This is a genomic window from Streptomyces sp. NPDC001634 (genome assembly GCF_040298185.1).
Classification (GTDB): Bacteria; Actinomycetota; Actinomycetes; order Streptomycetales; family Streptomycetaceae; genus Streptomyces.
This window is the reverse complement of sequence record NZ_JBEOZU010000014.1, coordinates 18358-75229: the sequence shown is the minus strand read 5'-3', so window position 1 is coordinate 75229 and position 56872 is coordinate 18358. Positions and strand designations below refer to the sequence as shown.

Below are 56872 nucleotides of genomic sequence, written 5' to 3'. Positions count from 1 at the left end.
AGTCGGAGAAGTCCGGGTACGTCAGCAGGATCCCGGACCCCGAGGACCGCCGTGCCCGGCAACGGGTCCGAAGTGAAGGGAGGTTCCCCAGGACCGGCCGCCGTCCCTACGAAGGCCGGGGCGCGGAGCCTCCGGGGCGTCAGCATCGCCGCGCGGCGATGCTGACCGTGTTGGCGGCGACGACGGCCCCGATGCCCGCCCACTCCGGCCCGCCCAGCTGCTGGCCGAGGACGATCCATCCGACCACCGCTGCCAGTACGGGGTTGACGCTCATGAAGAGCCCGAAGGCCGGGGCCGACACATGGCGCAGCGTGAACAGGTCCGCGAGATACGGCACCGCGGACGAGAGCACACCGGCCGCGACGGCGCAGCCCGCGGCCCCCACGGTCGGCGGGTGCCGAAGGGCGACGACGAGCCCGACCGGCAGGAACAACAGGGCGGACAGCCCCGCCGCGGCAGCCGAGCCCTGCGCTCCGGGTACACGCCGGCCGACGGTCCGGTTGAGCAGGATGTACGACGCCCAGCAACCCGCGGCCAGCAGACCGAGGCCCATCCCGGCGTAATCGGTGGACGGCTGAGGCCGCATCAGGATGACGACACCCGCCGCGGCGATCAGCCCGCAGCACGCGTCGACGCGCCGGCGCGACGCCGCCAGGGCGATGCCGAGCGGGCCCAGGAACTCCAGCGTCACTGCGAGCCCGAGGCCGATGCGGTCCGCGGCGCTGTAGAGGGACAGGTTCATCGTCCCGAACACCAGGCCCAGCAGCAGTACGGGCCACCACTGCCGCCAGGTGAACGTCCGCAGTCGGGGCCGGGCGACGGCCAGCAGGACAGGTGCGGCGACGTACTGGCGCACCGCGACGACGCCGGCCGGCCCGAGGACGGGAAAGGCCAGCGATCCGATCGCGGCACCGAACTGGTTGGACAGGCTCCCGCCCGCCGGGATGAGGTGACGGCACCCTATCCGTGGTGCTGCTCGTGCTTTCCGTGCCCGTGGTGGTCGCAGCAGAGGTCGGGCCAGCTCGGGGGATGGTCCGCCGACGCTGCGCCCAGGGGCATGGGCTGCGCCGCGCCCACGGACTTGGCCTGCGCCGCGCACTGCGCCCGCTGTGCGCTCTCGACCATCTTCTCGCTGTCCGAAGCCGCGTTGGCCAGGCTCGCGCAGCACACGGTCAGCAGCAGGGCGCCCGCGGCGAACGGCAGGGTCCGGTGCGGGGGAGGCGGGGCGAGCAGGGCCCGTACGCGCTGTGGCACCGCCCCGCCCGTGGCGGCCAGCGCGGTGGGACGGGAGGAGTCGGCGGCGGACGCGAGGGCGGCCCGCCCGACGGCGTGGGCGACGACCTTACGGCTGCCGACCCGGGCCGCCGCCTCCTCGTCGGCCCAGCGCTCCAGCACGAAGCCGCCCGCATCGGCCAGCGGCCGCAGCAGCGGATTCACGGCCGCCGTGAGCCGCCAGACGGTCTGGAAGAGATGGTGCCTGCACCGCAGATGGGCCCGTTCGTGCGCCAGCAGGGCCTCACGCTCGCCGTCGCCCAGGCAGCGCAGCATGCCCCGGGACACCACGATCCGGCCGGGGGCGCCGGGCAGCGCGAAGGCCCGCGGCGCGTCGTCGTCGAGCACGGCCAGTTCCGTGTCGCCGGGCAGCCGTGCGCACTCCCGCCGGGCCCAGAGGACGTGACGGGCCTGCCGTACAGCGGCGACCGCCAGCGAGACGACTCCCGCGACCAGGGCGAGGGCGCCGGCCACCGCGACGACCAGGTACACCGGGTCCTCGGCCTGCAATGCGGCCACCGACCAGCGGCCCTCCTCGGCGACCTCGGGAATCTGGGCGAAGCCGGTGAACGCCAGCAGGGCCAGCGACCCCATCCAGCCGGCCGCGGTCACCACCGCGGCGCATGCCAGCGCCCACGCGGCCGGGCGCGGGGCCAGCCGACGGACCGGCCGGGGTGCGAGCATCGTCAGCGCGGCAGTGACCAGGAACGGAACGTAGACGCTGATCAGCACCGGTTCAGGGCCTCTCGTCGAAGCGCTCGTCACCATCGCGCGGTTCGTGTCCCGACAGCAGCCGCTGCAGCAACTGCTCGTCCTGTTCGGACAGTTCGGAGACGAACCGGGTCAGCACCGCCTCGCGGTCGGAGCCGCGCTCCAGCAGTGTGTGCATCCGCTCGGCGGTGTGGGACGCCTCGTCCCGGGCCGGTTCGTACGCGTATCCGCGGCCCTTGCGGTGCCGGACGAGCATGCCCTTGTCGTACAGCCTCGACAGGATCGTCAGGACGGTTGTGTACGCCAGGTCGCCGGGCAGCCGCTCCCGGACCTGTCGCGCCGTCATCGGCCCGTCGGCCGCCCAGAGCGCGGCCAGTACGCCGCTCTCCAGTTCGCCGCGTGCCCGCCTTCCGGATGCCCCGCCGGACCCGTCGTCATTCCCGTCGTGCACCGTTCACCTCCCCTTTGCCGCTCGGCTCCACAGACTACCCGGCGAGCTACTACTGGTTGTAGGAAGTATGCTCCGGGCTTTGAGACGTGAACTACTACATGTTGTAGAGTTCCGCCGCTCCCTGATGTGCGGAGGAAAAGAGCCCATGTCCCACCTCGGAAGTACGGTCCCCCGGCCCGCGCTCGCCGGCGCCGTCCCGCGCCCCCGACCAGCGACGATGCCCTCGGGCCGGGTCACGATCGTCTCCGCGAGTGTCGGAGCCGGCCACGACGGCGCCGCCACCGAGCTCGCCCGCCGTCTTGCGGCGGACGGACTCGTCGTCGACCGGTACGACCTGCTGGACCTGCTGCCCGCCGGGCTCGGCCGGGCCGTCAAGGGCAGCTATCACCGGTTGCTCGTCCGGGCGCCGTGGGCCTACCAGCGGATCTACTCCAGCACCGAACGAGCCGGGGGCGGCGGGCCTGCCGCGCGGGCGCTGCTGAGAGCCGCCGAGGACCGGGTGCTGCGCGCCCTGCCCCCGGGCACCGGCGCGGTCGTCTCCACCTACCCGGGGGCCAGCCGGGTGCTCGGCAACCTGCGTCTCGACGGCCGGCTGACCGTGCCCGTCCTCACCTATCTGACCGACTTCTCGGTGCATCCGCTGTGGGTGGCGGCGGGCGTGGACGTCCACCTCGCGGCCCACGCCGTGCCCGCCGCGCAGGCCCGGGCCGTCGGGGCGAAGGACGTCCGGGTGTGCGGACCGGTGGCCGACCCACGGTTCCGCCCCTGCGACGCACAGGAGCGAAGCCGGGCCCGCGCCCGGTTCGGGCTGCCGGAACACGCCCCGCTCGCCCTGCTGGTCGCCGGTTCCTGGGGCGTCGGCCCGGTCCGTCAGGTGGCCCTGGAACTACGCGACTGCGGCGCCGCCGTCCCGGTCGTCGTCTGCGGCCGCAACGAGGCCCTGGCGGAGCAGCTGCGCGCCGACGGTATCGAGCACGCCTACGGCTGGGTCGAGGACATGCCCGGCCTGATGCACGCCGCCGACGTCCTGGTCCAGAACGCCGGCGGGCTCACCTCGCTGGAGGCGTTCGCCGCGGGCCTGCCGGTCGCGAGCTACCGCTGCATACCGGGCCACGGACTGACCAACGCCGCCGCCCTCGACGAGGCCGGCGTCGCCGTCTGGATCCGTGAGCCGGCCGGCCTCAAGGCCGTGCTCTGCGACCTGATCGACGGCCCGCTCGGACTGCGGCAGCGCGAGGCGGGACTCGCCCTGTTCGCCGCCGACCGGGACGCCGGCCCCGCCGCGGAGATCGCGCGCGTCCACCGCTCGGGGCCCCCGGACTCCCCTCCGCGTCCCCCCGCGCGGCGGGTGCGCCGCGCCCCTCGCCGGCTCGGCGCCACCACCGCGGCGGCGTGTGCCGTCTGGGCCTGCGCGGTCGGTACGGGGATCGCGACGGCGTACGACGGCCCCAGCCTGATGCACACCATCGGCCACGGCCTGGACCTCGACGACCCCGCGCCCGGCCACGGCCCCCGACCGGAGGGCCACCACTCGTGACCACCGCACAACTGATCCGTACGGCCGCCCGCGCCGCCCTGCCCGCCCTGGCCGCCGCCCACGCCGCGCCCGTCATCTCCACCTTCGGACCGCTGCGCAACCGCGTCATGCCCCGTCTGTCCGGCCGGGGCCGGGCCGACCATGTCGCCCTCACCTTCGACGACGGACCCGACCCCCTGTCCACCCCGCTCTTCCTGCGGCTGCTCGCCGACCGCCGGGTGCACGCCACCTTCTTCCTGTTGGGCAGCGAGGCGCGGCGTTCACCCGGCCTGGTGCGTGAAATCGCCGCAGCGGGCCACGAGATCGGCATCCACGGCTGGCTGCACCGCCCGCTGCTGCTCCGCGGCCCGCGCGCCACGTACGACGACTTCGCCCGCGCCCGCGATCTCGTCGGCGACCTCACCGGACGCCGACCCCTGCTCTTCCGGCCCCCGTACGGCGTCATGTCGACCGCTGCCCACCTGGCCGCCCGTCGTCTGGACCTCACCCCGGTGCTGTGGACGTGCTGGGGCGAGGACTGGACCGCCCGTGCCACCCCGGAGTCGGTCCACCGCACGGTTACGGCAGACCTGGACGGCGGCGGTACGATCCTGCTCCACGACTCCGACTGCACCTCGGCACCGGGCGCCTGGCGCTCGGCTCTCGGTGCCCTACCCCGCATCCTCGACACGTGCGAGCAACGGGGCTATGCCGTCGGTCCGTTGCGTGACCACGGGCTTTCCCGCCCGGCCGCGGAGCGCCATCGCCGTGGGGCGACACAGGAAGTTACTTGAGTCACGCAACCATATGGTAAACTGGCGAGTATGCCCACTCCACAGCTGCCCTCAGCTCCCGCCTCGCCGGAAGTGATCGAGATCGAGCGAGCGCTCAACCGCATCACCTATCTGAGCACGCGCGCCCGGCAGCACGACCGTCTGATGGCCCTGGCCGGTGTGCCACTGGACCGTGCCGCCGTGGCGCTGCTGCGGCAGATCGCCGACTCCGAGCCGCTGCGCCCGGGGGAGCTGGCCAACCGGCTCGGAGTCGAGGCCTCCCATGTCACCCGGCAGGTGCAGCAACTGGAGAGGGCCGGCTATGTCTCCCGCGTGCCCGACCCCGACGACCGCCGCGCCCAGCGCATCGAACTCACCCCCCAGGGCCAGGAGGCCATCAACCGCATCCGCGAGGCCGGAGTCCGTGGCATGCAGGCGGCCCTGAACACATGGTCGCCCGAGGATCTCCAGCAGTTGGCCACCCTGTTCCACCGCATGGTCGACGACTTCCTCGCCTACGCGGCCGACGACGAGGCCGTCCAGGAGGTCCTCGCGGCCGCACGCCCCGAAACCTGACGCGGTCCTGGCGTCAGTCGGCCGTGGCGAGGAACTGGGTCGCGGCGAGTTCGGCGTAGAGCGGGTCCGCGGCGACCAGTTCGCGATGCGTGCCGACCGCGCGGACGCGGCCCGCGTCCATGACGACGATCCGGTCGGCCATCGTCACCGTGGACAGCCGGTGCGCGACCACCAGCACTGTCGTCGACCGCGCGACGTCCGCGACCGTGTCCCGCAGCGCCGCCTCGTTGACCGCGTCGAGCTGCGAGGTCGCCTCGTCGAGGAGCAGTAGACGCGGACGGCGCAGCAGCGCGCGGGCGATCGCGACACGCTGGCGTTCGCCGCCGGAGAGCTTGGTCCCCCGATGCCCGACCAGAGTGTCGAGACCTCGGGGGAGCCGCTCCACCAGACCGTCCAGGCGCGTCGTCTTGACCACGCGCTCCACATCGGCGTCGTCGGCCTCCGGATTGCCGAGGAGCAGGTTGTCGCGCAGGGATCCGGACAGGACCGGCGCGTCCTGCTCCACATAACCGATGGCCGACCGGAGCTGGGGCAGCTCCCACTCGGTCACGTCACGGCCGTCGAACGTGATGGTGCCCGCCTCGGGGTCGTAGAACCGCTCGATCAGCGAGAACACCGTCGTCTTGCCCGCTCCGGACGGGCCGACGAACGCGGTCATGCCCTGGGCCGGAACCGTGAAGGTCACGCCGTGATGCACGTACGGGAGGTCGTCCGCGTACCGGAAACGCACGTCCTCGAAGGTGAGGGCGGCCGGCTGCGCACCGGGCGCGGGCAACGGCGCGGGCCGCGCGGGCGGTTCGGCGGGCAGCCGCAGCGCCTCCTGGATACGGGCGAGTGCCGCGGCGCCCGTCTGGTACTGGGTGATCGCGCCGACCACCTGCTGGATCGGCGACATCAGATAGAAGACGTAGAGCAGGAACGCAACCAGCGTGCCCACGTTGATGGCGCCGGTCGCGACCCGGGCGCCGCCGACGGCCAGCACGGTGATGAAGGCGATCTGCATCGCGAGGCCCGCCGTGTTGCCGGCGGCCGCCGTCCATTTGGCGGCACGCACGCTCTGCCGCCACGACTCCTCGGCCGCCGCGTGCACGGCCGCCTCCTCGCGGTGCTCGGCGCCCGACGCCTTGACCGTGCGCAGCGCGCCGAGGATCCGCTCCAGGGACGCGCCCATCGCGCCCACCGCGTCCTGCGCCTGCCGGCTGGCCCGGTTGATGCGCGGCACGATTACCCCGAGCACCATGCCCGCCACCAGGATCACGCCGAGCGTGACACCCAGCAGCACCGCGTCGACCAGGCCCATCATCACCACCGTCGCGACCAGGGTCAGGCCGCCGGTGCCGAGGCCGACCAGCGAGTCGGTGGTGACCTCCCGCAGCAGCGTGGTGTCGGAGGTGATACGGGCCATCAGATCGCCCGGCTCGGTGCGGTCCACCGCGGATATCCGCAGGCGCAGCAGATACGACGACAGGGCGCGCCGCGCACCGAGCACGACCGACTCGGCGGTGCGCCGCAGTACGTACGAACCCAGCGCGCCCACCGCCGCGTTGGCGAGCACCAGCCCCGACATGGCCAGCAGGGCCCAGGTGATGGGCCGGTCGTGGGCCAGGTCGTCGATCAGACCGCGGGCCACCAGCGGCAGCAGAAGTCCGCTGGCGCCCGTGGCCAGCGCCAGCAGCGCGCCCGCGCACAGCGCCCACCGATGCGGTCGTACGTATCCGAGGAGCAGCCGCCACGAGGGTGGCGCGGACTCCGGCTCTGCTTCCGTCTCTGCGATGCTCACGGCTTTCCTTGCGGAGTAGGGGCGTTCAGCCTACGTCCGCCGTGTCATGGGGGTGTCACCCGCGTGCGGTGGGCGCGGACTCGTACGCCAGGCCGACGGCACTTCCGTTGCGCGGAATACGTGCGCAAGACGTGCCCTCCGCGCAAGGATCATGTATGAGGGCCGTCAAGGCCCGCCCCGGGCGCGCAGGGCGCCCGCACCACCGACGGAAGGCAGCAAGACCATGGCGCAGGAAGTACGCGGCGTGATCGCCCCTGGCAAGGACGAGCCGGTTCGGGTCGAGACGATCGTCGTACCGGATCCGGGGCCCGGTGAGGCCGTGGTCACGGTCCAGGCCTGCGGGGTGTGCCACACCGACCTGCACTACAAGCAGGGCGGCATCAGCGACGAGTTCCCCTTCCTGCTCGGCCACGAGGCGGCGGGGGTGGTGGAGTCGGTGGGCGAGGGCGTCACGGACGTGGCGCCCGGCGACTTCGTGGTCCTGAACTGGCGTGCGGTGTGTGGTCAGTGTCGCGCCTGTCTGCGCGGCCGCCCCTGGTACTGCTTCAACACGCACAACGCGAAGCAGAAGATGACCCTCGCCTCCACCGGCCAGGAGCTCTCCCCGGCCCTGGGCATCGGCGCCTTCGCGGAGAAGACGCTGGTGGCGGCCGGCCAGTGCACCAAGGTCGACCCGTCCGTCTCCCCGGCCGTGGCGGGCCTGCTCGGCTGCGGCATGATGGCGGGCATCGGCGCCGCCATCAACACCGGGAACGTCGGCCGGGGCGACTCGGTCGCGGTCATCGGCTGCGGCGGCGTCGGCGACGCGGCGATCGCCGGATCGAATCTGGCGGGCGCGGCGAAGATCATCGCGGTGGACATCGACGACCGCAAGCTCGCCACCGCAAAGGAACTGGGCGCCACCCACGCCGTCAACTCCAAGGAGACCGACCCCGTCGAGGCTATCCGCGAGCTGACCGGCGGATTCGGGGCCGACGTCGTCATCGAGGCGGTCGGCCGCCCGGAGACGTACAAGCAGGCCTTCTACGCCCGTGACCTCGCGGGCACCGTCGTCCTCGTCGGCGTCCCGACCCCCGAGATGAAGCTGGAACTGCCGCTCCTCGATGTCTTCGGGCGCGGTGGGGCCCTCAAGTCGTCCTGGTACGGGGACTGCCTCCCGTCCCGGGACTTCCCGATGCTGATCGACCTGCACCTGCAGGGCCGTCTGCCCCTGGAGAAGTTCGTGACCGAGACCATCGCCCTCGACGAGGTCGAGAAGGCCTTCGAGCGGATGCACCACGGCGACGTGCTGCGCTCGGTGGTGATGCTGTGATGACCGCCCGCATCGACCACCTGATCACCTCCGGCACCTTCTCCCTCGACGGCGGCACCTGGGAGGTCGACAACAACGTGTGGATCGTGGGCGACGACCACGAGGCCGTCGTCATCGACGCCGCCCACGACGCCGAGGCGATCGCCGAGGCCGTCGGCAACCGCACACTGCGCGGCATCGTGTGCACGCACGCCCACAATGACCACATCGACGCCGCCCCCGCCCTCGCCGAGCTGACCGGCGCCGGGATCTGGCTCCACCCCGACGACATGCCGCTATGGAAGCTGACCCACCCCGACCGCGTCCCCGACCACTGGCTCGCCGACGGCCAGGTCATCGAGGCCGCCGGCACCGACCTGACGGTCCTGCACACCCCGGGCCACGCACCCGGTGCGGTCTGCCTCTACGACCCGGGCCTCGGCACGGTCTTCACGGGCGACACCCTCTTCCGGGGCGGCCCGGGGGCCACCGGACGCTCGTACTCCCACTTCCCGACGATCATCGAGTCGATCCGTGACCGGCTGCTGGCCCTCCCGTCCGAGACGGTGGTCCGCACGGGACACGGCGAGACGACGACCATCGGCGCCGAGGCACCCCACCTCGACGAGTGGATCGCCCGCGGCCACTGATCCGACGACGCGCCGGACCACCGACGCGAAAAGGCGACAGAAGATGTCCGGCTTCCGCGACAAGCTCGACGCACACGGTTCCACGAGCGCGGAGGTCGGACATGTCGAGGCCACTCGAAGGCAAGGTCGCACTGGTCGCGGGGGCTACGCGCGGCGCGGGGCGGGGAATCGCGGTGGAACTCGGCGCGGCCGGGGCCACCGTCTACACCACCGGCCGCAGCACGCGTGCACGTCGCTCCGAGTACGACCGGCCCGAGACCATCGAGGACACCGCCGAGCTGGTGACCGCGGCGGGCGGGCAGGGCATAGCCGTACCCACCGACCATCTGGCCGCCGCCGAGGTGCGCTCCCTCGTGGACCGCATCGAGGACGAGCAGGGGCGCCTCGACATCCTCGTGAACGACATCTGGGGTGGCGAGAAGCTGTTCGAATGGGACCGCCCGGTGTGGGAGCACGACCTCGACAAGGGGCTGCACCTGCTGCGGCTCGCCGTCGACACGCATGCGATCACCAGCCACGACGCACTGCCCCTGCTGCTGCGTCACCCCGGCGGCCTGGTCGTCGAGATGACGGACGGCACGGCCGAGTACAACCGTGACACCTACCGGGTCTCGTTCTTCTACGATCTCGCCAAGGCGTCCGTACTGCGCATGGCATTCGCCCTCGGCCACGAGCTGGGGCCGCGCGGCGCCACCGCCCTGGCCCTCACCCCCGGCTGGCTGCGCTCGGAGCTGATGCTCGACCTGTTCGGGGTGACGGAGGAGAACTGGCGCGACGCCCTGGAACGCGTACCGCACTTCTGTATCTCCGAGAGCCCGTACTACGTGGGCCGCGCCGTCGCCGCGCTGGCCGCCGACCCCGAGGTCTCCCGGTGGAACGGCGCGTCCCTCTCCAGCGGGCAACTCGCCCGGGTCTACGGCTTCACGGACCGCGACGGCAGCCGCCCCGATGCCTGGCGCTATCTCGTCGAGGTCCAGGACACCGGCAAGCCGGCCGACGCGACGGGGTACCGCTGACCGGATGCCCGCGAGAGGCCCACGTCAGGGCTCCGCGGCACTTAGGGTGGAAAGGATCACGTCGTCGGGGGCGACGTCGCCGTCACCTGGACCGCGAGCGGTCCTCACCGGGCGGTCCAGGCGGCCGGCCCCGCCCCGAGTGAAGGCAGGAGTCGCATGGAGTACGTGAAGCTCGGTTCGACGGGCTTGGACGTGTCCCGGATCTGCTTGGGCTGTATGAGCTTCGGCAGCCCCGACCGCGGCACGCACACCTGGACCCTCGACGAGGAGGCGTCCCGTCCCCTGATCAGCCGGGCGCTCGACGCCGGCATCAATTTCTTCGACACCGCGAACGTCTACTCGGACGGCACGAGCGAGGAGATCGTCGGCCGGGCGCTGACCGAATACGCCCGCCGCGACGAGATCGTGCTGGCGACGAAGGTGCACGGCCGGATGCGCTCCGGACCCAACGGCGGCGGGCTGTCCCGCAAGGCGATCATGACCGAGATCGACCACAGCCTGCGGCGTCTCGGCACGGACTACGTCGACCTCTACCAGATCCACCGCTGGGACCCCGTCACCCCGATCGAGGAGACGATGGAGGCCCTGCACGACGTGGTCAAGGCGGGCAAGGCCCGCTACATCGGCGCGAGTTCGATGTACGCCTGGCAGTTCTCCAAGGCCCAGTACACGGCCCGGCTGAACGGCTGGACGCGGTTCGTCTCCATGCAGAACCACTACAACCTCCTCTACCGCGAGGAGGAACGCGAGATGCTGCCGCTGTGCGGGGACCAGGGCGTCGGTGCTCTGCCCTGGAGCCCGTTGGCCCGCGGGCGGCTCACCCGGGAGTGGGACGACACCAGCGAGCGCAGCCGTACCGACGAGTTCGGCAAGCGGCTGTACCAGGAGGGCGACCGGGCGATCGTCGAGGCGGTGGCCGCGGTCGCCGCCGAACGGGGCGTCCCGCGCGCCCGCGTCGCCCTCGCCTGGCTCCTGCACCGCAGCACCGTGGCCGCGCCCATCGTCGGCGTCACCAAGCCCCACCACATCGACGACGCGGTCGCCGCGGTCGGCATCGAACTCACCGACAAGGAGATCCAGACACTGGAGGAGCCGTACACGCCGCACGCCATCAGCGGCCACTGACGCTTCGCCAGGACACCGCACGGGCCATGACCGGGGCGGTACGGAGTGCCCGTACCGCCCCTCGTGGATGGTTCCCGGCGCCCCTACTGGGAGCCGGCCAGCCAGGGCCTGACCTGTTTGCGTGCCTCGTGCAGACGGGACTTCAACGTGCCCAGCGGGACGCCGACGCGTTCGGCGACCTCCGCGTACTCCAGCTGGCAGATGTCCCGGTAGACCAGCGGCGCGACCAGGTGCGGGTGTTCACGCTCCAGCCGCTCCAGAGCCTCCAGCAGGTCGATGCGGGACCCGGCGATCACGCTCGTCGTCCGCGGGTCCACGTACTGGCCCGCGTCGATGGTCGCGGGCTGTTCGGCGGCCCGCCGCTTCAGCTCCCGGTACTTCTGCCGGGCGCAGTTGGCGACCACCGTGTACAGCCAGGTGCCGAAGCGGCTGCGGCCCTGGAACGTCGTGATCTTCACCGCCACCTGCAGCAGCACGTCCTGCGCCGCCTCCTCGGCGTCCTCCCGGCACGGCAGGAACCGTCCGCAGCGCCGTACGACCTCCGGCTGGATGTGCTGAAGCAGCGCGTTCAGAGCCGCCTCGTCACCCGCCGCCGCGCGCCGAGCGAGCTCCTCGGAGTCCGCGGCATCCCCCACTGGGAGCTCCCCTCGATATCGATACCGGACCAGGCATGATAGTCGCATGCAGTCCCTGGAGCGGATCGACCGCTACCGCCTCGAACGCCGCCTGGGCGGCGGCGCCTTCGGTGTTGTCTGGCTCGCCCACGACGACGTCCTCGACGCGCCCGTCGCGGTGAAGGTGCTCGCCGAGAACTGGGCCGACCGGCTGGACATCCGGGAGCGGTTCCTGTCCGAGGCACGCCTGCTGCGCCGGGCCGGCTCGGGCCGGGTCGTCCAGGTCTACGACATCGGTGAACTCCCCGACGGCAGGCCCTACTTCGTGATGGAGTACGCCGACGGCGGCACCCTCGCCGACCGGCTCACCGACGGTCCGCTCCCCGTCCCCGAGGCCCTGCGGCTGACCGCTCTCGCCGCCCATGCCGCGGCCGCCCTGCACGACGCCGGGATCGTGCACCGGGACATCAAGCCCTCCAACGTGCTGCTGCGGACCGCGCATGACGGCTCCACCCGGCTGCTGCTCGCGGACCTCGGCCTGGCCAAGAGCCTGGCGCAGGCGTCCTTCCTGACCATGGCCGCGGGCTCGGCCGGCTACGCGCCGCCCGAGCAGACCGAACCCGGTACGGGCATCGACGAGCGTGCGGATGTCTACAGCCTCGGCGCTCTTGGATACCAGCTCGTCACCGGCGCCGTCCCCGCCCCGCCGGGCAAGGTCGTTCCCCCCGACCGGCTGCGCCCCGATCTGCCGCCCGAGGTCCAGCGGGCACTGCTGCAGGCGATGGAACCCGACCGTGAGCGGCGCTGGCCGACCGCGGACGCCTTCGCCGGTGAACTCGAGCGGCTCGCCTCTGCCGAGGGTGCGCCTCGGCCGGCCTCCGGGACCGGCGCGGGACGGGCCTCCGTGCCGGCCGCCGTGAAACCCCCGCGCCGCCGGGGGACCCTTGTCCTCGTCCTGGCCGCCGTGGCCGTCGCCGGTTCCGCAGCGGTCATCACCACGCTCCTGCTCCGGCAGTCCACCGCAGCGGACGTGACGGTCCAGGACTCCACCGGCCGTGTCGAGGCCACGGTGCCCGCGGCCTGGGGCCGTCAGCTGCGCGACTCCGGCTGGGACCCCAAGTCGGTGGGACTGCCGACGGCACACGCCCCGGCCCTCGCCGTGGCCGACGACCTCTCGCGCTTCGATGACCTCGGCAGCGGCGTGAACGGCGTGTTCATCGGTCTGAGCGAGCGCGGCGACCTCACCGCCGAGGTGGGCGCGCTCGGCCACACGGGCTGCCACTACCAGGGCAGTCGCGACTACCGGGGCACGGTCTGGCACGGGCAAATACGCACCTGGAACGGCTGCTCGGGGGGCAAGGGCTCCGTCACGGAGGCCGCCCTCAGCCTCGACGACGGCGCCGACCAGCCGCAGGTGTACGTGCAGATACGCCAGGAAGGCGGCAGCGACGCGACCGACAGCATCCTGGATTCGGTGCGGGTCACCGGCTGACGAACTTTTCCGCCTGTACGTGCATCGGACCGGGATGACGGGGCACTCGGTTCCGTTCGCACGCGCCCGGGCCGGGCAGTGAGTTTCAAGGAGTAATGGACATGATGACCTTTCGGCGCTGCACAGCGGGCCCGGACCACGACGGCGCGGCCCCCTTCCTGACGGTGCGCCGCGTGGGGTCGGCGCTCGGCGCGGTCGCCGCCCTGAGCCTGCTCACCGCGTGCGGCAGCGGCCACGGCACGGCGGGCGCACCGGAGAAGCTGCCCGGAACGGCCCAGCCTGCCTCCGGCGACCGGTCGACGGACGCCGGTACGGCCACGGCCACCCGCGGCACCTCGGCCGCCCCCGCCGCATCGGGCGGCGCCGACTCCACGTCCGCCGCCGCCTCCAACGGGAGCGGCACCACGAGCACCCGCTGCCACACCTCCGCCCTGAGCGCCTCCGTCGGTGCCGACAACCCGGGGGCCGGACAGGAGAACTTTCCCCTCGTCCTGACCAACCGCTCCGGGCGCACCTGCACGATCGACGGCTACCCGGGCGCCGCGTTCGTGGACGCCTCCGGCAAACAGCTGGGACCGGACCCCAGGCGCAGCTCGGGCAGCCTGAAGAAGATCGTGCTGGCGCCCGGCAGCAGCGCCTGGGCCGGTCTGACCTTCTCCAACCCCGAGGTCAGCGGCGCCAGAACGGCAACGCCCACGGCGATCCTCATCACGCCGCCCGACGAGAAGGTCTCCCTGAAGGTGGCCTGGTCGGCCGGCGCGGTCCCCGTGTCGGGCAACGCCTCCTCCGTGTTCCTGACTGCCTTCCAGGCGGGCACCGGCGCCTGACTCCGCCGCACCGCCCCAGCCGGGGACCCCGCTGTCCGCCTGCCGACAGCGGGGTTTGTCATGGAACCGCTGCTGATGTCACAGGACGGCAACACGTCCCGGGCGCCCCGATCTTTCTGCCGCCCCCGCTCATCGAACACGTCGAGCCACACCGCAGGAGGCTCCGCCCGGAGCCGCTCGACCAGGAAATCGGGGACGAACATGAATGGCATCTCACGCAGGCGTCTGCTGACCGCGGGGGCGACGGCGGGCACCCTGGGCGCGCTGTCCGCATGCTCGGGCGGCAGCCTGGGCCTGGGCGGCACAAGCCACTCGGACGGCAGGGCCACGTCCCAGGCCCGGCCCGTGAAGCTCATCGGCGACGGGTCCACCGCCGACACCGGCGCCCAGCCGAAGCAGCCCAAGGCCGAGCGGCTGAAGCCCGGTCAGCGGCCGCCGCAGTTCGTGGTCTTCTCCTGGGACGGTGCGGGCGAACTCAGCAACCAGCTGTTCTCCCGCTTCCGCAAGATCGCGGCCGACCACGGCGCCTCGATGACCTTCTTCCTCAGCGGCATCTACGCCCTGCCCGAGTCCAAGAAGCACCTGTACCGTCCGCCGCAGCACCCGGTCGGCGCCTCCGCGATCGGCTACCTCGCAGACCGCCACATCCACGCCACTCTCCAGCAGGTACGCGCCGCCTGGCTGGAGGGCCACGAGATAGGCACCCACTTCAACGGCCACTTCTGTGGCGCCGACGGGGTGCGCAACTGGTCGTCCGCCGAATGGAAGAGCGAGATCGACCAGGCCGTCCGCTTCGTCACCGAGTGGAAGACCAACACCGGCTTCTCCGACCTGGACCCGCTGCCCTTCGACTACCGCAAGGAACTGATCGGCGGCCGCACCCCCTGCCTGGAGGGCCAGTCCAATCTGCTGCCCACCGCGGCCGCCCTCGGCTGGAAGTACGACGCCAGCTCGTCCGGCGGCCTGCAGATATGGCCCGGCAAGGTGCAGGGCGGCCGGATCTGGGACTTCCCGCTGCAGTCCATCCCGTTCTCCGGCCACTCCTTCCAAGTCCTGTCGATGGACTACAACATGATGTTCAACCAGTCCGGCGGCAACCCCCTGGGCGACCGCTCCCAGTACGACGCCTGGCGCGCGCAGGCCCGTGACACCTACCTGGCGGGCTTCCGGCGCGCGTACGAGACCAACCGCGCCCCCTTCTTCATCGGCAACCACTTCGAGCGCTGGAACGGGGGCATCTACATGGACGCCGTGGAGGAGGCGATCAAGCAGATCGCGACGCATGACGAGGTCCGCATGGTGTCCTTCCGTCAGCTGGTGGAGTGGCTGGAGGCCCAGGACCCGGCGGTCCTCAGGAAGCTGCGCACGCTGTCCCCGGGCCAGTCGCCGATCGGCGGCTGGGAGGAGTTCCTCGGCGCGCCCGCGTCACCGACGACGTCGGCGAGCTGACCGGCGCCCCCGGCCGCCGGCGCAGCAGGCGCCGGCGGCATGGATGGCATGAGGCGTTTCGAGAGGTACGGGGTCTTCGGCTCGCTGGACGTGAACGGCATCCAGGATTCGCTACGAGCCGGATCCCGCTCCGCACCGGTAGAGCGACGGCAGTTCGGCGCTGGAGCCGCCGTATTCCGTCGGCGGCACGGCCGTGCAGTGCGCGGTGACCCAGCGTTTGATCTCGGTGTAGGTGGGCGAGGCGCTCGTTCCGTACTGCCCGGTCGCTCCGTGCTTCCCGTGGTGCCCGGTCCTTGCGTGCCGACCGGGCTGCTTCGTTCCTCCGTACTGACCGGCCGTGCGGGAGTGCCGGAGCGCGACGTAGTGGAGTTCGCCGGAGCTGATCAGATGGCGCAGCCGGTCCAGCGTGGGGTACGGAACCTGACCGGTGAAGCCGCCCATCGGGAGCACGGACGCGTTGGCCGAGATGATGTAGGGCGCGGCATCGGACCATCCGGGCATGGCCGCAAGGTACTTCGCACCGTCCTGGTGCGCCGTGAGGTAGGCAAGGAAGCGCTCGCGTGCCGGAGTGAGCCGGGACGGCCCACCGCCGCCCGGGCGGCTGGAGGGTCCGACCCTGCCCATGCCGCCTGCCTGGTTGTAATGCGGGGAGAGCGCCGAGGCCGACCATGCGGCCGGTATCACCAGGAGCGCGGCGAGACCGACCGCCAGTCCGGCCACGAGAACCCGCGGACGGTCGGTCGTGCGCCGACGGCTGACGCCGACGAGCGCCAGGGACACGACGCAGAGCGCGACGGCGGCGGGCGCGATCCAGCCGATGAAGTGGGGGTAGTGCTGCGTCAGCGCCACACTCCAGACGACGTTCGCGGCGGTCACCGCCGGCAGCACCCAGGCGCGGCGGCCGCCGGACCGGCACGCCTGCCATGCCCGGACCAGCCCGGCTCCGCTCAGTGCCGACAGCGCCACGGCGACGACACCCATGTAGTACGTGTGACCGGTGACGCTGCCGAAGCTGAACGCGGCGAAGAAGGTGGCCAGCCACACCCCCCACAGCACGTACCCGGCGAGTGCGGGGTCGGTGCGGGCGACGCGACGGCGCCGCGCGACCACGAGACCCCACAGAAGGGCGCACGCGGCCAGCGGGTACAGCCACCCCGTCTGGGTGGCCAGCCCCGGGCTGAACATCTTGAGCACGCTGTTGCCCATGCCGGGGCCCTTGTCGCCGGCTCGGTGCGCGGAGTGGCTCGTACGGTCCGACGCCACGGTGCCGTCGCTGTCGCCCGCACGGTCCGTGCCCGTACCGGTGCCCGGCTGCATGTCCTGCCCACTGACGACGCTGCCCGTGTCGGCCGCGTCGACGCCTATGGCGTTGAACCGGGTCAGGAAGTTGTAGCCGACGACCATGGCGAAGGCCGAGTTGTTCGTGGTGCCGTCGATGTAGGGACGGGACTGTGCGGGGACGACCGTCGCCACGGCCATCCAGGACACCGACACCGCAACGGTGACCGCACCGGCCACCGCGACATGGCCGACCCGGCGCCGCAGGGTCGTGGGCGCGGCTACCAGGTAGGTGACCGCCAACGCCGGCAGGACCGCCCAGGCCTCCAGCATCTTGCACTGGAAGGCCACCCCGACCCAGACCCCGGCGAGCAGAAGCGTGCGCAGCCGGGCCCGCTCGACGGCCCGCCCGGTCGCCTCGGCGGCCAGGAGCAGCAGCAGGACGAACGGCGCGTCCTCCACTATCGACCGGCCGAGTCCCACGGTCACCGGGGTGAGCGTCAGGAACGCCGCGGCCAGCAGTCCCGCCGCCACACCGGCCCAGCGGCGTACCAGCAGGTGGACCAGGAGTACGCAGGCCACGCCCTCGATCGCCTGGGGCAGCACCAACGCCCACGGGTGAAACCCGAAGACCATGGCCGACAGGGCCTGTGGCCACAGGTATCCGGGCAGTTTGTCCAGGGTGATGGAGTTGCCCGGGTCGAACGAGCCGAAGAAGAACGCGACCGGGTTGTCGGTCATGCTGCGCACGGCGGCGGCGTAGAACGTGTGGTAGACGCTGTGCTCGATGCCCCATGTGTAGAGGACGGCCGCGAGCGCCGTGATGGCCAGTAGCACCGGTAGCTCGTAGGGCGGCCGTGTGACCCGGGGAGGTTGTTCTCCGTCGTGGGGGTGAGCAGTGGCGGCGCTGCTCGTCACGACCGTCGGCGTGTCGCCGCCCGGCGCTGCGGTCGGTTGGGTCTGGGGGCTGAGCATGGGTGGCCTTCCGGGACTCCCGCTGTCTCTTCGGTGTCGCGTCGGTCCGCCTTCGCGGAAGGCGCGACCGGACGATCCGACTATGAAGAAGTAGGCATTTCCCGGCGGCGGTGCATGATCAATACAGGGGCTTGGTAAGAACCTGCGCTTGTTTGTTCGGTGCGTGTCATGGAGGAGACGTGCGGGTGGCCGGCCCGTTGCGGGCGGGATAACTGACGTCCGGCCCGTCTGCCACGGGCAGACGGGCCGGACGTCGCGAGCCGGGCCCTGAACCGGTCGTGCCGGGTCAGGAATCGGTGTCGTGGAGGAGAGCGAACACGGCGCGGTTCTCGCCGCCGTCCGGGGAGCGCCAGCCCGCGGTGACATGGCCGGAGGCGTCGGCCGGGGAAGTGTCGCCCGGCTGCAGGACGCGCTTCACCTGGAGGACCAGCCGGCGGGCGGGCGCCGATGCTGCGGTGTCCACGGTGAGGCGGGTGTCGTGGGGGCCGTTGGTCACGGTCGTCGAGAGGACGCCGCCGGCGACACCGGTGCCGGTGAAGTGAACGACGACCGACGGGTCGGGAGTGTCCGTCAGGCTCTGCGCCTGCGGTTCGGCGCGGTCCTGCAGGAGTTCCAGCAACTGGGCGACGAGCACCGGGTCGTGAGTGCCGTCGTAGATCCATCGCTGTCCCAGTACGCCGTGCTCGGACGTGCCGATGAGCCCCTGCTCGGCTCCTTCGAGGGGCGCGGCGCGGTAACTGAGCGGTACGTGGTACGAGACCGGCCGGTCGCCGGAGTCGTCGGTGGCCACCATGAACTCGATCCCGACCTCCCCCTCCGGATCGTCCAGCCGGAACCCTCCGCTCTTGGACAGCGCCGGTGTGCGGCCCGTGCCGAGATACCAGGGCTGGGTGGGAAGCCAGGAGGCGAGGTGCTCCAGCTTGGTGGGGGTCATGGTGGTGCGGTGGACGATCGCCATGCCCCGTGAACGTGTCATGTCGGCGCCCGAATTCCCGCCCCGCGCCGGTGAATTGGCCGGAACGCGTCCCGTGCCGGTCTCCACGGCTGCTTCGCCCGACGGGCGTCCGGCGCGGCGGACGTGTTGCTCGCCGAGGTTCGGTCGGAGCACTTCGCTGCGATCCGACCGGGGCCCGCACTCCGGTCCGGCGAACAGGTGAAGGCTTTCGTCTTCCCGGCGGTGCGGACGGTACACGAGCGGGACACAGGGAAGAGAATGCTCGACCCCTCTTCACTGGACCGTACGATGACCCACATCACCGGACAGATCACCGCCCGCGGCGCCGCGATCCTCGCCGACCCGCTGCTCAACAAGGGCACGGCCTTCACCCGCCAGGAACGCGCGGCGCTCGGCCTGGACGGGCTGCTGCCGCCCGCCGTCGAGACCCTGGACGAGCAGGTCGCCCGTGCCCACCAGGCGTTCCTCGCCTACGACAAGCCGCTCAACCGGCACATCTACCTGCGGCAACTGCAGGACACCAACGAGGTGCTCTTCTACCGCCTGGTCACCGAGCATCTGGAAGAGCTGCTCCCGATCGTCTACACACCGACCGTCGGGGAGGCGTGTCGCCGCTTCAGCGAGATCTACCGGCGGCCCCGCGGCCTGTTCCTGGCCTGGGAGGACCGCGACCGTTTCCGCGAGATCCTGCACAACCGCCCGCACAAGGGTGCCGTCGACGTCATCGTCGTCACCGACGGCCAGCGCATCCTCGGTCTCGGCGACCAGGGCGTCGGCGGCATGGGCATCCCGATCGGCAAGCTCAGCCTCTACACCGCCATCGGCGGCCTTCCCCCGGCGCGCACCCTGCCGATCCTGCTCGACGTCGGCACCGACAACGAACAGTTGCTGTCCGATCCGCGCTATCTGGGCAGACGGGAGCACCGGCTCACCGGTGCCGAGTACGACGCGATGATCGAGGCGTTCGTCTCGGCCGTCGAGGCGGAGCTGCCGGGCACACTGCTGCAGTGGGAGGACTTCGCCACCGTCCACGCCCGGCCGATCCTCACCCGCTACCGCGACCGGCTCCTCACCTTCAACGACGACATCCAGGGCACGGCGGCGGTCGTGCTCGGGGCGCTCTCCACGGCGTGTCAGGTGGCCGGCACGCCGCTGACCGAGCAGCGGCTGGTCGTGCTGGGGGCGGGTTCCGCCGCCGTGGGCGTCGCCGACATGATCCGCGCCGCACTCGTCGACGAAGGACTCTCCGAGGCCGAGGCCGCGGGGCGCTTCTGGTTCGTCGACGTCGACGGGTTGCTCGCCGCCTCGCGCACCGACCTGACCGACGAGCAGCGGGTCTACACACGCGCGGACGACGAGGTGGCCGGCTGGGAAGGCACCGGGCTCGCCGAGGTGGTGCGCCGCGTCGAGCCGACGGTGCTCATCGGTCTGTCGACGGCGCATGGCGCGTTCACCGAGGAGATCGTGCGCCAGATGGCCTCGACCTGCGAGCGCCCCGTCGTCTTCCCGCTGTCCAACCCGACCTCGCACGCCGAGGCCGAGCCGGCGGATCTTGCCCGCTGGACGGACGGGAGGGCGCTCATTGCGACCGGTTCGCCGTTTCCGCCGCTCACGGTGGACGGCCGGGAGGTTCCGGTCGCACAGGCCAACAACGTGTACATCTTCCCGGCCATCGGACTCGCGGTGGCGGCCGGCGGGGCGACCAGGGTCACCGACCGGATGCTGGTGGCCGCCGCGCGTGCCGTGGCCCGGCGGGCGACCGAGGCGGCCGCCGGTCTCCCGGGCCCGCCGCCGCTGCTGCCGCCGCTCGGCGGCATGCGGGAGGCGGCACGGGAGATCGCGGTGGCCGCGGCGTTCGCCGCCGTCGAGGACGGGGTGGCCCCGAAGGCGACCGAGGAGGCGCTGCGCGAGGCGGTCGCTCAGACCCAGTGGAGCCCGGACTATCCGGCGTACTGATGCGGGACATCCGGCCGCCCGGCGTCCGGTGTTCCCGCACCGGTGCGGCCGTATCGCCATGCCCGCGGCGTGGCCGACGCCCCGGTGGACTCGGGTTTCGTCATGGAATCGCCACGCCCGCCCCACCGCCGGTGCGGGCCCAGCCCCGGCACCTTCACGTAGCGTGGAGGGGCGGCAGGGCGCCGCCCTCGCCCGTCGCGATTTGCAGAACGCAACCCTACGAGTTGTAGGGTTGGCGGCCCAGAGCCAACCGGGGCGCACCCCTGTCCGCGGGTTGCCATCGCGGGCGCCGCAGAGCCGCAGCGGTGACGGGGCCGCCGTCCGGAGAGCCGACATCCGAGACGAGAGGTGGCCGTGTCGATCGATACCCCCGAGTCAGGTGGGGCGGAGCCGGACATCAGCGTCGTCGTCATCGTCTACAACGACGCCCGGCGCCTCCCGGCAGCCGTACGCTCCGTGCTCGACCAGACGCTGCGCAGCGTAGAGGCGATCATCGCCGACGACTGTTCGACCGACGAGTCGTACGAGGTCGCCCAGTCCCTTGCCGCCGCCCACCCCGGCCGCGTACGCGCGATCCGGCTGTCCGAGAACAGCGGCGGCTGCGGAGAGCCGCGAAACCAGGGCATGGCCGTGGCCCGCGGGCGGTACGTCATGTTCCTGGACAGCGACGACGCCCTCGAGCCCAACGCGTGCCGCAACATGCTGGAGGCGGCCGACCGCAGCGGTGCCGACCTGGTCTCGGGACTCTGCGTCCGGGTGCACACCGACAGCCGGCACGACAAGAGGATCCCCTGGTACCCCTGGCTGTACCGGTCGACTCGCACCGTCGAGTCCATCGCCGAGCTGCCGGACCTGTTCGTCTTCGACACCCTGTCGACGAACAAGTGCTACCGGCGCGACTTCCTCGTCGAGAACGGGCTCGCCTTCCCGCGTGGCATCCACTACGAGGACCTGCTGTTCTCGGCGCAGGCCTATCTGGCGGCCGGACGGATCACCCTGATCCCCAACACTGTCTACTTCTGGCACGTGGCCGAGAAGACCACGACCAAGTCGATCAGCAACCGGCGCCATGAGATCAACAACTTCACCGACCGGCTGGAGATCCACCGCCGTATCGACGCCGTACTGGACCGGCGCGGCCTCGACGAGCTCAAGCTGCACAAGGACACCAAGTTCCTCAAGCACGACCTCGTCCTCTACCTCCGCGACCTGCCCTTCCTCGACAACGACTACCGGCATCGCTTCGCGGAGCTCGCCCGCGGCTATGTCCAGGACTTCCCCGAGGCGGCGTACGGCCAACTGGACCGGGTGCACGCCATCTGCGCCTACCTGCTGATGCAGGAGGACTGGGACAACCTGATGCCGGCCGTCGACACGCTGATCAACCGGAACAAGATCTCCGCGCCGCTCGCCGAGCGCGACGGTCGCGTTTACTGGTGCGATCAACACCTGGACGATCCGAAGGCGCGCGACGTCATGGACGTCACCGGCCTTGGTTACCACGGCAGACCGCTGGAGCGGATGTTCCTGCGCAACCTGCTCACCGAGTACGCCGTCCGCGGTGACCTGGTGGTCCTCGAAGGCACAGTGGTCAACCCGCTGCACACCGTGCCGGCGGACGCACGCCTCACCGCCGAGCTGGAGTTCCGCGCCCGTCGCCGCAGCCTGCAGACCTTCCGGTTCCCGGTGCGTACGGTCCGTCACGCGGGCGACGCGATCACCTGGCAGGCCGCGGTCCCGCTGACCGGTCGCTTCCGGCCGCTGGGTGTCGTCGACGAGGTGTGGGACGTCCGGCTGCATCTGACCGCGAACGGCAAGCGGACCACGACCCGGCTCACGGCCGGACGCGTCGATCTGGAGAACGCCCCGTCCGTGCTCGTACGCCCCCGACTCAGCCGGCTCGTGGCGGACCGGCTCGAACCGCAGGTCTCCGCCAAGGGGCATCTGGCCTTCCGGCTCACCCAGCACGGCACGGCCGCCCGCCGTGGACGCGCCGTCGTGGACCGCAATCTGCACGGCTCTGCGGCCAGGACCGTCAAGGGCACCTACCGCACGCTCCGCGCCGTGAAGAGAGACCTGGCCTCGGGCCGGCGCAAGGTCCAGGCCTACCAGCGCATGCTGCGGCTGCTCCCGGTCCGCAAGGGCACCGTGGTCTTCGAGAGCCACCTCGGCAAGCAGTACAGCGACAGCCCCCGGGCCATCCACGAGGAAATGCGCCGCCGCCGGCTGCCCGTCACCGCCATCTGGGCCTACTCGGGAGACCGCCCCGAGGGTTTCCCGAAGGACGTCGAACTCGTCCGCCGGTGGTCCTGGCGCTACCTCAGGGCGCTGGCGCAGGCGGAGTTCTGGATCGACAACCAGGGCTTCCCCTTCAGACTGGCCAAACGCCCGGAGACCACCTACATCCAGACGTGGCACGGCTCGGCCCTGAAAAGGATGGGCTTCGACGAGCCCGGCTACCGGGTGATGTCCGAACAGGAACAGCTCTCCTACCAGGAGGCGCTGGACCGCTTCGACCACTTCGTGGTCCGCAGCGAACACGACGTGCGCACCCTCGCCCGCGCCTACCGCATCCCCGAGCGAAAACTGCTGCGCACCGGCTATCCGCGCAACGACGCCCTCGTGCGGGCGGCCCGGGACCCGGAGGCCTCCGATCCGGCCCTGCGCCGGCTCGCAGAACGCCTCGGCATCCGCCCGGACCGCCGCGTGGTGCTGTACGCGCCCACCTTCCGCGCCCGTCCCGACGGCGGCGTACGGGACTTCGAGTTCCCCTTCGACGTGGAACGCTTCGCCGACCGCTTCGGGGACCGGTACACGCTCCTGGTCCGCTCCCACTACCTCAACCGGGTCACCCTTCCGCCGTCGGTGGCGGGCCGAGTGATCGACGTGACGGGCGAACCGGACATCACCCCGCTCCTCCTGCTCTCCGACACCGTGATCACCGACTACTCGTCGGTGATGTTCGACTATGCGCTGCTGCGCCGGCCGCTCGTGTTCTACGCCTACGACTGGGAGGAGTACTCCCAGGACATCCGCGGCACGTACTTCGACCTCCGCGAAGAGGCGCCGGGTCCGGTCGCGGGCACCGAGGACGAACTCTTCACCGCGCTGTCCGACCTGCCTGCCGTGGGCGACCGGTACGAGGCGCGGCTCAAGGAGTTCGTGGACAAGTACGGCGAGTACGACCACGGGGACGCGGCGGCTCGCATCGTGGACCGCTTCTTCGGCCCTGGGGGAGATGCCCGATGACACAGCGTGAGATCATCTTCGTCGCCAACGAGGTCAACGAACTCGGCGGTGTGGGCCGCTGGCAGGCCCAGATGGCCCGCCTGTTCGCGGAACGCGGCCACCGGGTGAAGGTCATCGGCATCTCCCCGGCCGACGTACCGATGGACCTCGGCGGGAATCCGCCGTTCGAGATGCAGACCCTGTACGACCGGCGGCCCCCCGTCCGCCGTCGGCCGCACACCCCGTTCGGCCGCTGGGATCCGGCGCTCCGACGGCAGGAGGCGGACAGACGCGCCGCCGCGGAGCGCCTGTCCCGGGTGTTCCGTGCCGCGCGGCCCGGCGCCGTGATCATCGTGACCCAGGTGTGGGCCATGGAGTGGGTGGCGCTCGCGGACACCGCGGGACACCCGGTCATCGGGATGAGCCACGAGTCCTTCGAGGCCTCCCGCCGCTCCTCGCGCTTCGAGCGCGTGCAGAAGTACTACGGGGGCGTGGACCGGCTGCTGGTTCTCACCCAGGAGGACGCCGACCTCTGGGTCGGGGAGGGCCTCAACAACGTCGGTTTCATGCCCAACCCCCTGCCGGTGACGCCCCGATCCCCGTCGCCGCGCACGGAGAAGGTGGTGGCCAGCATCGGGCGGCTCAGCCATGCCAAGGGCGTCGACCTGCTGCTGGACGTGTGGGCCGAGTCAGCGCCCCGGCAACCCGGCTGGATCCTGCGCATCTACGGGGCCGGCGACCACGAGGACGCGCTGCGGCAGCAGTGCACGGAGCTCGGCCTGGACGACTCGGTGGAGTGGGCCGGGCAGACCGACGACGTGACCGGGGCGCTCGGGCGGTCGTCCGTTCTCGTGCAGTCCTCCCGCGGCGAGGGGTTTCCGCTCGTCCTGCTCGAAGCAATGGCCTGCGGTGTGCCATGTGCCGCGTTCGACTGTTCCCCGGGCGTGCGCGAGATCGTCAGGGACGGAGAGGACGGTCTGCTGGCCCGGCACGGCAACACCTCCGAACTCGCCCGCCATCTCGTACGGTTGATGGCCGACGAGAACCTGCGCGACACGATGGGGGAGCGGGCACGGGAGAACGTGGGGCGCTTTGCTCCAGAGGTGATCACCCGCCGGTGGGAGGAACTCTTCGACTTCCTGGAGCGCTGACGGGCGCGCGCCCCGGCGCATTCCGGGGCGCGGCCCCTGTGCACCCGGGCTGTCAGGCATACGAGACCACCGTCGACGGTGTGGTCGAGGTGCCCGAGGTGGGCGCTCCGGTGTCGTTGATGACGTGTTCGTACTGGCCGTTGCCGCCGAGCGAGACGACCAGCAGGTCGTGGAACCTGACGCCCGGCGCGTTCGGGGCGGCGAAGCCGTGGTGCTGCACAATGCCGGGATCGACGTTGTAATAGCAGTAGCTGCCGAGACCCCATGCTTCGTGCGTGGTCACGTTGTCGCCGACCTTGTAGGCGGCATAGCCCTTGACCGGGCCGTTCTGGATCGCGGCCTGGTTCGGGGCGTCGTACGCCTTCTCGTTCTGGAAGAAGATGGTGCGGCCCCGCTGTCCGTACCACTGCACGTCGTACTTGTTGAAGTGCTCGACGAACAGGCCCGTGGCGAGGACGTCGTCCCCGCCCACGACGATGCCGTAGTCGGCCCGGTTGGTGTCCCAGCCGACACCGGTGCCGTGGTCCGCCCGCCAGACCCAGGTGTGGTCGACGATGGTGTGGCGGCTGTTGATCACCATGCTGGTGGTGGCCCTGCCCGCCCCCGCCCCGCCGATACGCACGAACACGTCCTGGACCGTGGTCGGGTTGGCCGAGTGGTCCCTGGTGGAGCCCGCCGGACCGACTTCGAGCAGCGTGGCGGAGTTGACCGGTCCGGCGTCGATGAGGAATCCGGCCAGCCGTACGCCGTCGACATCGGCGACCTTCAGGGCCGTGACGCCGCCCTCCGGGACGAGGGTGGCATAACCCAGGCCCAGGACGACGGTGTTCGCGCGGTTCACCCGGATCGGCTGGTCGAGGGGGTAGATGCCCGGGGTCAGCAGCAGGTGAAGTCCTTGGGCCAGTGCCTGGTCGAGCGTGGCCGCGGTGACGCCGGGCCTGGCGACGTAGAACCGCGACAGCGGCAGTGAGGTGCCCCTCGGCGTGCCGTTGCCCCAGGTGACCCCGCGGGCGTTCGTCCGTTTCTCGGGCAGGAAGACGCGGAACTCGCCGCCACTGAAGTGAAGGAAGGGTTTCTCGCGGGAGACGGGAGTCGTGTCGAGCGTGGTGTACGGCGGATTCGGGAAGCTCTGCGCCGGTGCGCCCTCGACACCCGAGAACACCATGTTCCACACGCCGTTGAGCCAGCTGCCGATCGCGCTGTCGCGGGTGTACCACTGCTGTTGCGAGTACGGCCCGACCTGGCCGTCGATCCGGCTGTCGGCGATGTACCCGCCGCTCGCCCAGCCGTAGCCGGTGGGGGAGAGGTCGATGCCGCCGCGGACGTGCATACGGCGGAAGGGCGCCGCCTGGGCGACGGCCCACCGGTTGGTCCCGTTGGCCGGGACCAGGGCCAGATTCTCGGCCGAACGCCAGAAGTTCTGCGTGGCGTTGCCGTTGAACCAGCCCGCGTCGACCGTCACGTCCCCGTTGATGGTCGTGTCGTCGGGGGACAGGCCCAGGCCGGCGATGGAGGTGTAGAAGCCGATCTGGGCATTGAGGCCGCGATAGGTGCCGGGCTTGAACAGCAGTGCGTAGCGCCCCGTGCCGAACTGCGCCGACTCCTGCCTCCGGAAGACCTCGTCGAGCTTCTCCTGGATGCCGGGTGTGGCGGGGTCGAAGACAAGGACGTTCGGGCCGAGGTCGCCGCCGCCGGGCAGGGCGCGCGGGCTCCTGCGCGACGGGGCGGCCGCTGCCGGGGTGGGCAGGCCCGCCAGGACGGGGGCGGCCGCTGCCGCGGCGCCGAGGACGGTTCTGCGGCCGACGGAAGGGGAAACAGGGGGCATGGGCGGCTCTCCAGGTTCAGGAAGTGAACGGTGTGGGGGCGGGGAGCGCTCTCTCGCCGCTGAATGGTTCATCCCTTCAACCGGGGCGGTCAAGGGGCGGGACCGGAATCACTGAAGTGTGTTGAAACCCTTGACGCGCCTACCTGTCCCCGTTTAACTCACGTCCTAAATTAAGCCCTGATGGGATTCGGGAGTCGAACCATGCGCAGCATCCGAGCCGCGGCCACAGGCGCCGTCACCCTGTCTCTCGCCCTTGCCGCCTCGGCCTGCGGAGGCGGATCGTCGACGGGCGGCGGGTCGAACGACTCGCCGAAGACGCTCACGTACTGGGCGTCCAACCAGGGCGCGAGCATCGAGGTCGACAAGAAGGTCCTCCAGCCGGAGCTCGACAAGTTCGAGAAGCAGACCGGCATCAAGGTGAAGCTGGAGGTCGTTCCCTGGTCGGACCTGCTCAACCGCATCCTCACCGCGACCACGTCCGGTCAGGGCCCCGACGTGCTGAACATCGGCAACACCTGGAGCGCCTCCCTTCAGGCCACCGGCGCGCTGCTGCCCTGGGACGCCAAGAACCTCGGGAAGATCGGCGGCAAGGACCGCTTCGTCGACTCGGCGCTCGGCTCGACCGGCGCGCAGGGCAAGGACCCGGCGGCCGTGCCGTTGTACTCGATGGCGTACGCGCTCTACTACAACAAGCAGATCTTCGCCGACGCCGGCATCGCCAAGCCCCCGGCCACCTGGGACGAGCTGATCGCCGACGGCAGGAAGATATCCGCGAAGGGCAAGTCGGCCCTCGGCGCCGAGGGTTCGAACCTGGCGGAGAACATCCACCACGTCTTCGTCTTCGCCAAGCAGCACGGCGCCGACTTCTTCACCGCCGACGGCAAGCCCGACTTCACGGGCGACGGCGTGGTCGCGGCGGTCAAGCAGTACGTCGACCTGATGGCCAAGGACAAGGTGGTCCCGACCGGCGACGCCGAGTACGCGCAGAACCAGTCCGTCAGCGACTTCGCCAAGGGCAAGCAGGCGATGCTGCTGTGGCAGTCCGCGACCGCCAACCTCACCTCGCAGGGCATGAGCGAGGACAAGTACGGCATCGCCCCGGTGCCCGTGCAGTCCGGCACCCCCGGCACCGGCACCCAGGTCAACTCGATGGTCGCGGGCATCAACCTCGCGGTCTTCAAGAACACCCACAACCTCGACGGCGCCACGAAGTTCGTGAAGTTCATGACCGGCGACGAGGAGCAGAAGATCCTCAACAAGGAGTACAGCTCCATCCCGCCGGTCAAGTCGGCCCAGTCGGACGCCGCGTTCACCACCCCCGCGAACGCCGTCCTCAAGGACACCCTGGCCACCAGTGCCGCCGCGCTGCCCCAGGTCGCCGAGGAGTCGCAGTTCGAGACGGCGGTCGGTACGGCCGTGAAGGGCCTGTTCGCGGACGCCGCCGCCGGACGCCCGGTGACCACCGACTCGGTGAAGGCGGCGCTCCTCAAGGCCCAGCAGCAGATGCCGGCGAAGTGAGCACGATGACGACCACCGTCGAGGTGGGCGAGAGCACGGTGCGCAGGAGTTCCCCCGGTGCGGCGCGCGACCCGCGCCGCACCGGGCGGATCCGCCGCATCGGACTGCCGTATCTGCTGCTCCTGCCCGCCCTGCTGCTCGAACTCCTGGTCCACCTGGTGCCGATGGTGATCGGCATCGTGATGAGCTTCAAGGAGCTCACGCAGTTCTACATCCGCGACTGGGGCAGCGCCCCCTGGTCCGGCCTCGACAACTACAAGGTGTCGGTGGACTTCGACGCCCCCGTCGGCGAAGCACTGCTGCACTCCTTCTTCGTCACCGTCGGCTTCACCCTGCTGTCGGTCGGCCTGTGCTGGCTCATCGGCACGGCCGCCGCCATCTGCATGCAGGACACCTTCCGGGGCCGCGGCCTGCTCAGGGCGCTCTTCCTCGTCCCCTACGCACTGCCCGTCTACGCGGCCGTCATCACCTGGGTGTTCATGTTCCAGCACGACAACGGCCTGGTGAACCATGTCCTGCACGACCAGCTGCACCTCACCGGCAAGCCGTCCTTCTGGCTCATCGGCGACAACAGCTTCGTCGCCCTGCTCGTCGTATCGGTGTGGAAGGGCTGGCCGTTCGCCTTCCTCATCGTCATGGCCGGACTGCAGAACATCCCACGCGAGCTCTACGAGGCGGCCGCCCTGGACGGAGCCGGGCTGTGGCAGCAGATCCGCCGCATCACGCTCCCGTCACTGCGCCCCGTCAACCAAGTACTGGTCCTGGTCCTGTTCCTGTGGACCTTCAACGACTTCAACACGCCGTACGTCCTGTTCGGCAAGTCCGCCCCCGAAGCCGCCGACCTCATCTCGGTCCACATCTACCAGGCCTCGTTCGTCACCTGGAACTTCGGCACCGGCTCCGCGATGTCCGTCCTGCTGCTGCTCTTCCTGCTCGTCGTGACGGGCGTCTACCTCCTGCTCACCTCGCGCGGACGGAGGACCGCCGATGTATAGCCCCGGTTCCCCGATGGCCCCGCCGCGCTCCTTCCTCTGGACCCGGCGGATCTTCCTCACGCTGCTCACCGGCTTCGTCCTGGTGCCGGTGTACGTGATGATCTCCAGCTCCCTGAAGCCGCTGGCCGATGTGACGGGCAAGTTCCGCTGGCTGCCCAGCGGCCTGACGATCCGCCCGTACATCGACATCTGGTCGACGGTGCCGCTCGCGGAGTACTTCGTGAACTCGCTGATCGTGGCGGGCTCGGCGACCGTCTGCTCGGTGGTCATCGCGGTGTTCGCGGCGTACGCAGTCAGCCGCTACACCTTCCGCGGCAAGCGGGTCTTCACGGTCACCGTGCTCTCGACGCAGATGTTCCCCGGCATCCTCTTCCTTCTGCCTCTGTTCCTCCTCTACGTGAACATCGGCAACGCCACCGGCATCGCCCTGTTCGGCTCGCGCGGCGGTCTGATCCTGACCTACCTCACCTTCTCCCTCCCGTTCTCGATCTGGATGCTGATCGGGTACTTCGACTCGGTGCCGAAGGACCTGGACGAGGCGGCGCTGGTGGACGGCTGTGGACCGCTCGGCGCCCTGTTCAGAATCGTCGTGCCGGCCGCGATCCCCGGCATCGTCGCGGTCGCCGTCTACGCCTTCATGACCGCCTGGGGCGAGGTGCTCTTCGCCTCCGTGATGACCAACGACACCACCCGCACCCTCGCGGTCGGCCTTCAGGGCTACTCCACGCTCAACGACGTCTACTGGAACCAGATCATGGCCGCGTCGCTGGTGGTGAGCGTTCCCGTGGTCGCGGGCTTCCTGCTGCTCCAGCGCTATCTCGTCGCGGGACTGACGGCGGGCGCCGTCAAGTGAACCCGCCCCGTTCCGAAGGGACTTACGTGTCCGAACGCATCGACCTCGCCGCACTCCCGAACGACTTCCTGTGGGGCACGGCCACATCGGCGTACCAGATCGAAGGGGCCGTCGCCGAGGACGGCCGCTCCCCGTCGATCTGGGACACCTTCTCGCACACCCCGGGAAAGATCGACAACGACGACCACGGCGACGTCGCCTGCGACCACTATCACCGCTGGCGCGAGGACATCGGGTTGATGAAGCAACTCGGCACCAACGCCTACCGGCTGTCCATCGCCTGGCCCCGGGTGATGCCGGGCGGCGACGGCCCGGTGAACCCCAAGGGCCTCGCGTTCTACGACGAGTTGACCGACGCGCTGCTGGAGGCCGGCATCACCCCGTCCGTCACCCTCTACCACTGGGACCTGCCGCAGGTGCTCCAGGACCGGGGCGGCTGGCCCGAACGGGACACGGCCGAGCACTTCGCCGCGTACGCGGCGGCCGTCGCCGAACGGCTCGGGGACCGCGTCACACACTGGGCCACCCTCAACGAACCCCTGTGCTCGGCCTGGATCGGTCACCTCGAAGGCCGGATGGCTCCCGGCCTCACCGATCTGACCGCCGCGATCCGCGCCTCCTACCACCTGCTCCTCGGCCACGGCCTGGCCACCCGGGCGATCCGCGCGGCCGCCCCGGCTGCCGAGGTCGGCATCGTCAACAACCTCTCCACGGTGTTCGCGGCCAGCGACCGCCCGGAGGACGAGGCGGCCGCTCGCCGCCACGACGGCCACGTCAACCGCTGGTGGCTGGACCCGGTCCACGGCCGCGGCTTCCCGGCGGACATGCGTGAGGTCTACGGCGTAGAACTGCCCGAGCGCCCGGGTGACCCGGAGACGATCGCTGCGCCCCTGGACTGGCTGGGCCTGAACTACTACTTCCCGGCCACCGTCGCCGACGACCCCACAGGCCCCGCCCCCCGCGCCCGCGCGGTGCGCCGCCCCCGCGTACCGCGCACCGGCATGGACTGGGAGATCGACGCGAGCGGCATCGAGACCCTGTTGCTGCGCCTCACCCACGAATACGGCGCCCGCAAGCTGTACGTCACCGAGAACGGCTCCGCCTTCCCCGACGTCGTACACCCCGACGGCACCGTCGAGGACCCCGAGCGCCAGGACTATCTGGTGCGGCATCTTGCCGCCTGTGCCTCGGCGGCCCGCAAGGGTGCCCCGCTGGCCGGGTACTTCGCCTGGTCACTGCTGGACAATTTCGAGTGGGCGTACGGCTACGACAAGCGCTTCGGGCTGGTCCACGTCGACTACCGCAGCCAGGTCCGTACGATCAAGGGCAGCGGACACCGGTACGCGGACCTCGTCCGCGCCCACCGGGACCGGGTGCGCGCGGCCGCCTGAGGCGTGATCGGTGGTGGGCACGGGCTCCGGGCCTGGCCCCGACGGCACGCGCCGGTCCGGGCACAGCGGCCCGGACCGGCACGCGGCGATGCGATCAGATGCTGTCAGTACCCTCCGAAGCCTCCGAAGCCTCCGAAGCCTCCGAAGCCGCCCCTGAAGCCACCGAAGCCGAAGCCGTTGAAGCCGTTGAAGCCGTTGAAGCCGAAGCCGTTGAAGCCGCGGTTGAAGCCGAAGCCGTTGAAGCCGCGGTTGAAGAAGAAGCCGTTGCCGAAGCCGTGGTTGAAGCCGCCACGGAAGTTGCAGCCGCCTCGCCAGCCGCCCCAGTTGTTGCCCCAGTTGTTGCCCCAGCTGTTCCAGCCACCCCAGCCGCAGCCGTGGTTCGTCTGGATGTTGGTGTGCGCCACCGTCGGCGCCACTGTGGGCGTGCTCGCCATCGCGACACCGCTGCTCGCCGCGCCGGCCAGCAGCATCGTGCCGGCGATGAGTGCGACCCTGCGTCGGACGATCGTCATGTGTCTCTCCTTCGGCTGACGGGCACGAAGCCCAGATTCATCCCGTTGATCTCAGCCTGCGGCACGGTCGCTGAGAGGAGCCTGAGAAAGGAGGGGCATCTGGTGACCACCCGGAGGGGTGCCGTCACCGGGCGTACCCGGCGCGCGGCCGTGACCATCTCTTCGTAGGGTGGAAGAGAGGTCGGTCATGCGAGTGCTGGTGATCGAGGACGAACGGGGGCTCGCCGCGGCGATCGCCCATGGGCTCGCCGAGGAGGGTTTCGTCGCCGATGTCGTCTACGACGGCGTCGACGGGCTGTGGCGGGCCGTCCACGAGCCGCACGACGTGATCGTGCTGGATCTGATGCTGCCCGGCCTTTCGGGATACGAGGTCCTCAAGCGGCTGCGGGCTGCCAGTGTGTGGACGCCCGTGCTCATCCTCAGCGCGAAGGACGGCGAGTACGACGAGGCCGACGCCCTCGACCTCGGGGCCGACGACTACCTGAGCAAGCCGTTCTCCTATGTGGTGCTGGTTGCTCATCTGCGGGCGCTGCTGCGCCGCGGGGCGCCCGCCAGGCCCGCCGTGCTGGCGGCCGGCGACCTCGCTCTGGACCCGGCCCGACGCCGCTGCCACCGGGCGGGCCGGGAGATCACCCTGACCGCACGCGAGTTCACGCTCCTGGAATTCCTGCTCCGGCATCCCGACGAGGTGGTCAGCAAGACGGCCATCCTCGACCACGTCTGGGACGAGAGCTTCGACGGGGACACCAACATCGTCGAGGTCTACATCGGCTATCTCCGGCGCAAGATCGACGCACCGTTCGGGCGCCGGACGATCGAGACCGTCCGTGGAGCCGGCTACCGTCTGAGCGGCACCGGGAGGTGAACCGGTGGGCATCACCGTCCCCGCGTGGTGGGCCCGGCGCTCCCTGCGCCTCAGGCTGACCGCCGCGGCGGCCCTGATCATCGCCGTGGCTCTGGTCGGCGCGGCCTGCCTGCTGGTCGTCTGGCTGCGCATGAGCCTGATCACCGGGCTCGACCAGACCGCGCTCCAGCGGGCCCAGGTCATCGCCGCGAACGTCGACAACGGCAGCCTCGCCCGTACCCTTCCGGCCTCCGGCGACGGCGATACCGCGGTCCAGGTCATCGGCGCCCGGGGTGCCGTGCTGTCCAGTTCGGCGAACCTGGCGGGCAAACGGGCGCTGTTCGACTTCGCACCGACCTCCTCCGGCACACCACAGGCCCACAGCGTGCACGGCCTGCCCCTGAACGGGGACGGCACCTGGCGCGCGGTGGCCCTCGCCGCCGGAAGCAGCCGCAGCCCGGTGACCGTGTACGTCGCCGTACCCACCGCGGCCGTGAAACACAACCTGGCCCAGCTCACCGTGGGCCTGGCCATCGCCGTACCGTCGGCCGTCGCCGTGCTCACCGGCGTCGTCTGGCTGCTGACCGGCCGGGCCCTGCGGCCCGTGGAGGCCCTGCGCGCCCAGACCGCCGAGATCACCGCCTGTGACCTGGGCCGCCGTCTGGACGTACCGCCCGCCGACGACGCGCTGGGCAGGCTGGCGCGTACCCTCAACGACCTGCTCGCCCGGCTGGACGTCTCGACGCAGCGGCAGCGGCAGTTCGTCGCGGACGCCGCCCACGAGCTGCGCAGCCCGCTGAGCAGCCTGCACACCCAGTTGGAGGTGGCCGTCCGGCACCCCGGCTCGGCGGACTGGCGCGCCCGCGGGCCCGCTCTGATAGAGGAGAGCGAGCGGCTGTCCCGGCTCGTCGACAACCTCGTGGGGCTGGCCCGCCTGGATGCCCGGCCCCGGCTGCGCAAACGCCCCGTGGACCTGGAGGAGATCGTCTTCCACGAGGTCAGCCACGCCCGTCGGCGCACCGCTCTCGTCATCGACCAGCGCGCCGTCAGCGCGGCCCGTGTGAACGGTGACGGCGATGCTCTGGGCCGAGTCGTGTGCAACCTGCTGGACAACGCCATCCGGTACGCCGTCGAACGGATCGAGGTGAGCCTGTGCGTCCATGACGGCAGCGCGGGCCTCGTCGTCGCCGACGACGGCCCCGGTATCCCGGAGGCCGACCGGAGCCGCGTCTTCGACCGCTTCACCAGGCTGGACGGGGCCCGCGCCCGGGACACCGGCGGCAGCGGCCTCGGCCTGGCGATCGTCCACGACGTCGTCGCCGCCCACGGCGGCCACATCCGCATCGAGGACAACGCCCCCGGAGCCCGCATCGTGGTCAGCATCCCGGCCACTGACCTCTGACCGGATCCCGGCCGTCGGCTTCCCTCCGGTGCACCGCGCGCCGCCGAGGCGGAATGTCACCGTTTTGTCGCAGTCCGATCCGCACTACAACCGATGTGTCCCGTGGCCGGTCAATCTGGCAGGAACGCGCCATGTACGGGAGGCGCACCGCGCAGGAACCCGTGCCCACGACGAAAGGCCTGCCATGGGGGACATACGCAGACGGGGAGCCGTCGCACTTGGAGTCACCGCTCTGGTGGCTCCGCTCACGCTCGTGCTCGGTACGGCGCCCGCGGACGCCGCGAGCTGCACCACACAGACCGGCCCGTATCAGAAGCAGGTCGAGAAGTTCCTCGGCCGGCCGGTCGACGGCAGGCAGTCCGCCGCCGACTGCAAGGCGATCCAGGCGTTCCAGAACAAGCACGGCATCACTCCGGCCATCGGCTATGCGGGCTCCGTCACCTGGGGCGTGATGGACCTCATGAACAAGCAGAAGGCCGTGGGGAACAACCCCAACAGGGACGGGAGGTGCCCCGTCAACAAGGGCCGCGTCGCCTGCGTCAACCTCACGCTCCAGCTCAGCTGGATCCAGGACGGCAACCGTCTCGTCTACGGCCCCGTCCCGGTCCGCACCGGCCGCGACGGTTACGAGACCCGCACCGGACTGAAGAGGATCTACTGGCGGGACATCGACCACGTGTCCAGCGTCTACCACGTGCCCATGCCCTACAGCCAGTTCTTCGACGGCGGACAGGCCTTCCACTCCGTCGGCCTCAGCATGTGGAACCCGCCCGGCTCGCACGGCTGCGTCAACATGACCAAGACCGACGCCAAGAAGTACTGGTCGCTGCTGAAGACCGGCGACGACGTCTTCGTCTACGGCCGCAAGCCCGGCACCTGAGGTGCGCACGGTCCGGCCGTTCGCGTGAACGGCCGGACCACGCAAGGGGGTCAGGCCGGTGCGTCCCCGAAGTCCGGGATCTCCAGCCGGACTCCGCCCTTCAGCGCCGACTCGTGAGCGACGATCCCCGGCAGCGTGTAGCGGGCCGCGACCCAGGCGTTCACGGACGGCAGGGTCCGGGTGTTCACGGCCGTCACGAAGTCGTCCACCAGGAAGTGGTGGCTTCCCTCGTGCCCGTTGTGCAGGTTGTCGAACTCCCGCGGCAGCCGTGACCGGTCGTGCACCGGAGCCGAACCGGAGGTGAAGGCGGCCCGCAGGTCAGGGGCGATGTGCTGGAGCGACGGGTCGTCGGGGGACATGGTGGGCTTGGGCTCCAGCAGTTCGCTGATGTCCTTCACCCCCTTCTTGTCCTGCCACAGGGCCACCGTGGCGAGTTGCTCCATGCTCGCCTCGGTGCCGAAGAACCGGAAACGCGACTCCCGGATGTGCGAGGGGTAACCGACGCGCCGGAACTCGTTCGTACGGAACGAGCCGCCGCCCGCCACCTCGAACAGCGCGCTGGCGTTGGAGAAGTCGTTGCCGAACTGGCTGACGTCCTTGTCGAACACGCCGTCCCCGCGCTCGTCGCGCACCCCGATCGCGGACACGCTCACCGCGTGCGTCCTCCAGGCGCCGAGCACACCGCCCACCGAGTGGGTCGGGTAGAGCAGCGGGGGATAGCTGGCGGTCGCCTTCCAGTTCTCGCCGCCGCTGTACTGGTACGCCTCGTAGAACCCCAGGTCCATGTCGTGGACGTAGTCGCCCTCGGCGTAGAAGAGCCGTCCGAAGGCGCCCTCGGCGATCTGGTTGCGGGCGTGCACGGTCGCCGGGTTGTACTGGCTCGTCTCACCCATCATGTAGGTCAGCCCGGTTGCTTTGACCGTGTCGATGATGGCCGCTGTCTCCTCCGTGCTGATCGCCATCGGGACGGCGGAGTACACGTGCTTGCCGGCGTTCAGCCCCTGGACCACCAGGGGGCCGTGGGTCCAGCGCTGGGTGAAGATCGCCACCGCGTCGACCGCCTTCGACTCCAGCATGGCCTCGTACGAGACGAAGGTGCCCGCGAGTCCCTGGGCGGCGGCGAGTTGCCCGGCCCTTTCGGGCAGGAGGTCGGTGACGTAGACGTCGCCGACGCCGGGGTGGGCCTGGAACAGTGTGGCGAACTGGCCCGAGAACTGGCCGGCGCCGACGATGCCGAGCGAGAACGTCATGAAATGCGTGCCCTTCACTGGGAGAGGATCGGATTGATCTGACTGTTGGTCCTGTCGAGTCCGCTCACCGGCGCGTCGTTGGCGTAGATGTCCTGCATGGCGGGGTGCATGAGCGCGAACACGTCCGCCACGTAGTCGGTGATCGGGAAGGAGGACGTCGTGAAGTTCCAGGCGCCGTCGAAGGCGGTCGCCGCCCTGCCGGAGGCGACCTGCGCGTTGGCCGGGTTGGCGCCCTCGCTGTGGTCCGTGCCTCCGCGGCGCCGTGCAGCGGCAGACGCGACGGAGGGCTACTGGAGGCGACGGTCATCGGTGGCTCCTCGTTGGCGGCTCGTCCTCGATGCCCACTTACTTTTGAGGCGGAAGAATCCTCTCGTCAAGATGTCTGCGCAGATGGTTTCAGGAGCCGGGTTCCCGACGTAGAGTGCCCATCATTAGTTCCATGCCAAAAGAAATAGTTTCGGAGTCTGACCCCCATGTCCACACGTGCCGCCAGCTGGCTGCCCCTGAGCCCCGGTGAGCGTGCCGTGGCGATCGAGGTGCTCGTCCACGGCCGGCTCTCGCGCACCGAACTCGCGCGGCGCCTCAACCTCTCGGCCGGCAGTCTCACCCGGCTCACCAAGCCGCTGATCGAGTCCGGCCTGCTGGTCGAGGTCCCCGACGGAGGCCTCCTGGCGGAGGGGCGCCAGGGACGCCCCTCGCAACCGCTGGACGTGGTCGCCGAATCCCGTGCCTTCATCGGTTTCAAGATCACAGAAGACATGGTCTACGGCGTCGTCACCACGCTCAGGAGTGACATCGTCGCCCGGCTCGACCGGCCGCTCGCCGGCCATGAACCCGAGGACGTCGCCGACCTCCTGGCCGGGATGACCGCCGAACTCGCCGTGCGGTTCCCGGCGCTCGCGGGCATCGGCATCGGCGTCGGCGGCCTCGTCCAGGACCGTGCCGTGGTCAAGGAGTCCCCCTTCCTGCTGTGGCGCGACGTCCCGCTGGCCGAGCTCGTCGAGGAGCGCACCGGGCTGCCCGTGGTCGTCGAGAACGACGTCGCCGCCCTGGTCGAGGCCGAGACCTGGTTCGGCGCGGGGCGGGGTCTGGATCGTTTCGTCGTCCTCACCATCGGCGCCGGCATCGGATACGGCCTCGTCCTGGGCGGCAAGCGGGTGTCGTGCGCCGGGGAGGACCGTGGCTTCGGGCGGCACTGGATCGTCAACCCGTACGGCCCGCTCACGCCCGCCGGTGAACGCGGCAGCGCCGTCTCGCTGCTGACCATCCCCAGCATCCGCTACCAGATCCGGGCCGCCACGGGCCGCGACATGACGTACGAGGAGATCCTCGGCCTCGCCGCCGCGGGCGAGCCGATGTGTTCCCGTGTCATCGACGAGGCGGCACGGGCCCTGGGCACGCTGCTCGCCCAGATCGCCAACTTCGCGATGCCGCAGAAGATTCTTCTGGCCGGAGAGGGCGTCGGCCTGATCGATGTGGCGGGGGAGGCGGTGGACGAGGCGATCCGCGTCAACCGGCACCCGATGGCCGCCCCGATCGGCCTGGAGACCAAGGTCTCCGACTTCCACGACTGGGCACGTGGAGCGGCGGTGCTGGCCATCCAAGTGCTGGTCCTCGGCGTAGTGGCGGGGTGACGTGCCCCGTTCCGCGCGGAGTGATCAGCTTCACGGTCCGGAATGCCGGAAGGCGCCTGATTGCTCACATCGCCTTCACGTCGATCCCCGTATGCTTCACGCCATGTCCACCACTCCTGAACCCGCAGCGGAACGCTCCGCCGACGAGGTCAACGAGGAGATCCGGGCGCTGTGGTTCCGTAGCGGCGGGACGCTGAACATGGAGGAGCGGCGGGAGTACCAGCGGCTCGTCATGGAATGGGCGGCGGCCTCCCCGCAGCCCACGCAGGCGGCCTGACCTTTTCTCCGCCGGCCCGCGGTCGTTACCGCGTATGACCTGGCCGCGTGCTCCCCGTCTGCGACGAACTCGGTCTGTGTCCCGCCCCCGGACGCGTGCCCGGGGGCGGGAAGTCCCGTCTCAGCGCCTTCTCACCGGCGTTCTCGCGCCGGGCTCAGCCCCAAGTGCCCGAGTAGGCGCGCCGGTAGGCGTTGCGTTCCTGTTCCGTGCGGATGTAGCGGGTCGCCACCAGGGCGACGAGGCTGCCCGCGATGACCAGCAGGCCCGGCCCGATGTTCCGCGGGTCGGTGAGCCGGGACAGCAAGGTGTCCCCGGTGTCGGTGGCGCCGACCTGCTGGACCGCCCCTGGAGCCGCGGACCCCGGGGCCGCCGACCCGGGCGCGATGGCCGCACTCTGCCGGGAGGGCGAGGCGTTCGGCGCGGGGGCCGCGGACGCCGGGGCGGTCGCACCGGCCGACGCCTGCGGCTGCCCGGTCAGCTGCACCCCCAGCGCGGCCATCGCCGCGGTGATCGGCTGGAAGAACGTAGTACCGCCCGACTGACAGTCCCCGCTGCCGCCCGACGTCACCCCGAGCGCGATGCCCTCGGAGAACAACGGCCCGCCGCTGTCGCCCGGTTCGGCGCACACCGTGGTCTGGATGAGGCCCGTGACCGAGCCCTCGGGGTAGTTCACCGTCGCGTTGAGCGCGGTGACCTGGCCGTCGTGCAGACCGCTGGTGCTCCCGCTGCGGAAGACCTTCTCACCGACCACCGGATCCCCGGTCGCGGTGATGCGCACACCCCGGCCGCCCCCGATGGCCACGACATTGTCACCGGGGGTCGCCTGACCGTTCTCGTACCGGATGAGCGAGAAGTCGCCCTCGCCGGGGAACTCCGACGAGACGGTCCGGCCCAGCTGCGTTCGACCCGTGTTGTCGGAGAACCAGAGCGTGCCGCCGGGTCCGCAGTGTCCGGCGGTCAGGATGAACTCGCTCTGGCCCTTGGTCACGTTGAAACCCGCCGAACAGCGGCCGCTGGTCGAGAAGATGGGCTGGGCGCCGTTCACCCGGGTGGTGAACTTCCCCTGGGTGCGCTCCATCTGCACGAAGTCCCCGATGCTGCCCGCGAGTTTCGTCATACGGGACCAGTCGGACGAGGAGACCGTGCTGTCGCCCTGCACCACCACCTTGTTGGTCCTGTAGTCCACGAACCAGGCGGTGCCCGACACCCTGGGCGCCGAACTCAGGCTCTTCGTCGCGGACTTGAGCTCGCCCATACTGTGCCGGACGAGCTTGGCCCGGGCCCCGGCCGCCGTCACCTCGGCGGCAGCGGCCTTGTCGGTCACGGCGACGACGGGCTTCCCGTCGGAGGCGACCCAGCTGCCCGCGGTACGCGAGGTGCCGAGCCGTGACACCAGTGTGGAACCCGTCCCGGAGGCGGTCTGCGCGGTCGTGCCCTCGGGAGTCTGCGTGCCGGACGGTTCGCTCGCCAGGGCCTGGGTGACCATCAGGCCTCCCATGAGCAGCCCTCCGACGGCCGCGATGCGCGCCCCCCGTTGGACGATCCGTCGTCGTGCATGCCTCATCCATGGCTCCCGAACCCGAACAGCACGGCGTCACCACCGCCGGGCGCTCCGGTCGTCGAGCGCCCTCTCTCCATACGTGCGTCCCCGCCGGTGCGTTCACCAACAGATGTCCGGGCTCACGCCGTTGGTGTGGTCGACGGCCCCCGGAGCAGCGCGCCACTGCGCTCGTCGCCCCATACGGAGTCCTTGTCCACATAGGGCCGCAGCAGCCCGGTGAGTGTGGGATCGCCCCGTCCGTTCAGTTCGTCCGAGGCGATCTTCCGCGCGATGCCGGCGAGGAAGTCGGCGAGCTGCACCCGCGCATCAAGTCGCGAGTCGACGAGCCGAACCCCGAAAAGCCGGGCCGTCTCCTTGAGCCAGGCGATGCGCTGTGCGGTGAGCAGGTTCTGCTCGTCGTGGACGAGCGAGACGAGGTGTCCGTCCGCACCCCAGTGCGCCGCGGTGCGCACGATCGCCGGCACCAGGGGGTTCAGTACGGGAACGACCGCCGGACTCCCGACGATCCGCGTCCGGTAGGCACGGGCCCGGTCATGCGAGCGGCTCAGGAGTGCCAGGATCTCACCCGCGTCGCCGTCCGGGTGCGCCCGCCGCAGAGCGTCGACCGCGCGGAAGAAGGAGTCGACGGGAGCCGAGGGTTCCCCGTTGCTCCTGACCCGCATCAGATCGTTGGACGCCTCCAGGAAGCGCTGCCACGGCTCGTCCCGGACACGGCCGCGGCTCCCGCGGAAGAGGACGAGGGCCGGTCCCGGGTCACCGAGCAGCAGTTCCACCACCCGGTCGACGACGAAGAACGACTTCTCCACGAGCAGCACATGGGCGTGCCCGTACAACGGCCCCGAGGCGCCGAGCAGCCACTCCAGCACCGACCGGTGCTTCTCCCGCAGCAGATGGGTCGCCTTGTACTCCTCCGCGGGAGAACGGATCCGGTCACGGATCTCCTGGACGGACTCGGCCGCCGACGCGAGGGGCAGATGGACACTGGCGTGGGCGAAGACATCGGTGTTGCCGCTGGTGAGGTTCTCGCCGTCGGATCCGGACTCGTCGCAGGCCACTTCGAGCAGCCGTCCCCCGGTCTGTGCAGGGACCGCACTCCCACGATTCCAGGTCACCGCCTCGCCCCCTGCCCTCGCGCCCATGAGGATCATGCCGCACAAGGCGGTCGGTGAACCGTCTCCCCGTGTATACGCCGCTCCCTGTGCATACGGCGCGGCTGTCATGAACACACGACCGGGCTGCCATGATGGGCACATGCGTGTGCTGATGCCGGTTCCGGACCGCGACTTCGACGTCACCGAGGTCGCGGTGCCCTGGCGGCTGCTGACCGAGGCGGGCCACGAGGTCGTCTTCGCCACCGAGCGGGCGGGAACCCCTCCCACCGCCGATCCCCGGTTGCTGACCGGAGTGCTGTTCGGGCAGCTCGGCGCCGAGCCCGAACCCAAACGTTTCTACGAACAGCTCACGGTGGCCCGTGAGTTCGCGGCCACCGAGTCCTGGGCCGACGTGGACGTCACTGGCTTCGACGGGCTCCTCCTGCCGGGCGGACACGCGCCCGGCATGCGCCAGTACCTCGGCTCCGAGGTGCTGCGGCGGCAGGTCGCGCGCTTCTGGGCGCTCGAGCGGCCGGTCGGAGCGATCTGCCACGGTGTCCTGGTCCTCGCCCGGACCCGTGACTCGCACACCGGCCGCAGTGTGCTGGCCGGGAGCCGCACGACGTGTCTGCCGAAGTACATGGAACGCACCGCGTACCTCACCACGGCCTGGCGCCTCGGCCGCTACTACCGCACCTATCCCGCGTACGTGGAGGACGAGGTCCGCTCGGCTCTCGCCGACCCGGGTGCGCAGTTCGAACGCGGACCCCGCGTGCTCACCCGGCGCGGCACCGCGAGCGACGACACCCATGCGTTCGTGGTGGAGGACGGCCGCTATGTCTCGGCCCGCTGGCCCGGAGACGCCTACCTCTTCGCGCGCCGGTTCCTCGCTCTCCTGCGCGGATGATCGCCCGCCAAAAAAGTGAGGGGTACTCAAGAGTAACTGTCAACCAGCCGGTAACTTTTCCGTGGCCTGCGGTCCATCCTTGGACGTGAACATGACGGGCGCGGCCATGGTCGACGCACCGTCGCCGCTTTCACACGAGAGAAGGGACGGGCATGACAGGACGTGGTGTGGGCGGGCGGATCGGCGCGGTCTCGGCGGTCGTGGCGCTCGGTATCGGCGGCACGGTCACTGCCGCGCAGACCGCCTCCGCGGCTCCGGCAGAGACGACCGTGAGTGTGGCCGCGACGCAGAGCTCCGGGGTCGACTACGCCACCTGGCAGGCGGACGTGAAGGCGGTCATCGACCAGGCGGTGCCGTACGTCCAGCAGCGCACAGCGAACGCATCCGGGCAGAAGCTCGCGATCGTCTTCGACATCGACAACACCACGCTGGAGACGTACTTCCACCCCTGGTACCAGCTGCCCACCCCGGCGGTACAGCCCTCCCTGGCGCTGGCGAAGTACGCGAAGTCCCGCGGTGTCTCCGTCTTCTTCATCACCGCGCGCCCCGGCATCATCGAGGACGTGACCGAGTGGAACCTCAAGACCGTGGGCTACCCGGTCGACGGACTGTACGTGCGTGATCTGCCGGACCTGTTCGACGAGGTGAGCGCGTACAAGACCAGCAAGCGCGCGGCGATCGAGTCGCAGGGGTACACCATCATCGCGAACGTCGGCAACAACGACTCCGACCTGGTCGGCGGTCACGCCGAGCGCACCTTCAAGCTGCCCGACTACAACGGCCAGCTGTCCTGACGGTCTCTCGCGGGCATCCCGGGTGCCGGTACGGTCGTACGTCCGTACCGGCGCCCTTTGCGTATACGGGAAGGCATCTGCCTAGACTGCCCCGCATGGACGAGGTCTCGCTGGACCGGCTCGGTTCGGGCAAGTATGTGCTGATCACCAGCTATCGCAGGAACGGAACTCCGGTCGCCACCCCGGTGTGGGTGGTACGCGACGGCGACTCGCTCGGTGTCTGGACCCCTGCGGACTCCTGGAAGGTGAAGCGGATCCGGGCCCGCGCCGACATCCTCGTCGGTCCCTGCGACCTGCGCGGCAACCCGACCGGCGAACAGATCCCCGCCACCGCCGAGATCTGCGACACGGCCACCACGGCCCGCTACCGGCAGCTCATCGCCAAGAAGTACGGCGTCATCGGCCGTCTCACCCTCCTCGGCAGCCGGTTGCGCCGGGGCGAGAAGGGGACGGTCGGCATCCGGGTGAGCCTGAAGCCGTAATTCTGACGCTCACTCACATCAGTCTCTCCATGTAGACGCTGTTTTGGATGTGAGACGGGAACGGGGCAGGATGTGCGCGTTCGCCCTGAGAGGGAGGTCGCGTGGGGGTCGGCTCCGTTGTTCTGCTCGCCGGAGCGGGGGTCGCCTCCGGGCTCGCCGGTTCGATTGCGGGTCTGGCCTCGCTGTTCAGTTACCCGGCGTTGCTGGCCGCCGGTCTCCCGCCGGTGGCCGCCAATGTCACCAACACCGTGGCGCTGTTCTCCAACACGGTGGGGACCGCTGCCGGTTCCCGTCGGGAACTGCGCGGTCAGCGTCGTCGACTCCTCCGGCTCGGCCTGCTCGCGGCAACGGGCGGCTCGGTCGGTGCGGCGCTGCTGCTGGGTACGCCGTCCTCGGCGTTCGAGCACGTCGTACCGTGGCTGATCGCCCTGGGGTCCGTGCTCATCCTGGCCCGCGAGCCGCTGCGCCGACTGGCCGCGAGGCGACGGTGCGTCAGTGACGACGGAATCCCCGCGAAAGTGCCCTTGGCCTGCGCGGTACTGCTGGTGGGGCTCTACGGCGGCTACTTCGGCGCCGCCTCGGGTGTCCTGATGCTGGCCGTGCTGTCCCTCTCGGTGAGCGAGCCACTGCCGGTGACCAACGCCGTGAAGAACATCGCCACGGGTGCCGCCAACGTCACCGCCGCGGTCGCCTATGCCTTCCTGGCGCCGGTCGACTGGGGAGCCGCGACGGCCCTCGGCCTCGGGGCCCTTGTCGGCAGCCGGGTGGGCCCCGTCGTCGTACGGCGCATTCCAGAGACCCCGTTGCGCATCGCCATCGCCCTGGCCGGCCTGGGACTGGCCTTCTCCCTGTGGCGCGGGGCGAGCGGACGGTGAGTCAGTTTCCGCTCGTGCACACCCATTGACCTCGGTCGTCCACAACCCTAGCCTCCATCCTCCTGTGTAGACGGCGTCTTCATATGGGGACAGCGTTCATGGGGGCGAGCATGGTTCAAAGGGGAACGCTCACCCACGCGCCGGCGCTCCAGTCGGTCTCGATCCCGCTCGCCGACCCGCACTTCTGGACCATGCAGGGTTCGGTACGGGTGGCCCAGCTGTGCCAGGCGATGGGGCTGACCTGGGGCTGCCACTCCAACAACCACTTCGACATCTCCCTGGCCATGATGACCCACTGCGGAGCCGCCGCTCCCGGCGAGTACAACGCGCTGGACACGCACTGGATCTGGCAGGAGGGGCTGGAGCGACTCACCACCGAACCACCGCGGATCGTCGGCGGTGAGGTCGCCGTACCGGACACCCCCGGCCTAGGTGTCCGGCTCGACCGGGACCGGCTCCTGGCCGCCCACGACCTCTACCGGCAGCAGGCGCTGTCGGACCGTGACGACGCCGTCGGCGTGCGGTACCTCATCAAGGACTGGACCTTCGACAGCAAGCGTCCCTGCCTGGTGCGGCCGTAACCGGGCTCCGCCGTTTCTAGTACCCGACGGAGAAGGTGGCGTCGGCCCGGTCGGTGGCGGTCGATATCGGGTCGATGCGCAGCACGTAGTCGGAGTGCCTGATATAGCGCGTCGGGTAGTTGTACGAGCGGAAGGACGTCCACGAGGAGTCGGCGAGCCCGGCGGTGGAGTAGAACGTGGCGTCCTGCGCGAACGTCGTCGTGCTGTCGTTGACGTCCAGCTGCAACTGGTAGTTGTAATGCCGCAGATAGCGGGTCGGGTAGTTGACCGACTGGAAGGACACCCCGGAGCTGTCGGCGAGGCCGGGTACGAGCTTCCACCGGGAGTCGGTGTACGGGTCGAACGGGTACTGGTCGATCCGGCCCACGAAGTTGGAGTGCCGGACGTAACGGGCCGGATAGTTGTACGACTTGAGGCGGTTCCAGGCCGGAGCGCCCCACTTGGCCACAAGGTTGGTGTACTCGGTCGTGGTGATCGGCTGGATGGTGCCGTGCTTGGAGTTCACCGGCTGGGTGTAGTCGCGCTGGTCCAGGGCGGTCCAGGTGCCGGCGGCCAGGTCCGTGCTCTGCCAGGCGTAGAAGACGCCGTTGGGGGTGTAGGTGTCGCCCCACAGGTACCAGGTGTTCGACGTCTGGGACTTCACCAGGATCGGGGCCTCGGTGCCCCCATGGGCCGTCGGGGTGCTGAAGACGGTGAAGCTGCCGGGATCCAGGGAGGTGGACTTCGCGCCTACCAGCGCCTGCTTCGAACTGTCCTTGAAGTACAGGTAGTTGACACCGCCGACCCCAACCGCCATGTCGCCGTCGATGACGTCGTAGCCCGGGTCGAAGAAGACCTGCGCGGTCGTCACCGTCTGGAAGTCGCTGGTGTAGTTGACCATGATCACGTTGTGGCCGCTGTCGTTGACGGCGGAGTAGATGATGGCGTACTTGCCGCGCCCCGCGTCCCAGAAGGCCTCGGGCGCCCAGCTGTGGGTGTTCATGTCGTGCAGCCTGAGCCGGCGGTAGCCGGTGAACGTGCGCAGGTCGGCGGAGTCCCAGACGTGGATGTACTGGCTGACGTAGCTCCAGTCGGTGCCCTTGAGGTCGGTGGCGAGCACGACGAAGGTGCCGTCCTGCTTGCGCAGGATGAAGGGGTCGCGCAGTCCGAGCGCGCCCGCGGTGGGCGTGACCACGGGGTTGTTCTGGTTGAGTGGCATCCAGTGGCGGGAGTCCGTGCTGACGGCCAGGTGCAGGCCGTAGTCGGTGCCGGTGCCGTTCGGTGACTCGGTGAAGTAGCCCATGACGTAGGCCGAGTCCGCGGCGCGGGCGGGCCTGGCTCCGGCGGTGAGGTCGGTGGTCAGGGCCAGCGGCACTGTCGCGGCCATTCCGAGAAACAGCCGTCGCGACGGGTGGGAGCCGGGGTGGGGTCGTACGCTCATGCGTTCTCCAAAGGGCGTGCGGGAGTCCTTGGTTGTTGCCGAAATATCGAACGAGGTTCGATGAGGCGATCAGAAGGTAGAGGGGAGGTGAGGGCGCGTCAATTGTTCTGTCGTTACTCGGTGATTTCTGTGGGGCGGTGGAGACGCAAGGAGCGGGAGACACGCCGGGGCCCACCGAATCCAGGACCTAGGAAGGCGACGCCCCGGCGTTCCCCGTCTGCCAGGCCCAGGCGGCGATTTCCACGCGGTTCCGTGCCGAGAGCTTGAGCTGGATGCCGGCGAGGTGGGTCTTGACCGTGGAGAGGGACACGTACATCTCCGCGGCGATCTCCGCGTTGGTGCGGCCGAGGGCCACCAGGCGGACGACGTCCAGCTCCCGGTCGGTCAGCTGCTCCCGCGGCGGGGGAGGAGCCGTCGGTGTGGCGGGCTTCTCCGGTGCGGTCGTGACGTGCTTGAGCAGGCGCACCGTGATCGACGGAGACACAAGGGAGTCCCCGACCGCGGCGGCGCGCACCGCCTCCGCGAGCAGCGTCGGTCCCGAGTCCTTGAGGAGGAACCCGCATGCGCCGCCGCGCAACGCGCCGAAGACGTACTCGTCCAGGTCGAAGGTGGTGACCACGACCACCCGCAGCGGATCGGCGACCTGCGGCCCGGCCAGCAGCCGGGTCGCCTCCAGGCCGTCCAGCTTCGGCATGCGGATGTCCAGCAGGCAGACGTCGGGGCGCAGTTCCCGGGCCAGCCGTACGGCGCTCTCACCGTCGGCGGCCTCGGCGACCACGGTCATGTCGGGCTGCGCCTCCAGGAAGAAGCGGAAGCCGGTGCGGACCATGTCCTGGTCGTCGGCGATCAGGACGCGGTCGGGTGGCGGTCGCTCATGGTCGAATCATGCCTGAGCGGGGAGGGAGGGACGGTCGGCGGGCGGGCACGGCCAGTGCTTGGTCAGCCTCTCCCGCCGACCCGGGCGCCCACCTCGGCCGAACGGCCAGGCCTTCCCGTCCGGGGCACCCGCCGGATCGGCCGTACGGCCGATCCCGACCACACGGGCGCTGCCTCCCGTGATCGGCGCGAACCTCATGCACGGCACCCCACGGCGAGCGTCGCGCTCAGGTCCCGGCGGCCGGCAGCGAAGGTGCCGACCGCTGTTGCTGCGACTCGGACCACTCCTGCAGTTCGGTGGCTCCGACCTCCTCGATCGCCGCCTGCAGCGCCGCCCGCGCGGCCGCGTCGCGTTCGGTCTGCGGGAGCAGCAGATAGCGGTCGACGGACCGGCTCAGGGTCTGGCGGGACTGCGCCGCCAGCACCCATCGCGGGGCTGGGTTGAAGAGCTGACGCATACCGGTGAAGAAGACGGCGCTGCCGGCGATGAGGGCCGTCAGCCACGCCGGTGCGTGCAGCCCGGCCGCCACGACTGTGGACGACGTGGCGACGAGGGCTCCGATTTCCGTGGCATAGTGCTCCCGCCTGGCGCGGACGCCCTGGCGGCCGTAGAACGCCAGATCCCGCCGTGCGAGGGCCAGGAGGGGATCCGGTTGTGAGGTCCAGTCCTGGTCGGTGCGCGCCCGTCGTCTCATCGCCCCATCATCGGGGTTCGCTCACCCGCGGGGGAAGACACCCGATGATCAACCGGTGGTCCGTCGTTGATATGTCACTCCCTGGGACGGCGGCCGCTGCGGCGCGGTGCCGGTTCGGCGCCGTTCAGCAGGGAGCGGCGGCGGTCCTCGCCGTGCTCCTCGACCTGGAGCACGACACGCCGTAGTGACTCCGCCAGGCCGCGGCACTCGGCGTCGCTCAACTGGCCGGTGACGAACGCCTCTTCCTCGTTGAAGGCCGGGAACACCCGCTGCATCAGCTCCTCGCCCTTGCCGGTGAGGCTGAGCAGCACGAGCCTGCCGTCGGTGGGGTGGTCGGCGCGTTTCACCAGGCCCCGGGACTCAAGGGTGCGCGCCACCCCGGTGAGCGTCCCCTTGGAGATCCCCGCCTCCTCGGCCACATGCCGGGTCTCCGACTCGCCCCACACCCACACCACCCAGAGCACGACGAACGCCGTCCAGGTCAGATCCGACTCGCGCAGCACCGAGTTCTCCAGGTGCTGTCGTACCGCAGAGGCGGCCCGGTAGATGTTGGCAACGGCTGCCATCTGGTCCCGGCGGATGGGGATGCCGCCGAGTTTCGCAGCGGCGAGTTTCTCGGCTTCGGTGATGGATCGCTGGCCGGGCACGGGCGCTCCTTCGATCTGGTCGCCGGATCCGTACGGCTTGTCCGGCCGTCCGGTCGTTCGGCCTCAAATTGTACGGAGGTGGCCCGTGTGCCGGTGCGCTACGGTGCCGATCAGTGGTGGTGGCCCTCGTGCGCCCCGGTGTGTTCGTCATGGTCGGGCGCACCGCCCATCATGCGCAGCATCGCGGGGCCGCCGGTGCGCAGGAAGCGTACGAGCAGGGCTGCGGCCAGCATCAGGAACGCGATGTTGAGCCAGGTCGTGTAGTTCCAGGTGATCCCCTCCTCCGGGATCCTGGCGGCGGCCTGGTCGGGGACCAGCCCCAGACCGCCGAAGACGAACTCGACCACGTAGCCGGCGACCACCATCGCCGCATAGAAGGTGACGAGGAGGAACGCGGCCATGCGCGCGCCGTAGTACTTCCGGTAGATGTTCAGGATCGGCAGGATCAGCAGGTCCGCGTAGATGAAGGCGATCACGCCACCGAAGCTGATGCCGCCCTTCCACAGCACCACCGCCAGCGGCACGTTCCCGATCGAGCACACGAACGTCGCGATCGCCACGAGCGGTCCGACGAGCGGGCCGATCAGCTTGGCGGCGAGCGGATGGTCCGCCAGGAAGAAAGTGCGCCAGAAGTCGTCCGGCACCCATGCGGCGATCGCCCCCGCGATCAGCAGACCGGCCACCAGGTCGCGCAGGATCGCCGCCCACTCCATGACGAAGATGTGCGACACGGACGTGAGGCCCGCGCGGGACAGCAGCCGGCTGAGGAAACCGCCCTCGCCGCCCACCGACATGTCCATCGCCGCGTGCCCCTCCATCGAACCGGCCAGCCCCCGTTCGGCCTGTTCGTGGGCGTCGCGCAGCAGCCGCTGGCGCAGCAGCACCCGGAAGAGCACGGCGAGGACGACGATCATGATGGGGCCGCCGACGAACTCCGCGAGCGTGAACTGCCAGCCCATCAACAGTGCCAGGATCACACCGAGTTCGATCACAAGGTTGGTCGAGGCGATCTCGAATGCCATCGCCGCGGTGAAGTCCGCGCCCTTGCGGAAGAGGGAGCGAGCCAGGGCGACCGCCGCGTACGAGCACGAGGACGAGGCCGCGCCGAGCCCCGCGGCCAGGGTGAGCGTGCGCGGCCGGTCGTCACCCAGCAGCCGTACGACCGTCGACCGGCGCACCACAGCCTGCACCACGGCGGACAGGGTGAAGCCCAGGATCAGCGCCCAGGTGATCTCCCAGGTCATCGACCCGGTGATGGACAGTGCGTGCCCGATCGCATCCCACATGGGGCGCCCTTCTCCCTGATGGTCCGTACGCCGGTCACTATACCCCTAGGGGGTATTTATGGAAGGGGTGTCGGGCAGAGCCCGGGTGGCCTGATCGTGGGGTGACTGTGGGAATCCGGTGAACCGGTGAGCGGGCGTACACGTATCACTCCCCGGGGATGGCGGGAGACCGCGGGCACGGAAGGAGAGCAGTGTGTCGACACCGCCCGAGCAGGGGCAGCCGGTGCGCCGCCCGGTGCTGGAACCCACGTACATCATGCGCCGCCGCCGCACGGAGGCACTGGCCGAACTGGTGAGGGAGTTCCGCGAGAACGAGAGACGCTCCCAGGAGCCGGTCCACGAACCCATCGTGGTGCACGTGGCACCGGCCGACTCCGACGACGCCACCGAGGAACTGCCGCCCGTACCGGCCGCCCGCGGCCATCGCGACCGCGACGCACGGGACCGGCGCGAACGGCCCGTCGACGACGGACTCACCCTGCGCCGCGCGGCGATCACCGTGGGCGTGACAGCGGCCGCCCTCATCGGCTTCGGCGCCGCCCTCCTCCTTCCGGGCGCGGGCGACGACGATGCATCGCGGCAGGCGGCGGCTCCTCCGCCCCGGCCACCCGCCACCAGCGCCCCCGCCCAGCAGCAGAGCACCGACCCCGACGGCCCCGGCACCCTGCGCGAGGGCGACAGCGGACCTCAGGTGACCGAGCTCCAGGAACGCCTGCTGCGCATCCCCGACGTCTACGACCACGGCTCGACCGACGGCCGCTACGACGCCACACTCACCGCCGCCGTCGCCCGCTTCCAGCTCTGGTACGGCATCCGGGGCGACGAGACGGGCGTGTACGGCAACGACACCCGCCGCGACCTCGAGTCCCGCACCTCGCTCTAGCGGGTGCGGAAGCGGACACGGGCACGCGTACGGCGGCCGCTCACCCTGAGCCGTACGGCCCCGTGTCCGCCCCAGCGGTACGGGCGTGTCGCGCGCTCCCCTCGCGCGACACGCCCGTCACCGTGCAGTGGGAACTACCGGTTGAGTATCCGTACGGCCAGCCCCTCCGCCGTGTACACCGGCACCGCCCGGTAGGCGTCCGATGCCACCACGACACGCCCGAACTGCCCGCGCAGCGAACATGTCCCGATGACGGGAATCGTGGTCCCCGCCCGCGGCGGCTGCTTCTCGTCCAGCCGGAGGGTCAGTACGCTGTCCCGGTCGAGCACCACGCGCCGCTCGACCGTCAGCACCGGTCCGCGCCCACGCCGCAGCGTCACGTCCAGGGCCGCCCCGGCCGACTGCGTGTAGGAGCCGCACACCCGGACGGGGGAGGCCGTCCGCAGCGTTCCGCCCGTCACCTGCACATCACCGTCGCCGAGCGCGCTCGACGAGGCGGCGACCAGGGTGCCGTCCTCGACCACGGTGCCGCCCGTGTAGCGGTTGTCACCGGTCAGGGTCAGGGTTCCGGTGCCCCCCTTGGTCAGACCGCCGCAGCCGTCGATGTCGTTGCGCCAGCTGTCGGAAGCACCGAAGCCACCGTCGGCCGCGTTCATCGTCACCCGCACGTCCGTGTCGAAGGAGCCGTAACCGTCCGCCGCGGCGAACAGGTTGATCCGCCCCCACTGCTCGAAGCCGTCCAGCAGCACATACCCGGAGGGGAGGGCGGTCGTCCGCAGCACCTCGCGGCGCTGCGCCGCGTCGAGGTACGGCAGCCGCGTCTCCAGCAGCACCTCCGCACCCTTGGGCACGGTCAGGTCCGTGCTGCGCCCGTGCCGGGTCAGCACATACGTCAAAGGGGGCCGGACCGCACGGGCGTTGGCGGCCCGGTCGGCGTACGGGTCGGTGTCGGCGTCCGCCGCGTGCGCGTAGGCGTAGAGCGTGTCGGCGGTCGTACCGGTCTGCGCCTGGAAGTACGCGAGAGCCTGGGCACGCGCCGCGGCCTTGAGGTCCGCGTTGGCCGGGTCGGCGAGCGTGGCGGCGGCCAGCGCCGTGGCCATGATGCGGCCGCCGATCACGTCGACGGTGGAGTGCATGCCGGCCATGATCCGGGTGTGGCTCAGCTCCAGAGCCCGCGTCACCAGCTCCTGGAAGCGCTCCGGAACCGCGTATGCGTAGGCCAGCCCCGCCAGGTGGAAGGCGTTGGTGTGACCGCTGGGGAAGCCGCCGTCGTCGGTCGGGGACGTGCTGCGCTGGCGCAGCAGCTGCGGGGCGACGACCACGTCGGACTCGTAGACGGGGTAGCCGAGCGCATCGGTCTTCCCGGTGTCGACGACCTCGCTGTCCTCGTTCATCCGCCACGGACGCGGGTACCGGTACGCGTACTTGGACGGGTTGCCCGAGGCGTAGTTGCCGCGCAGCGTGTCGACCAGCTGGGCCACCTTGCCGAGCGCGGAGTCGTGCGAGCCCGCGCCGAGCGCCGAACCGGCGGGAGCGCCGGCCGGCACCGCGTCGTCGATCTTGCTCGGCGGCGTGCCGTCGGGTGCGCCGGTGATCGATGTGACCGCCTTGGCGCCCGACTTGTACAGGTCGGCGAGCGGACCCAGACCGGCGATCATAGCGTAACTCTGGTGCTGCCGGTCGTAGATGAACGCCTCCTTCGCCTGCGCGTCAGAGCGGGCGGAGGTGACGCGGGCGCAGTAGCGCATGTTGGCCCGGAGCACCTCGGGCATGAGGGGCGTGCCCGTGTTCCAGGCGCCGCCCGTCTTCCACACGTTGCTCATGCCGCCGAGGACGCGGACCACCGCATTGGTCTCGGGCGTCTGGTTGGCAAGGATGTTGGTCTTGTAGTCGTCGACGAACGCCGCGGGTGTCGTGGCGGCCTTCGCGTCGGCGGCGGCCAGCCAGGTGACGAAGGTGGGCGCGGCCAGCAGACCCGCCGACGCACCGAGGGAGCCTCTGAGGAACGCCCGCCTGTTGACGGCGAGTTCTGACGGCATGCGCTTACCTCTCTTGAGTTCTACGGCCGTTCGGCCGGGGAGGGGAGATCGTACGAGCGAATGTCCCAGGGGCGCACGAGACGTGTCGGTCTCCTGTGCCGCGCGATGAGGAGGAGTCGTACGTGTGAAGATCTACGGCCGTGTCATGTCCCGTTGGGGTGAGCCCGGCGTCCGCGAAGTGTCATACGAGTGAACGCGCCAGAGCCACGGCACCCTCGACGGGCGGAACCCGCAGGGGCTGCGGCCGGGCCCCGGGCACGGCCTCGGCCAGCGATGACGTGAAGGCCTCGTACAGTTCGGGCTGGGCCAGCACTGTGCTGCCCGCGACCACGACGTCGTCGACGGCGACCCCACGCGTGGCGAGCCGGGCGACGAGAGCGGCGAGTGCCCGCCCGCCGTCGGCGATCACCTCGTGGGCGATCGGCGAGCCCGCCTCGGCGGCCGCGAACACCACCGGCGCGTGCCGCCCCCACTCCGCGGAGACGTGCGTGGCGCTTTCCAGCGCCGCGCCGAGCGCCGGTACTTCGCTGACCCCGAACGCGGCGATCAGCCGCAGCGCCAGTTCGTCCGGGGCTTCGCCGCGGTCGTGCGCGGCCCACGCGGCCCGAGCCGCCTCACGGACGAGACCGGCCGAGCCGCCCTCGTCGCCGAGCACAGCCCCCCAGCCGCCGACCTGAACGGGGCTGCCGTCGGAGAGTCGGCCCACGGCCACGGAACCGGTACCGGCGACCAGTCCGACGCCCTTCTCCAAGCCGGCCGCGGGGACCAGGAGTTCGGCGTCGCCCACGACCAACACGGGCACCTGGAGGCGGTCCTGGAGTGCGGCACGTATCTCCTCGCACTGGCGCGGCGTCTCGCAGGCGTGCCCGCCCATGGCGAGGGCCAGAGGGCGGGCGCCGTGGGGCAGGGCGTCGTGCACCAGCGTGGTCAGCCAGGCGGCGGCGGCCGCGGGGTCGTGCGGCCGCCAGCCGCTGCTCGGACGGACGTGGTCGGCGACGGTTTCCGGCCCCGCGAGGGCGCGGAGATGCGTCTTGGTGCCGCCCACGTCGACACCGACCACGAGAGGGCACGAGTGGGGAGTGTCCTGCACGGATCCTCTTTCGTCGTTGCAGTGAGCCGCGACGGCGGGCGAGCCGTACCTGGAGCAAGGGGCGTTGAGAACTGAGCAGGTGAAGAACTAGGGAAGCCCCGGGACGGGCCTCTGACGGAGCACGGCAGGCGAGTACCGTGAAGTTCGTTAGGAAACTAACTAACGAAGTATGGTGCGTCAAGAGGCATCGCGCACTCGACCACCGGGACGACCGTCCGGGCCGCCGGCGGGGCGGGTACGCGTGACTCCAGGGCATCCCATCGCCGCATCCCGGAGACGATCGACCCGGGAGCGCGGCCCTCGACCCGTGTGGGGGAACTGTGGAACATGACGTGGCGGAAGCCCTCCGCCTCACCGAGAGCGCGAGCGCGGTGTTCGCCGTGCTGGCCCAGGCGGGCAGCGCGACCCGGCCACAGCTCGCGAGTCTGGCGGGCCTGTCCAAACCGACGGTGTCCTCCGCCGTCGCGGAACTGGAAAGCGCGCGGCTCGCCGCCCATTCCGGCACCGCCTCCAGCGGCACCGGCCGCAACGCCGCCGTCTATCGGCTCGGACCGGCCGCCGGAGCCGTGCTCGCCGTCGACCTCGGCCCCGTTCTCACCCGCGTACGGGGCTGCGCCCTGGATGGCACCCTGCTGGCGCAGGCCACCGGCTCCCGGGCGGACGCCGCCGACGTCGTACGCGAGGCGCTCGTCGCACTGCCCGCCGGCGCCCCGCTGCGCACCATCGTCGTCGCCATCGGCGACGTCACCGCGCAGCAGGAGGGCACCGGTGTGCGCCCCGCGACCGCCAAGGCGGGCCCCGTCTTCGACGCCATGGTCGTCGCGCTGCCGCCGGGTGTTCCCGTCCACCTCGAGAACAACGTCAACTGCGCCGCACTCGCGGAGCTGCACGAGGGCGCGGCCCGCGGTCGCCACACCTTCGGCTATCTGCGGATCGGCGTGGGCATCGGCCTCGGCATCGTCATCGGAGGTCAGGTGCTGCGCGGAGCGAACGGCGCCGCCGGAGAGCTGGCCCGACTGCCCTATCCCTGGGACGACGGCCGCGAGCCGCGCCAGGAGGCACTGGAGGAGTACATCGGCGCACGCTCCCTGCTGCGCCGGGCAGCGGAGGCCTGGCCGGACGTCGACGGGCCGTGCCCTCGGACCGCCGAGCGGCTTTTCGCCCTCGCCGGGGAGGGCCGGGCCACGGCCCGCGCCGTCGTCGGCCGCCACGCCGCGGACATCGGCCGGCTCGCCGCTGCCGTGGCCGCCGTGCTGGACCCGGGACTGATCGTGCTCGGGGGCAGCACCGGTGCGGACCCGCAGCTCCTGCCCGGTGTGCGGGCGGAACTGGAGCGGCTGAGCTGGCCCACCGAGGTGGTCAGCAGCGCGGTGGGGGACTTGGGTACCGTTGTGGGCGCCGCCCGGCTCGCGGTCGCCCGGGGAGTCCAAACCGTGACCGAGGCCGCGCGGACTAAGGATTGACGGCCTCCGACTCGGTCTGCCAATGTCCGGACAAGCGCTTTCTAAGCCGGGCGGGACACCGGCTTGGGTTGGCGTCCCGCCCGTACGCGAAGTACGGCAGCCGCACGAGGGCGTGCTTGTGCGACGACGGCCCTCATGGCCGGGGATCCCACCCGTCAAGGCGACGCGGCCGGGCGAGGCCGCGCCCTCGGAAAGTGAAATTTCCTGCAAAATGCACCCGTGCCGCCTTGGTCGGCGCCGTGCTCCGTCCCCTACGACGAAAAGGGATCGAAGATGACCAGTGTGGGTGTGCGGCGCTCCCGCCGACTCGGCCGCGGCGGCATACGCCGCGTGGTTCCCCTCGCTGCCGTGGCCACGGCAGGTGCCCTTCTGCTCTCCGCCTGCGGCGGGTCGGGGTCCGGCTCGGGCGGGACCTCCAAGTCGCTGACGTTCTGGATTTCCACGGTCCCGGGGCAGGACGCGGGCTGGAAGAAGCTGGTGGCGCAGTACAAGAAGGAAGCCGGCGTCGACGTCAAGCTCGTCAACATCCCCTACGACGGCTACCCGACGAAGCTGCACAACGCCGCGCAGGCGAACTCTCTGCCCGACGTGGCGGACGTGCCCGCGCTGGACCCGATCTGGTCGAACAAGCTGCTCGACCTCAGCTCCATCGCCAACAACAAGGGCAACAACATCAATGGCAACTTCCTCGCCAAGGACTCGTCCGGGAAGGTGCTGTCCATTCCCTCGGACGTCACCGCGTCCGGCCTGTACATCAACGAGACGCTGTTCAAGAAGGCCGGCGTCTCCTTCCCGACCTCGCCCCAGAACACCTGGACCTGGACCGACTTCATCGCGGCGGCGAACAAGGTCCGGGAGAAGACCGGCGCCAAGTACTCCCTGACGTTCGACCAGTCGCCGTCCCGGCTCCGCGCCATGGTGTACGAGATGGGCGGGCAGTACGTCCACGCGGACTCCTCCGGCAAGTTCTCGGTGGACGACGCGACCAAGAAGGCCGTGAAGTACTTCGTCGGACTGAACGACGACAAGACCATGCCGAAGTCGGTGTGGACCAGCGGCGCCGACCCGTCGGCCATGTTCCAGAGCGGTGACGTGGTCGCCTACTGGTCCGGCGTGTGGCAGGTTCCCGCCTTCGCGGACAGCATCAAGAAGTTCGACTGGGCGAGCGTCCCGACTCCCGCCCAGCCGGTGCAGGCCAGCGACGTCAACAGCGGCGGCATGATGGTGGGCTTCAACAACAACGGCGCCGCGGCCACCGCCGCGCAGAAGTTCCTGTCCTGGGTCTACGAGCCGGCTCACTACCAGGAGCTGTGTGAGGCGTCCGGGTTCCTGCCCGTCGAGAGCGGTCTGACCCCGAAGTACCCCTTCACCTCCGCGGCGGCGCAGGCGGCGTTCAAGCTGTACAACGAGGAGATCCCGCTCTACGCCCCGATCTCGGGTTACTTCAACAACGCGCAGACGGCCTGGGTGCTGAAGGGCAAGAGCCTCACCACCGACCCGACCAAGACGGAGCTCGGCAAGGCGGTCAACGGCCAGCAGTCGGCCGACAAGGCCCTGGACAACATCGTGGCCGGCTACAACCAGCAGGTCGGCGGCGGATCGTAAGCCGACGGGCCGGGGGGGCGGGGCGGGTCGAAACCCCCCCCGCCCCAACGGGAACAGGAAGTACTCAGCCGACGCCGCGACCACCCCCAAAAAAAAAACCCCGCCACTGA

Annotated in this window: 48 protein-coding genes and 2 pseudogenes; 30 read left to right on the top strand and 20 right to left on the bottom strand. The window is 70.5% G+C overall.

Annotated features, from left to right (window positions below; translation table 11 throughout):
* Positions 1-139: 139 nt before the first annotated feature.
* Genes ABT186_RS11830 through ABT186_RS11820 form a run of 3 tightly spaced genes read right to left on the bottom strand, consistent with a single transcriptional unit; the run spans position 140 to position 2434 of the window.
* Complete coding sequence (locus ABT186_RS11830; RefSeq protein ID WP_351924845.1) at positions 140-964, bottom strand: EamA family transporter; 825 nt, start codon at positions 962-964, stop codon at positions 140-142.
* On the bottom strand, positions 961-2004 hold the full coding sequence (locus ABT186_RS11825; protein ID WP_351237896.1) for a M56 family metallopeptidase: 1044 nt from the start codon (positions 2002-2004) through the stop codon (positions 961-963). Before ABT186_RS11825 ends, ABT186_RS11830 begins: the two co-directional genes overlap by 4 nt.
* 4 nt (positions 2005-2008) lie before the next feature.
* Entirely contained in the window at positions 2009-2434 is a 426-nt protein-coding gene (locus ABT186_RS11820; RefSeq protein ID WP_351237895.1) for a BlaI/MecI/CopY family transcriptional regulator, read from the bottom strand.
* Between the two features lie 145 nt (positions 2435-2579).
* Between ABT186_RS11820 and ABT186_RS11815 the strand changes: the two genes are divergently transcribed.
* Genes ABT186_RS11815 through ABT186_RS11805 form a run of 3 tightly spaced genes read left to right on the top strand, consistent with a single transcriptional unit; the run spans position 2580 to position 5299 of the window.
* Positions 2580-3971 (top strand): glycosyltransferase, encoded by a 1392-nt coding sequence (locus ABT186_RS11815; RefSeq protein WP_351924783.1) that lies wholly within the window; start codon positions 2580-2582, stop codon positions 3969-3971.
* Positions 3968-4744 (top strand): polysaccharide deacetylase family protein, encoded by a 777-nt coding sequence (locus ABT186_RS11810; protein ID WP_351924781.1) that lies wholly within the window; start codon positions 3968-3970, stop codon positions 4742-4744. Before ABT186_RS11815 ends, ABT186_RS11810 begins: the two co-directional genes overlap by 4 nt.
* Positions 4745-4774: 30 nt before the next feature.
* Complete coding sequence (locus ABT186_RS11805) at positions 4775-5299, top strand: MarR family winged helix-turn-helix transcriptional regulator (RefSeq protein WP_351924779.1); 525 nt, start codon at positions 4775-4777, stop codon at positions 5297-5299.
* A 13-nt stretch (positions 5300-5312) separates the two neighbouring features.
* Here the strand turns inward: ABT186_RS11805 and ABT186_RS11800 are convergent, their stop codons facing one another.
* Positions 5313-7079 carry an ABC transporter ATP-binding protein gene (locus tag ABT186_RS11800; RefSeq protein WP_351924777.1) on the bottom strand — a complete coding sequence of 589 codons (1767 nt, stop codon included), beginning with the start codon at positions 7077-7079 and terminating at the stop codon, positions 5313-5315.
* Between the two features lie 223 nt (positions 7080-7302).
* On the opposite strand from ABT186_RS11800, the gene ABT186_RS11795 reads away from it, so the two are divergent.
* The 4 genes from ABT186_RS11795 (at position 7303) to ABT186_RS11780 (ending at position 11161) form a co-directional block, all read left to right on the top strand.
* Positions 7303-8391 (top strand): S-(hydroxymethyl)mycothiol dehydrogenase, encoded by a 1089-nt coding sequence (locus tag ABT186_RS11795; protein ID WP_351924775.1) that lies wholly within the window; start codon positions 7303-7305, stop codon positions 8389-8391.
* Positions 8391-9020: an MBL fold metallo-hydrolase gene (locus ABT186_RS11790; RefSeq protein WP_351235115.1), complete on the top strand. Its 630-nt coding sequence runs from the start codon at positions 8391-8393 to the stop codon at positions 9018-9020. Before ABT186_RS11795 ends, ABT186_RS11790 begins: the two co-directional genes overlap by 1 nt.
* A gap of 101 nt (positions 9021-9121) precedes the next feature.
* Positions 9122-10036, top strand: a complete 915-nt coding sequence (locus ABT186_RS11785; protein WP_351235117.1) for an SDR family oxidoreductase — start codon at positions 9122-9124, stop codon at positions 10034-10036.
* A 156-nt stretch (positions 10037-10192) separates the two neighbouring features.
* A complete protein-coding gene (locus ABT186_RS11780; protein WP_351235119.1) occupies positions 10193-11161 on the top strand; it encodes an aldo/keto reductase in 969 nt (322 codons plus the stop codon).
* Between the two features lie 83 nt (positions 11162-11244).
* Here ABT186_RS11780 and ABT186_RS11775 read toward each other — a convergent pair whose 3' ends face one another.
* Entirely contained in the window at positions 11245-11844 is a 600-nt protein-coding gene (locus ABT186_RS11775; RefSeq protein ID WP_502973183.1) for an RNA polymerase sigma factor, read from the bottom strand.
* Here ABT186_RS11775 and ABT186_RS11770 point away from each other — a divergent pair.
* From ABT186_RS11770 to ABT186_RS11760, 3 genes are all read left to right on the top strand, one after another.
* Positions 11843-13267, top strand: coding sequence for a serine/threonine-protein kinase (locus tag ABT186_RS11770; RefSeq protein WP_351924771.1), 1425 nt, complete (start codon positions 11843-11845; stop codon positions 13265-13267). The two genes, ABT186_RS11775 and ABT186_RS11770, sit on opposite strands and share 2 nt — an antisense overlap.
* A gap of 101 nt (positions 13268-13368) precedes the next feature.
* Positions 13369-14094 (top strand): DUF4232 domain-containing protein, encoded by a 726-nt coding sequence (locus ABT186_RS11765; RefSeq protein WP_351235125.1) that lies wholly within the window; start codon positions 13369-13371, stop codon positions 14092-14094.
* 201 nt (positions 14095-14295) lie between these two features.
* Positions 14296-15543, top strand: coding sequence for a polysaccharide deacetylase family protein (locus tag ABT186_RS11760; RefSeq protein ID WP_351924769.1), 1248 nt, complete (start codon positions 14296-14298; stop codon positions 15541-15543).
* Positions 15544-15654: 111 nt separating this feature from the next.
* Here the strand turns inward: ABT186_RS11760 and ABT186_RS11755 are convergent, their stop codons facing one another.
* On the bottom strand, positions 15655-17658 hold the full coding sequence (locus tag ABT186_RS11755; protein WP_351924767.1) for a glycosyltransferase family 39 protein: 2004 nt from the start codon (positions 17656-17658) through the stop codon (positions 15655-15657).
* 424 nt (positions 17659-18082) lie between these two features.
* The gene (locus tag ABT186_RS11750; protein WP_351924843.1) at positions 18083-18754 is read right to left on the bottom strand and encodes a maltokinase N-terminal cap-like domain-containing protein; all 672 of its coding nucleotides are present in this window, start codon (positions 18752-18754) and stop codon (positions 18083-18085) included.
* A gap of 285 nt (positions 18755-19039) precedes the next feature.
* Between ABT186_RS11750 and ABT186_RS11745 the strand changes: the two genes are divergently transcribed.
* The 3 genes from ABT186_RS11745 to ABT186_RS11735 all read left to right on the top strand — a co-directional run bounded on the left by ABT186_RS11745 (position 19040) and on the right by ABT186_RS11735 (position 25086).
* Positions 19040-20707, top strand: coding sequence for an NAD-dependent malic enzyme (locus ABT186_RS11745; RefSeq protein ID WP_351924765.1), 1668 nt, complete (start codon positions 19040-19042; stop codon positions 20705-20707).
* A gap of 354 nt (positions 20708-21061) precedes the next feature.
* Positions 21062-23956, top strand: coding sequence for a bifunctional glycosyltransferase/CDP-glycerol:glycerophosphate glycerophosphotransferase (locus tag ABT186_RS11740; RefSeq protein WP_351236574.1), 2895 nt, complete (start codon positions 21062-21064; stop codon positions 23954-23956).
* The gene (locus ABT186_RS11735) at positions 23953-25086 is read left to right on the top strand and encodes a glycosyltransferase family 4 protein (RefSeq protein ID WP_351236572.1); all 1134 of its coding nucleotides are present in this window, start codon (positions 23953-23955) and stop codon (positions 25084-25086) included. The genes ABT186_RS11740 and ABT186_RS11735 overlap by 4 nt, the downstream gene beginning before the upstream one ends.
* A 52-nt stretch (positions 25087-25138) precedes the next feature.
* Here the strand turns inward: ABT186_RS11735 and ABT186_RS11730 are convergent, their stop codons facing one another.
* A complete protein-coding gene (locus ABT186_RS11730) occupies positions 25139-26911 on the bottom strand; it encodes a pectate lyase-like domain-containing protein (protein WP_351924763.1) in 1773 nt (590 codons plus the stop codon).
* A 201-nt stretch (positions 26912-27112) separates the two neighbouring features.
* Between ABT186_RS11730 and ABT186_RS11725 the strand changes: the two genes are divergently transcribed.
* The 4 genes from ABT186_RS11725 to ABT186_RS11710 are packed head-to-tail and all read left to right on the top strand — an operon-like array spanning position 27113 to position 31668.
* A complete protein-coding gene (locus ABT186_RS11725) occupies positions 27113-28429 on the top strand; it encodes an ABC transporter substrate-binding protein (RefSeq protein ID WP_351236569.1) in 1317 nt (438 codons plus the stop codon).
* A 5-nt stretch (positions 28430-28434) separates the two neighbouring features.
* Positions 28435-29424, top strand: a complete 990-nt coding sequence (locus ABT186_RS11720) for a carbohydrate ABC transporter permease (protein ID WP_351924841.1) — start codon at positions 28435-28437, stop codon at positions 29422-29424.
* Positions 29417-30277 (top strand): carbohydrate ABC transporter permease, encoded by an 861-nt coding sequence (locus tag ABT186_RS11715; RefSeq protein WP_351233216.1) that lies wholly within the window; start codon positions 29417-29419, stop codon positions 30275-30277. The genes ABT186_RS11720 and ABT186_RS11715 overlap by 8 nt, the downstream gene beginning before the upstream one ends.
* 26 nt (positions 30278-30303) lie before the next feature.
* The gene (locus ABT186_RS11710) at positions 30304-31668 is read left to right on the top strand and encodes a GH1 family beta-glucosidase (protein ID WP_351233218.1); all 1365 of its coding nucleotides are present in this window, start codon (positions 30304-30306) and stop codon (positions 31666-31668) included.
* 104 nt (positions 31669-31772) lie between these two features.
* On the opposite strand, the gene ABT186_RS11705 is transcribed toward ABT186_RS11710, so the two are convergent.
* The gene (locus ABT186_RS11705) at positions 31773-32180 is read right to left on the bottom strand and encodes a hypothetical protein (RefSeq protein ID WP_351233220.1); all 408 of its coding nucleotides are present in this window, start codon (positions 32178-32180) and stop codon (positions 31773-31775) included.
* A gap of 187 nt (positions 32181-32367) precedes the next feature.
* On the opposite strand from ABT186_RS11705, the gene ABT186_RS11700 reads away from it, so the two are divergent.
* The 3 genes from ABT186_RS11700 to ABT186_RS11690 all read left to right on the top strand — a co-directional run bounded on the left by ABT186_RS11700 (position 32368) and on the right by ABT186_RS11690 (position 35306).
* Positions 32368-33045, top strand: a complete 678-nt coding sequence (locus ABT186_RS11700) for a response regulator transcription factor (RefSeq protein ID WP_351233222.1) — start codon at positions 32368-32370, stop codon at positions 33043-33045.
* Between the two features lie 4 nt (positions 33046-33049).
* A complete protein-coding gene (locus tag ABT186_RS11695; RefSeq protein ID WP_351924761.1) occupies positions 33050-34426 on the top strand; it encodes a sensor histidine kinase in 1377 nt (458 codons plus the stop codon).
* Positions 34427-34610: 184 nt separating this feature from the next.
* The gene (locus ABT186_RS11690; RefSeq protein ID WP_351924759.1) at positions 34611-35306 is read left to right on the top strand and encodes a L,D-transpeptidase; all 696 of its coding nucleotides are present in this window, start codon (positions 34611-34613) and stop codon (positions 35304-35306) included.
* A gap of 50 nt (positions 35307-35356) precedes the next feature.
* Here the strand turns inward: ABT186_RS11690 and ABT186_RS11685 are convergent, their stop codons facing one another.
* Positions 35357-36556, bottom strand: a complete 1200-nt coding sequence (locus ABT186_RS11685) for a Gfo/Idh/MocA family protein (protein WP_351233252.1) — start codon at positions 36554-36556, stop codon at positions 35357-35359.
* A gap of 14 nt (positions 36557-36570) precedes the next feature.
* Positions 36571-36804 (bottom strand): annotated as a pseudogene (locus tag ABT186_RS47940) (sugar ABC transporter substrate-binding protein); the annotation flags it as partial.
* Between the two features lie 225 nt (positions 36805-37029).
* Here ABT186_RS47940 and ABT186_RS11680 point away from each other — a divergent pair.
* On the top strand, positions 37030-38190 hold the full coding sequence (locus tag ABT186_RS11680) for an ROK family protein (protein WP_351924757.1): 1161 nt from the start codon (positions 37030-37032) through the stop codon (positions 38188-38190).
* A gap of 91 nt (positions 38191-38281) precedes the next feature.
* A complete protein-coding gene (locus ABT186_RS11675) occupies positions 38282-38467 on the top strand; it encodes a hypothetical protein (RefSeq protein WP_351233230.1) in 186 nt (61 codons plus the stop codon).
* A 154-nt stretch (positions 38468-38621) separates the two neighbouring features.
* Here the strand turns inward: ABT186_RS11675 and ABT186_RS11670 are convergent, their stop codons facing one another.
* Complete coding sequence (locus ABT186_RS11670) at positions 38622-40031, bottom strand: S1 family peptidase (protein ID WP_351233232.1); 1410 nt, start codon at positions 40029-40031, stop codon at positions 38622-38624.
* A gap of 116 nt (positions 40032-40147) precedes the next feature.
* Positions 40148-41140 (bottom strand): DUF3800 domain-containing protein, encoded by a 993-nt coding sequence (locus ABT186_RS11665; RefSeq protein WP_351924755.1) that lies wholly within the window; start codon positions 41138-41140, stop codon positions 40148-40150.
* Positions 41141-41279: 139 nt separating this feature from the next.
* Between ABT186_RS11665 and ABT186_RS11660 the strand changes: the two genes are divergently transcribed.
* From ABT186_RS11660 to ABT186_RS11640, 5 genes and pseudogenes are all read left to right on the top strand, one after another.
* On the top strand, positions 41280-42026 hold the full coding sequence (locus tag ABT186_RS11660) for a type 1 glutamine amidotransferase domain-containing protein (RefSeq protein ID WP_351233234.1): 747 nt from the start codon (positions 41280-41282) through the stop codon (positions 42024-42026).
* A 152-nt stretch (positions 42027-42178) separates the two neighbouring features.
* The gene (locus tag ABT186_RS11655) at positions 42179-42820 is read left to right on the top strand and encodes an HAD family acid phosphatase (protein WP_351233236.1); all 642 of its coding nucleotides are present in this window, start codon (positions 42179-42181) and stop codon (positions 42818-42820) included.
* A gap of 95 nt (positions 42821-42915) precedes the next feature.
* Positions 42916-43302, top strand: coding sequence for a PPOX class F420-dependent oxidoreductase (locus ABT186_RS11650; RefSeq protein WP_351233238.1), 387 nt, complete (start codon positions 42916-42918; stop codon positions 43300-43302).
* A 101-nt stretch (positions 43303-43403) separates the two neighbouring features.
* On the top strand, positions 43404-44177 hold the full coding sequence (locus ABT186_RS11645) for a sulfite exporter TauE/SafE family protein (RefSeq protein ID WP_351233240.1): 774 nt from the start codon (positions 43404-43406) through the stop codon (positions 44175-44177).
* 128 nt (positions 44178-44305) lie between these two features.
* Positions 44306-44758, top strand: a pseudogene (locus ABT186_RS11640) (enolase C-terminal domain-like protein); the annotation flags it as partial.
* Positions 44759-44774: 16 nt separating this feature from the next.
* Here ABT186_RS11640 and ABT186_RS11635 read toward each other — a convergent pair.
* The 5 genes from ABT186_RS11635 to ABT186_RS11615 all read right to left on the bottom strand — a co-directional run bounded on the left by ABT186_RS11635 (position 44775) and on the right by ABT186_RS11615 (position 49682).
* Positions 44775-46178, bottom strand: a complete 1404-nt coding sequence (locus ABT186_RS11635) for a glycoside hydrolase family 43 protein (protein ID WP_351924753.1) — start codon at positions 46176-46178, stop codon at positions 44775-44777.
* A gap of 187 nt (positions 46179-46365) precedes the next feature.
* Complete coding sequence (locus ABT186_RS11630; protein WP_502973182.1) at positions 46366-47007, bottom strand: response regulator; 642 nt, start codon at positions 47005-47007, stop codon at positions 46366-46368.
* Positions 47008-47281: 274 nt separating this feature from the next.
* Positions 47282-47749 carry an SLATT domain-containing protein gene (locus ABT186_RS11625; RefSeq protein WP_351233244.1) on the bottom strand — a complete coding sequence of 156 codons (468 nt, stop codon included), beginning with the start codon at positions 47747-47749 and terminating at the stop codon, positions 47282-47284.
* Between the two features lie 74 nt (positions 47750-47823).
* Positions 47824-48396, bottom strand: a complete 573-nt coding sequence (locus ABT186_RS11620) for a MarR family winged helix-turn-helix transcriptional regulator (RefSeq protein WP_351233246.1) — start codon at positions 48394-48396, stop codon at positions 47824-47826.
* 110 nt (positions 48397-48506) lie between these two features.
* Positions 48507-49682: a permease gene (locus ABT186_RS11615; RefSeq protein ID WP_351233248.1), complete on the bottom strand. Its 1176-nt coding sequence runs from the start codon at positions 49680-49682 to the stop codon at positions 48507-48509.
* 193 nt (positions 49683-49875) lie between these two features.
* On the opposite strand from ABT186_RS11615, the gene ABT186_RS11610 reads away from it, so the two are divergent.
* Positions 49876-50565 carry a peptidoglycan-binding domain-containing protein gene (locus ABT186_RS11610; RefSeq protein ID WP_351924751.1) on the top strand — a complete coding sequence of 230 codons (690 nt, stop codon included), beginning with the start codon at positions 49876-49878 and terminating at the stop codon, positions 50563-50565.
* 134 nt (positions 50566-50699) lie between these two features.
* Here the strand turns inward: ABT186_RS11610 and ABT186_RS11605 are convergent, their stop codons facing one another.
* Together ABT186_RS11605 and ABT186_RS11600 are read right to left on the bottom strand one after the other, a co-directional pair.
* Positions 50700-52604, bottom strand: a complete 1905-nt coding sequence (locus ABT186_RS11605; RefSeq protein WP_351924749.1) for a phosphatase PAP2 family protein — start codon at positions 52602-52604, stop codon at positions 50700-50702.
* A gap of 181 nt (positions 52605-52785) precedes the next feature.
* Complete coding sequence (locus ABT186_RS11600; RefSeq protein WP_351924747.1) at positions 52786-53694, bottom strand: N-acetylglucosamine kinase; 909 nt, start codon at positions 53692-53694, stop codon at positions 52786-52788.
* 332 nt (positions 53695-54026) lie between these two features.
* Here ABT186_RS11600 and ABT186_RS11595 point away from each other — a divergent pair, with 332 nt between their 5' ends.
* Both ABT186_RS11595 and ABT186_RS11590 read left to right on the top strand, forming a co-directional pair.
* Positions 54027-55157: an ROK family transcriptional regulator gene (locus ABT186_RS11595; RefSeq protein ID WP_351924745.1), complete on the top strand. Its 1131-nt coding sequence runs from the start codon at positions 54027-54029 to the stop codon at positions 55155-55157.
* Between the two features lie 273 nt (positions 55158-55430).
* A complete protein-coding gene (locus tag ABT186_RS11590; RefSeq protein ID WP_351924743.1) occupies positions 55431-56762 on the top strand; it encodes an extracellular solute-binding protein in 1332 nt (443 codons plus the stop codon).
* The last annotated feature ends 110 nt before the right edge of the window (positions 56763-56872 follow it).

Excerpts from the sequence above, each read along its gene's own strand:
- ABT186_RS11715 (WP_351233216.1), top strand. The coding sequence starts at position 29,417 with ATGTATAGCCCCGGTTCCCCGATGGCCCCGCCGCGCTCCTTCCTCTGG.
- ABT186_RS11725 (WP_351236569.1), top strand. The coding sequence starts at position 27,113 with ATGCGCAGCATCCGAGCCGCGGCCACAGGCGCCGTCACCCTGTCTCTC.
- ABT186_RS11635 (WP_351924753.1), bottom strand. The coding sequence starts at position 46,178 with ATGAGCGTACGACCCCACCCCGGCTCCCACCCGTCGCGACGGCTGTTT.
- ABT186_RS11790 (WP_351235115.1), top strand. The coding sequence starts at position 8,391 with ATGACCGCCCGCATCGACCACCTGATCACCTCCGGCACCTTCTCCCTC.
- ABT186_RS11775 (WP_502973183.1), bottom strand. The coding sequence starts at position 11,844 with ATGCGACTATCATGCCTGGTCCGGTATCGATATCGAGGGGAGCTCCCA.
- ABT186_RS11785 (WP_351235117.1), top strand. The coding sequence starts at position 9,122 with ATGTCGAGGCCACTCGAAGGCAAGGTCGCACTGGTCGCGGGGGCTACG.
- ABT186_RS11750 (WP_351924843.1), bottom strand. The coding sequence starts at position 18,754 with ATGGCGATCGTCCACCGCACCACCATGACCCCCACCAAGCTGGAGCAC.
- ABT186_RS11615 (WP_351233248.1), bottom strand. The coding sequence starts at position 49,682 with ATGTGGGATGCGATCGGGCACGCACTGTCCATCACCGGGTCGATGACC.
- ABT186_RS11685 (WP_351233252.1), bottom strand. The coding sequence starts at position 36,556 with ATGACGTTCTCGCTCGGCATCGTCGGCGCCGGCCAGTTCTCGGGCCAG.
- ABT186_RS11675 (WP_351233230.1), top strand. The coding sequence starts at position 38,282 with ATGCTTCACGCCATGTCCACCACTCCTGAACCCGCAGCGGAACGCTCC.
- ABT186_RS11690 (WP_351924759.1), top strand. The coding sequence starts at position 34,611 with ATGGGGGACATACGCAGACGGGGAGCCGTCGCACTTGGAGTCACCGCT.
- ABT186_RS11670 (WP_351233232.1), bottom strand. The coding sequence starts at position 40,031 with ATGAGGCATGCACGACGACGGATCGTCCAACGGGGGGCGCGCATCGCG.
- ABT186_RS11815 (WP_351924783.1), top strand. The coding sequence starts at position 2,580 with ATGTCCCACCTCGGAAGTACGGTCCCCCGGCCCGCGCTCGCCGGCGCC.
- ABT186_RS11730 (WP_351924763.1), bottom strand. The coding sequence starts at position 26,911 with ATGCCCCCTGTTTCCCCTTCCGTCGGCCGCAGAACCGTCCTCGGCGCC.
- ABT186_RS11590 (WP_351924743.1), top strand. The coding sequence starts at position 55,431 with ATGACCAGTGTGGGTGTGCGGCGCTCCCGCCGACTCGGCCGCGGCGGC.
- ABT186_RS11760 (WP_351924769.1), top strand. The coding sequence starts at position 14,296 with ATGAATGGCATCTCACGCAGGCGTCTGCTGACCGCGGGGGCGACGGCG.
- ABT186_RS11625 (WP_351233244.1), bottom strand. The coding sequence starts at position 47,749 with ATGAGACGACGGGCGCGCACCGACCAGGACTGGACCTCACAACCGGAT.
- ABT186_RS11705 (WP_351233220.1), bottom strand. The coding sequence starts at position 32,180 with ATGACGATCGTCCGACGCAGGGTCGCACTCATCGCCGGCACGATGCTG.
- ABT186_RS11795 (WP_351924775.1), top strand. The coding sequence starts at position 7,303 with ATGGCGCAGGAAGTACGCGGCGTGATCGCCCCTGGCAAGGACGAGCCG.
- ABT186_RS11720 (WP_351924841.1), top strand. The coding sequence starts at position 28,435 with ATGACGACCACCGTCGAGGTGGGCGAGAGCACGGTGCGCAGGAGTTCC.
- ABT186_RS11650 (WP_351233238.1), top strand. The coding sequence starts at position 42,916 with ATGGACGAGGTCTCGCTGGACCGGCTCGGTTCGGGCAAGTATGTGCTG.
- ABT186_RS11770 (WP_351924771.1), top strand. The coding sequence starts at position 11,843 with ATGCAGTCCCTGGAGCGGATCGACCGCTACCGCCTCGAACGCCGCCTG.
- ABT186_RS11765 (WP_351235125.1), top strand. The coding sequence starts at position 13,369 with ATGATGACCTTTCGGCGCTGCACAGCGGGCCCGGACCACGACGGCGCG.
- ABT186_RS11660 (WP_351233234.1), top strand. The coding sequence starts at position 41,280 with ATGCGTGTGCTGATGCCGGTTCCGGACCGCGACTTCGACGTCACCGAG.
- ABT186_RS11780 (WP_351235119.1), top strand. The coding sequence starts at position 10,193 with ATGGAGTACGTGAAGCTCGGTTCGACGGGCTTGGACGTGTCCCGGATC.
- ABT186_RS11735 (WP_351236572.1), top strand. The coding sequence starts at position 23,953 with ATGACACAGCGTGAGATCATCTTCGTCGCCAACGAGGTCAACGAACTC.
- ABT186_RS11680 (WP_351924757.1), top strand. The coding sequence starts at position 37,030 with ATGTCCACACGTGCCGCCAGCTGGCTGCCCCTGAGCCCCGGTGAGCGT.
- ABT186_RS11655 (WP_351233236.1), top strand. The coding sequence starts at position 42,179 with ATGACAGGACGTGGTGTGGGCGGGCGGATCGGCGCGGTCTCGGCGGTC.
- ABT186_RS11605 (WP_351924749.1), bottom strand. The coding sequence starts at position 52,604 with ATGCCGTCAGAACTCGCCGTCAACAGGCGGGCGTTCCTCAGAGGCTCC.
- ABT186_RS11805 (WP_351924779.1), top strand. The coding sequence starts at position 4,775 with ATGCCCACTCCACAGCTGCCCTCAGCTCCCGCCTCGCCGGAAGTGATC.
- ABT186_RS11745 (WP_351924765.1), top strand. The coding sequence starts at position 19,040 with ATGACCCACATCACCGGACAGATCACCGCCCGCGGCGCCGCGATCCTC.
- ABT186_RS11630 (WP_502973182.1), bottom strand. The coding sequence starts at position 47,007 with ATGGTCCGCACCGGCTTCCGCTTCTTCCTGGAGGCGCAGCCCGACATG.
- ABT186_RS11700 (WP_351233222.1), top strand. The coding sequence starts at position 32,368 with ATGCGAGTGCTGGTGATCGAGGACGAACGGGGGCTCGCCGCGGCGATC.